54 protein-coding genes, 1 pseudogene and 1 riboswitch (1 of these 56 only partly in view) are annotated in these 51,540 nt (G+C 60.5%); of the genes and pseudogenes, 45 read left to right on the top strand and 10 right to left on the bottom strand.

The genetic code is table 11. The features are described 5' to 3' along the window. Positions 1–1,673 (bottom strand): methyl-accepting chemotaxis protein (locus ACJO3T_RS04605; RefSeq protein WP_406977926.1); only part of this gene is annotated, 1,673 nt, incomplete at its 3' end. A 260-nt stretch (positions 1,674–1,933) separates the two neighbouring features. Here ACJO3T_RS04605 and ACJO3T_RS04600 point away from each other — a divergent pair. The 10 genes from ACJO3T_RS04600 to msrA all read left to right on the top strand — a co-directional run bounded on the left by ACJO3T_RS04600 (position 1,934) and on the right by msrA (position 14,806). After that, positions 1,934–3,313 carry a DUF1329 domain-containing protein gene (locus ACJO3T_RS04600; protein ID WP_406977925.1) on the top strand — a complete coding sequence of 460 codons (1,380 nt, stop codon included), beginning with the start codon at positions 1,934–1,936 and terminating at the stop codon, positions 3,311–3,313. Positions 3,314–3,533: 220 nt separating this feature from the next. Further along, positions 3,534–4,916 carry a DUF1329 domain-containing protein gene (locus ACJO3T_RS04595; RefSeq protein ID WP_406977924.1) on the top strand — a complete coding sequence of 461 codons (1,383 nt, stop codon included), beginning with the start codon at positions 3,534–3,536 and terminating at the stop codon, positions 4,914–4,916. 251 nt (positions 4,917–5,167) lie between these two features. Continuing rightward, positions 5,168–6,871, top strand: a complete 1,704-nt coding sequence (locus ACJO3T_RS04590; RefSeq protein WP_406977923.1) for a carboxylesterase/lipase family protein — start codon at positions 5,168–5,170, stop codon at positions 6,869–6,871. A gap of 245 nt (positions 6,872–7,116) precedes the next feature. Then, entirely contained in the window at positions 7,117–8,757 is a 1,641-nt protein-coding gene (locus ACJO3T_RS04585; RefSeq protein WP_406977922.1) for a carboxylesterase/lipase family protein, read from the top strand. Positions 8,758–8,887: 130 nt separating this feature from the next. Next, positions 8,888–9,862 (top strand): NAD(P)H-dependent flavin oxidoreductase, encoded by a 975-nt coding sequence (locus ACJO3T_RS04580; protein WP_406977921.1) that lies wholly within the window; start codon positions 8,888–8,890, stop codon positions 9,860–9,862. A gap of 13 nt (positions 9,863–9,875) precedes the next feature. Further along, complete coding sequence (locus ACJO3T_RS04575; RefSeq protein WP_406965838.1) at positions 9,876–10,772, top strand: SMP-30/gluconolactonase/LRE family protein; 897 nt, start codon at positions 9,876–9,878, stop codon at positions 10,770–10,772. A gap of 196 nt (positions 10,773–10,968) precedes the next feature. Beyond that, a complete protein-coding gene (locus ACJO3T_RS04570; RefSeq protein WP_406977920.1) occupies positions 10,969–11,250 on the top strand; it encodes a hypothetical protein in 282 nt (93 codons plus the stop codon). Positions 11,251–11,261: 11 nt separating this feature from the next. Next, positions 11,262–11,963 (top strand): winged helix-turn-helix domain-containing protein, encoded by a 702-nt coding sequence (locus ACJO3T_RS04565; RefSeq protein WP_406977919.1) that lies wholly within the window; start codon positions 11,262–11,264, stop codon positions 11,961–11,963. Between the two features lie 3 nt (positions 11,964–11,966). Next, complete coding sequence (locus tag ACJO3T_RS04560; RefSeq protein ID WP_406977918.1) at positions 11,967–13,454, top strand: sensor histidine kinase; 1,488 nt, start codon at positions 11,967–11,969, stop codon at positions 13,452–13,454. 158 nt (positions 13,455–13,612) lie between these two features. Continuing rightward, the gene (msrA, locus tag ACJO3T_RS04555; protein ID WP_406965842.1) at positions 13,613–14,806 is read left to right on the top strand and encodes a peptide-methionine (S)-S-oxide reductase MsrA; all 1,194 of its coding nucleotides are present in this window, start codon (positions 13,613–13,615) and stop codon (positions 14,804–14,806) included. Between the two features lie 6 nt (positions 14,807–14,812). On the opposite strand, the gene ACJO3T_RS04550 is transcribed toward msrA, so the two are convergent. Together ACJO3T_RS04550 and ACJO3T_RS04545 are read right to left on the bottom strand one after the other, a co-directional pair. Then, positions 14,813–15,547 carry a 3'-5' exonuclease gene (locus ACJO3T_RS04550; RefSeq protein ID WP_406977917.1) on the bottom strand — a complete coding sequence of 245 codons (735 nt, stop codon included), beginning with the start codon at positions 15,545–15,547 and terminating at the stop codon, positions 14,813–14,815. A 43-nt stretch (positions 15,548–15,590) separates the two neighbouring features. Then, positions 15,591–17,462 carry a DUF294 nucleotidyltransferase-like domain-containing protein gene (locus ACJO3T_RS04545; RefSeq protein WP_406965845.1) on the bottom strand — a complete coding sequence of 624 codons (1,872 nt, stop codon included), beginning with the start codon at positions 17,460–17,462 and terminating at the stop codon, positions 15,591–15,593. Positions 17,463–17,565: 103 nt separating this feature from the next. On the opposite strand from ACJO3T_RS04545, the gene cobU reads away from it, so the two are divergent. Then, positions 17,566–18,105, top strand: coding sequence for a bifunctional adenosylcobinamide kinase/adenosylcobinamide-phosphate guanylyltransferase (gene cobU, locus ACJO3T_RS04540; RefSeq protein ID WP_406977916.1), 540 nt, complete (start codon positions 17,566–17,568; stop codon positions 18,103–18,105). Here the strand turns inward: cobU and ACJO3T_RS04535 are convergent. Both ACJO3T_RS04535 and cobT read right to left on the bottom strand, forming a co-directional pair. Continuing rightward, positions 18,098–18,715, bottom strand: a complete 618-nt coding sequence (locus tag ACJO3T_RS04535; RefSeq protein WP_406977915.1) for a histidine phosphatase family protein — start codon at positions 18,713–18,715, stop codon at positions 18,098–18,100. The genes cobU and ACJO3T_RS04535 overlap by 8 nt on opposite strands. After that, positions 18,712–19,761, bottom strand: a complete 1,050-nt coding sequence (cobT, locus tag ACJO3T_RS04530) for a nicotinate-nucleotide--dimethylbenzimidazole phosphoribosyltransferase (RefSeq protein ID WP_406977931.1) — start codon at positions 19,759–19,761, stop codon at positions 18,712–18,714. Before cobT ends, ACJO3T_RS04535 begins: the two co-directional genes overlap by 4 nt. Before the next feature lie 145 nt (positions 19,762–19,906). Here cobT and cbiB point away from each other — a divergent pair, with 145 nt between their 5' ends. The 11 genes from cbiB to bluB all read left to right on the top strand — a co-directional run bounded on the left by cbiB (position 19,907) and on the right by bluB (position 35,189). Then, positions 19,907–20,836, top strand: coding sequence for an adenosylcobinamide-phosphate synthase CbiB (gene cbiB / locus ACJO3T_RS04525; protein ID WP_406966177.1), 930 nt, complete (start codon positions 19,907–19,909; stop codon positions 20,834–20,836). Next, on the top strand, positions 20,833–21,870 hold the full coding sequence (gene cobD / locus ACJO3T_RS04520) for a threonine-phosphate decarboxylase CobD (protein WP_406977914.1): 1,038 nt from the start codon (positions 20,833–20,835) through the stop codon (positions 21,868–21,870). The genes cbiB and cobD overlap by 4 nt, the downstream gene beginning before the upstream one ends. Then, positions 21,871–22,105: riboswitch (cobalamin riboswitch) on the top strand. Between the two features lie 151 nt (positions 22,106–22,256). Continuing rightward, on the top strand, positions 22,257–24,116 hold the full coding sequence (locus tag ACJO3T_RS04515; RefSeq protein WP_406977913.1) for a TonB-dependent receptor domain-containing protein: 1,860 nt from the start codon (positions 22,257–22,259) through the stop codon (positions 24,114–24,116). Between the two features lie 27 nt (positions 24,117–24,143). Next, positions 24,144–28,349, top strand: coding sequence for a cobaltochelatase subunit CobN (locus ACJO3T_RS04510; RefSeq protein WP_406977912.1), 4,206 nt, complete (start codon positions 24,144–24,146; stop codon positions 28,347–28,349). Further along, positions 28,343–29,242 carry a cobalamin-binding protein gene (locus tag ACJO3T_RS04505; protein ID WP_406977911.1) on the top strand — a complete coding sequence of 300 codons (900 nt, stop codon included), beginning with the start codon at positions 28,343–28,345 and terminating at the stop codon, positions 29,240–29,242. Before ACJO3T_RS04510 ends, ACJO3T_RS04505 begins: the two co-directional genes overlap by 7 nt. Before the next feature lie 39 nt (positions 29,243–29,281). Further along, a complete protein-coding gene (locus tag ACJO3T_RS04500; RefSeq protein WP_406966179.1) occupies positions 29,282–30,223 on the top strand; it encodes a FecCD family ABC transporter permease in 942 nt (313 codons plus the stop codon). Next, positions 30,223–30,993 carry an ABC transporter ATP-binding protein gene (locus ACJO3T_RS04495; RefSeq protein ID WP_406965852.1) on the top strand — a complete coding sequence of 257 codons (771 nt, stop codon included), beginning with the start codon at positions 30,223–30,225 and terminating at the stop codon, positions 30,991–30,993. Before ACJO3T_RS04500 ends, ACJO3T_RS04495 begins: the two co-directional genes overlap by 1 nt. A gap of 102 nt (positions 30,994–31,095) precedes the next feature. Next, on the top strand, positions 31,096–32,391 hold the full coding sequence (locus ACJO3T_RS04490) for a cobyrinic acid a,c-diamide synthase CobB (protein WP_406977930.1): 1,296 nt from the start codon (positions 31,096–31,098) through the stop codon (positions 32,389–32,391). Then, a complete protein-coding gene (gene cobO / locus ACJO3T_RS04485) occupies positions 32,384–32,995 on the top strand; it encodes a cob(I)yrinic acid a,c-diamide adenosyltransferase (protein ID WP_406965854.1) in 612 nt (203 codons plus the stop codon). Before ACJO3T_RS04490 ends, cobO begins: the two co-directional genes overlap by 8 nt. Further along, positions 32,992–34,464, top strand: a complete 1,473-nt coding sequence (locus tag ACJO3T_RS04480) for a cobyric acid synthase (RefSeq protein ID WP_406977910.1) — start codon at positions 32,992–32,994, stop codon at positions 34,462–34,464. Before cobO ends, ACJO3T_RS04480 begins: the two co-directional genes overlap by 4 nt. Before the next feature lie 2 nt (positions 34,465–34,466). Next, positions 34,467–35,189 (top strand): 5,6-dimethylbenzimidazole synthase, encoded by a 723-nt coding sequence (gene bluB, locus ACJO3T_RS04475; protein ID WP_406977909.1) that lies wholly within the window; start codon positions 34,467–34,469, stop codon positions 35,187–35,189. Here the strand turns inward: bluB and ACJO3T_RS04470 are convergent. After that, a complete protein-coding gene (locus ACJO3T_RS04470; RefSeq protein WP_406977908.1) occupies positions 35,143–36,150 on the bottom strand; it encodes an integron integrase in 1,008 nt (335 codons plus the stop codon). The two genes, bluB and ACJO3T_RS04470, sit on opposite strands and share 47 nt — an antisense overlap. Positions 36,151–36,442: 292 nt before the next feature. Between ACJO3T_RS04470 and ACJO3T_RS04465 the strand changes: the two genes are divergently transcribed. From ACJO3T_RS04465 to ACJO3T_RS04395, 15 genes and pseudogenes are all read left to right on the top strand, one after another. After that, positions 36,443–36,904, top strand: coding sequence for a hypothetical protein (locus tag ACJO3T_RS04465; RefSeq protein ID WP_406977907.1), 462 nt, complete (start codon positions 36,443–36,445; stop codon positions 36,902–36,904). A gap of 118 nt (positions 36,905–37,022) precedes the next feature. Then, positions 37,023–37,505, top strand: coding sequence for a hypothetical protein (locus ACJO3T_RS04460; RefSeq protein ID WP_406977906.1), 483 nt, complete (start codon positions 37,023–37,025; stop codon positions 37,503–37,505). Between the two features lie 120 nt (positions 37,506–37,625). Beyond that, positions 37,626–37,922, top strand: a complete 297-nt coding sequence (locus ACJO3T_RS04455) for a hypothetical protein (RefSeq protein WP_406977905.1) — start codon at positions 37,626–37,628, stop codon at positions 37,920–37,922. Positions 37,923–38,020: 98 nt separating this feature from the next. After that, a complete protein-coding gene (locus ACJO3T_RS04450; RefSeq protein ID WP_406977904.1) occupies positions 38,021–38,305 on the top strand; it encodes a hypothetical protein in 285 nt (94 codons plus the stop codon). A gap of 451 nt (positions 38,306–38,756) precedes the next feature. Beyond that, positions 38,757–39,377: a hypothetical protein gene (locus tag ACJO3T_RS04445; RefSeq protein ID WP_406977903.1), complete on the top strand. Its 621-nt coding sequence runs from the start codon at positions 38,757–38,759 to the stop codon at positions 39,375–39,377. Between the two features lie 102 nt (positions 39,378–39,479). Then, a complete protein-coding gene (locus ACJO3T_RS04440; RefSeq protein ID WP_406977902.1) occupies positions 39,480–39,776 on the top strand; it encodes a hypothetical protein in 297 nt (98 codons plus the stop codon). A 126-nt stretch (positions 39,777–39,902) separates the two neighbouring features. Then, positions 39,903–40,205 (top strand): annotated as a pseudogene (locus ACJO3T_RS04435) (zinc-ribbon domain containing protein); the annotation flags it as partial. 21 nt (positions 40,206–40,226) lie between these two features. Then, on the top strand, positions 40,227–40,364 hold the full coding sequence (locus ACJO3T_RS04430) for a hypothetical protein (protein ID WP_236074974.1): 138 nt from the start codon (positions 40,227–40,229) through the stop codon (positions 40,362–40,364). A gap of 445 nt (positions 40,365–40,809) precedes the next feature. Continuing rightward, positions 40,810–41,277, top strand: a complete 468-nt coding sequence (locus tag ACJO3T_RS04425; RefSeq protein ID WP_406977901.1) for a hypothetical protein — start codon at positions 40,810–40,812, stop codon at positions 41,275–41,277. 155 nt (positions 41,278–41,432) lie between these two features. Next, positions 41,433–41,690 carry a type II toxin-antitoxin system Phd/YefM family antitoxin gene (locus ACJO3T_RS04420; RefSeq protein ID WP_022990189.1) on the top strand — a complete coding sequence of 86 codons (258 nt, stop codon included), beginning with the start codon at positions 41,433–41,435 and terminating at the stop codon, positions 41,688–41,690. Further along, positions 41,678–41,980, top strand: coding sequence for a type II toxin-antitoxin system RelE/ParE family toxin (locus ACJO3T_RS04415; RefSeq protein ID WP_406977900.1), 303 nt, complete (start codon positions 41,678–41,680; stop codon positions 41,978–41,980). The genes ACJO3T_RS04420 and ACJO3T_RS04415 overlap by 13 nt, the downstream gene beginning before the upstream one ends. Before the next feature lie 88 nt (positions 41,981–42,068). Beyond that, positions 42,069–42,428 (top strand): Rid family hydrolase, encoded by a 360-nt coding sequence (locus tag ACJO3T_RS04410; protein ID WP_406977899.1) that lies wholly within the window; start codon positions 42,069–42,071, stop codon positions 42,426–42,428. Between the two features lie 83 nt (positions 42,429–42,511). After that, positions 42,512–42,901 carry a hypothetical protein gene (locus ACJO3T_RS04405; protein ID WP_406977898.1) on the top strand — a complete coding sequence of 130 codons (390 nt, stop codon included), beginning with the start codon at positions 42,512–42,514 and terminating at the stop codon, positions 42,899–42,901. 375 nt (positions 42,902–43,276) lie between these two features. Continuing rightward, a complete protein-coding gene (locus ACJO3T_RS19660; RefSeq protein ID WP_504925143.1) occupies positions 43,277–43,753 on the top strand; it encodes a hypothetical protein in 477 nt (158 codons plus the stop codon). A gap of 88 nt (positions 43,754–43,841) precedes the next feature. Beyond that, positions 43,842–44,153 carry a DUF6980 family protein gene (locus ACJO3T_RS04395; RefSeq protein ID WP_406977897.1) on the top strand — a complete coding sequence of 104 codons (312 nt, stop codon included), beginning with the start codon at positions 43,842–43,844 and terminating at the stop codon, positions 44,151–44,153. 80 nt (positions 44,154–44,233) lie between these two features. Here ACJO3T_RS04395 and ACJO3T_RS04390 read toward each other — a convergent pair whose 3' ends face one another. Then, positions 44,234–44,506 carry a BrnA antitoxin family protein gene (locus ACJO3T_RS04390; protein ID WP_406977896.1) on the bottom strand — a complete coding sequence of 91 codons (273 nt, stop codon included), beginning with the start codon at positions 44,504–44,506 and terminating at the stop codon, positions 44,234–44,236. Then, the gene (locus tag ACJO3T_RS04385) at positions 44,481–44,792 is read right to left on the bottom strand and encodes a BrnT family toxin (RefSeq protein WP_406977895.1); all 312 of its coding nucleotides are present in this window, start codon (positions 44,790–44,792) and stop codon (positions 44,481–44,483) included. The genes ACJO3T_RS04390 and ACJO3T_RS04385 overlap by 26 nt, the downstream gene beginning before the upstream one ends. Positions 44,793–44,933: 141 nt before the next feature. Between ACJO3T_RS04385 and ACJO3T_RS04380 the strand changes: the two genes are divergently transcribed. Further along, entirely contained in the window at positions 44,934–45,515 is a 582-nt protein-coding gene (locus ACJO3T_RS04380) for a tetratricopeptide repeat protein (protein ID WP_406977894.1), read from the top strand. 62 nt (positions 45,516–45,577) lie between these two features. On the opposite strand, the gene ACJO3T_RS04375 is transcribed toward ACJO3T_RS04380, so the two are convergent. Beyond that, on the bottom strand, positions 45,578–46,786 hold the full coding sequence (locus tag ACJO3T_RS04375; protein WP_406965868.1) for an MFS transporter: 1,209 nt from the start codon (positions 46,784–46,786) through the stop codon (positions 45,578–45,580). A gap of 142 nt (positions 46,787–46,928) precedes the next feature. Here ACJO3T_RS04375 and ACJO3T_RS04370 point away from each other — a divergent pair, with 142 nt between their 5' ends. The 5 genes from ACJO3T_RS04370 (at position 46,929) to ACJO3T_RS04350 (ending at position 49,309) form a co-directional block, all read left to right on the top strand. Then, positions 46,929–47,513 carry a TetR/AcrR family transcriptional regulator gene (locus ACJO3T_RS04370; protein ID WP_406966186.1) on the top strand — a complete coding sequence of 195 codons (585 nt, stop codon included), beginning with the start codon at positions 46,929–46,931 and terminating at the stop codon, positions 47,511–47,513. Positions 47,514–47,528: 15 nt separating this feature from the next. Further along, entirely contained in the window at positions 47,529–47,642 is a 114-nt protein-coding gene (locus tag ACJO3T_RS04365; protein WP_406965869.1) for a type II toxin-antitoxin system RelE/ParE family toxin, read from the top strand. Between the two features lie 268 nt (positions 47,643–47,910). Further along, on the top strand, positions 47,911–48,324 hold the full coding sequence (gene rnk / locus ACJO3T_RS04360; protein WP_406966188.1) for a nucleoside diphosphate kinase regulator: 414 nt from the start codon (positions 47,911–47,913) through the stop codon (positions 48,322–48,324). Then, positions 48,266–48,583 (top strand): dihydrofolate reductase family protein, encoded by a 318-nt coding sequence (locus ACJO3T_RS04355; protein WP_406965871.1) that lies wholly within the window; start codon positions 48,266–48,268, stop codon positions 48,581–48,583. The genes rnk and ACJO3T_RS04355 overlap by 59 nt, the downstream gene beginning before the upstream one ends. Positions 48,584–48,625: 42 nt before the next feature. Next, positions 48,626–49,309: a DUF899 domain-containing protein gene (locus tag ACJO3T_RS04350; protein ID WP_406965872.1), complete on the top strand. Its 684-nt coding sequence runs from the start codon at positions 48,626–48,628 to the stop codon at positions 49,307–49,309. A 203-nt stretch (positions 49,310–49,512) separates the two neighbouring features. Here the strand turns inward: ACJO3T_RS04350 and ACJO3T_RS04345 are convergent, their stop codons facing one another. After that, positions 49,513–50,112 (bottom strand): FMN-dependent NADH-azoreductase, encoded by a 600-nt coding sequence (locus ACJO3T_RS04345; protein ID WP_406977893.1) that lies wholly within the window; start codon positions 50,110–50,112, stop codon positions 49,513–49,515. Between the two features lie 106 nt (positions 50,113–50,218). Between ACJO3T_RS04345 and ACJO3T_RS04340 the strand changes: the two genes are divergently transcribed. Together ACJO3T_RS04340 and ACJO3T_RS04335 are read left to right on the top strand one after the other, a co-directional pair. Then, positions 50,219–51,151: a LysR family transcriptional regulator gene (locus ACJO3T_RS04340; RefSeq protein WP_406977892.1), complete on the top strand. Its 933-nt coding sequence runs from the start codon at positions 50,219–50,221 to the stop codon at positions 51,149–51,151. A gap of 140 nt (positions 51,152–51,291) precedes the next feature. Next, positions 51,292–51,540: the 5' portion of a GNAT family N-acetyltransferase gene (locus ACJO3T_RS04335; RefSeq protein ID WP_406965877.1), read on the top strand. Its footprint extends 231 nt past the window's final position; the window shows 249 of its 480 coding nt (coding positions 1–249); the start codon lies at positions 51,292–51,294; its stop codon lies beyond the right edge, outside the window.

The raw sequence follows: 51,540 nt of genomic DNA, 5'->3' as shown, positions 1-51,540 counted from the left end.
ACCAGTTCACGCAGCCGCTCGCCCAGTCGTGCCAGTTCCTGGCTGGCCTCGTTGGTCTGGGTGACGCCGGTGTCGCTGTTCTGGGCCGCCTCCACGATGCGCACCACGTTCTTGTTGATCTCCTCGGCCACCTGGCTCTGCTCCTCGGAGGCCGTGGCGATCTGCGTCACCTGATCGTGGATGTGCTCCACCGACTGCTCGATGGTGCTCAGGGCCGAACTGGCGTGGTTGATACGCTCCACAGTCTCCTCCGACAGGCCCTGGGAGGAACGCATGCGCTCCACCGCGCTGCGGGACTCACGGATAAAGCCATCGATCATCTCGCGGATCTGGCCGGCGGACTCGCCACTGCGCTTGGCCAGCTGGCGCACCTCATCGGCGACCACGGCGAAGCCACGGCCATGCTCGCCGGCCCGGGCGGCCTCGATGGCGGCGTTCAGGGCCAGCAGGTTGGTCTGGTCGGTGACTTCGTGGATCACGTCCAGCACCTTCTGGATCTCGTCACTGCGGGAGGCCAGGGCGTCGATGGCCTCGGCGCTTTCCAGGATATTCCGGGACAGGCTGTTCACCGACTGCTGGGAGCCGGCCATGGTCTGGCCGCCATCCTTGGCCAGGCGGTCGGCATCCGCCCCGGCCTGCTGCACCTCGTTGGCGTTCTTCGAGATCTGGTGGATGGTGGCGGCCATCTGGTTGATGGCGGAGGCGATCTGGTCGGTCTCTGAACCCTGGACCTGCACCGAGGCGCGGGTCTCTTCCGCCACCCGGCTCAGTTCCTCCGCGGCCGAGGCCACCTGGTGGGTGGTGTCGCCCACTTCGCGAATGGTGCTGTGAATCTTGCCTACAAACGCATTGAACTGGTGTCCCAGCTCGGCCAGTTCATCGTTGCCATCGTCCGGCAGGCGGCGGGTGAGGTCGCCTTCGCCTTCGGCAATATCCTGCATGGTGCGAGTGACATTGCGCAGGGGCACGGTAACGGTCCGCCCCATGAAAATGCCGAAGCCTACGGCAATGACCACAATCACCAAGGTGATACCCAGGATGGTCAGCAGGGCACTGCGAATCTGCGCATTGATTTCTTCCCGCGCGGCCGCCACGGCATGGTCGATATCAGTAATGTAGACACCGGCGCCGATCACCCAGTTCCAGCGGTCCAGGGTGATGGAATAGGACAGCTTGGGCTCGGGAACTTCTTCCGCCGTTGCAGGGTTGTCGAACTCGTAACGGAAGAAGCCGCCGCCATTCCGGCCCACTTCAAACAACTTGGCCAGCAGTGCCTTTCTTGCCGGTGTCGATTCCTTGGATGGGCCCTCCATGCTGGGGTCCGGAGCGTAAATCAGCATATAGGAGTCGTCACGATAAGCATAAAGGTAGTTGTTATCGCCAAACACAATGGAGCGGAGCTTGTCCCGGACTCGTTCCTTCGCCTCCGCTTCCGGATAGGCTTGCTCGTCGTACTCCTCGCGGATCAGCGCACGTGCACCTTCAACGAGATTCTTCAGGCCGGTCTTGTGAGCTTCCAGCAGGTTGCTGCGCAGGCGTTCGACCTCGGCCTCACCGTCGGCACTGAGCTGCTGAGCGGTGACCCATGCCACGGCGCCGGCGGTTACCAGCACAGGAACCAATACGGCTATTAATAGACGTGAACGGATACGCAGTCGTTCCACCAGTTTCATGTTAAAACTCCAAGGTTAAAAGGACATCGGGCCGGGAAAACTGTGTATTTATTATCCGGGTTTGTGGCGGGAGTGCCGTTCCAAAATGTAACCTGACATACCGCCTGTGCAGGCATAACGGCTTCTGTGGTCATTTCTTGAGAGCCTGGTGTCGGACGGGGAGCCGCATTCCACAACACTGCATTCACCATGTCCTTTAGCCGGCAGGGGCGGCGCCCGCGTTCCTGCTGTTATCCATACTGGTCCAGGGATGTAAAACCATGTACAAGAAACTGATCCCCGCCCTCTGTCTTTCGTTGTTGATGGCAAACTTGATACCAACGGCTAGTGCTGCCGTTTCCCAGGCCCAGGCCAATCGTCTGGGCAATAGCCTGACCCCCTTTGGCGCCATTCGAGCCGGTAATTCCGACGGCACCATTCCCCGCTGGACCGGAGGTGATATCACCATTCCGGAAGGCTATGAGGGAACCGGTGACCACCACATCGACCCGTATCCCGACGATGAGCCGCGCTATGTGGTGACCGCCGACAACCTGTCGGAGTACCGTGACGTGGTGCCGGACGGTGCGGCGGCGATGCTGCAGGCCTATCCGGAAACCTTCAGGCTACGGGTGTTTCCCACCCGCCGGAATCACACCGCACCGGACCACATCGCAGAGAACACCCGCAGAAATGCCACCAGCGCCAGCCTGGTTGACGGGGGCAATGGCGTGCAGGACGCGTTCGGTGGACACCCGTTCCCGATCCTCCACGGCTCCAGTGAGGAAAAGGCCATGCAGGCGGTGTGGAATCACATCACCCGCTGGCGCGGCCGGTATACCGAGCGGGAATTCGCCGAAGTGGTGGTGGTCCAGGGCCAGTTCCGCCCCATCACCATGCGACAGGAGGTCTTCTTCAACTGGAACAAGGAAGGTGGCAGCGCGGAAACCCTCGACAACATCATCAACTACTACCTGTCCACGGTGCTGGCGCCCGAGCAATATGCCGGTGGCGGTATTCTGGTGCACGAGACCCTGGACCAGGTCAAAGAGCCCCGTACGGCCTGGGGCTTCAGTGCCGGTGAGGTTCGCCGCGCCCCCAGCCTGGCCTACGATGCGCCGATTGCCTCATCCGGCAACCTGCGGACCGTGGACGACACCGATGTTTTCAATGGCGCCCTGGACCGCTACAACTGGGAGTACCAGGGGGTGCACGAAAAGCTGATCCCCTACAACAACTACGAACTGTCCAGTGACCGGTACAGCTACGACGAGGTACTTGGTGACCATCACCTGAACCCGGACCTGACCCGATGGGAACTGCACCGGGTACATGTGGTGGAGGCCACCCTGCGGGAGGATGCCCGCCACCTCTACCACAAACGGGTGTTCTACATTGACGAGGATAGCTGGAACATCGCCCTGGCGGACCAGTACGATGATGAGGGCAATCTTTGGCGGGTGACCATGGCCATGCTGAAGAACTTCTACGATATGCCGGGCGTGTGGATTGATATTGCCGCCTATCACGACCTCAAGGTCCGCCGGTATCACGTGCAGGGCCTGGTCAACGAAACCGAGGGTTCGCGGGTGTTCAGGGACGAGTTTCCGGGTAAGCGGTACTTTTCTCCCTTCACCCTGCGCCGAAGGCTGTCCGAGTAAACCCCTTTGTTAACTGGTGTTAAATGAGCGTGATAGGTTGCTCGCCACTGTGTAACGGCGTGTAACCGCCATGTTTTGAGGTGGCATGGCCATGAAAAATAGTAAAGAATGAGACCAAATCCCATAACGTCCATGAGACCTGCGCGACAGGAGTCTGTGAGTGGCGGACTCCTGTTATGTTCTCAAAACAATAAGATGGTCTGCCCAGATGTACGAGACTATGCGAAAAAACCTGATCCCCGCACTGTGCGTATCATTGCTGGCCATGGTCAGCGTGACGTCCACCCAGGCCGCTGTTACCCAGAATCAGGCGTATCGCCTGGGCAACAGCCTGACGCCATTCGGTGCTGTCCGTGCCGGTAACTCGGCAGGCACCATTCCCCGCTGGACCGGTGGTGATACCACCATTCCGGACGGTTACGAGGGAACCGGTGACCACCATATCAACCCCTATCCCGACGATGAGCCCCGCTACGTGGTCACCATCGACAACATCGAAGAGTACCGGGACGTGCTGCCGGACGGTGTGGCGGCGCTGATCAACCGTTACCCGGAAACCTTCAAGGTTCGGGTCTTCCCGACCCGACGGACCCATACCGCGCCCGAGCACATCATTGAGAATACCCGTAGCAACGCCACCTCCGCTTCCCTGGTGGATGGCGGTAATGGTATCCAGGATGCCTTTGGCGGCCATCCGTTCCCGATCCTGCATGGCTCCAACGAAGAGCAGGCCATGCAGGCCATGTGGAACCACCTGACCCGGTGGCGTGGCCGGTACATGGAGCGGGAGTATTCCGAAGTGGTTGTGGTCGGGGGCCAGTTCCGCCCGGTAACCATGCGCCAGGAAGTCTTCTTCAACTGGAACAGGGAAGGCGGCAGCGCGGAAACCCTCGACAACATCATCAACTATTACCTGTCCACGGTGATTGCGCCCGAGCAGTACGCCGGCGGCGGTATCCTGGTGCATGAAACCCTTGACCAGGTAAAGGAACCCCGCAAGGCCTGGGGCTTCAGCGCCGGTGACGTGCGCCGTGCTCCCAGCCTGGCCTACGACGCCCCGATTGCGTCCTCCGGTGGCCTGCGTACGGTAGATGATACCGACGTGTTCAACGGCGCCCTCGACCGGTACAACTGGGAGTACAAGGGGCTTGAGGAAATGGTCATCCCCTATAACAACTTCCAGATCACCAGTGACGAGTACACCTACGACGAAGTGCTTGGTGACCAGCACCTGAACCCGGAACTGATGCGCTGGGAGTTGCACCGGGTGCATGTGGTGGAAGCCACACTGCGGGAGGATGCCCGCCACCTGTACCATAAGCGGGTGTTCTATATCGACGAGGATAGCTGGAACGTGGCCGTGGTTGACCAGTACGACGACAGCGGCAACCTCTGGCGTGTCACCACCGCCATGCTCAAGAATTTCTACGACATGCCGGGCGTGTGGACGGACCTGGAGGCCTACCATGACCTTCACAAGGGCATTTACCATGTGATTGGCCTGACCAACGAATCCGACAAGACCCGTACCTTCTCGGATGACTTCCCCGGCAAGCGTTACTTCTCCCCGTTCACCCTGCGGCGGCGTCTCTCCGACCAGTGAGGCGATTTGCAGAACATGTCACAAGGAAGTGACACGACTGACCATCTCCCGCAACACTTGCTCCGCGGGGCTCCAGACAGCCCCCATTGCCTCCCTTTAATCTGTGTACAGGTTTTCGACCCTTCGATTCCCGAAGGGAACGGTCCTCCCTCGAAAACATCCCTGTCCGGTCATTCCCGGCCAGGCCACAAGAACAACAGATTGAGGCTGACTGAACAATGAAACGGTATAACAAGAACAGGTTCTGGCAGATGTCCCTGAGTACTGCGCTGGCGGCGACACTGTTGGCGGGGTGCGGTGGCGGTGGGGGCTCCGGGTCCGATGACGATCCGATCGGGTCGGTGGATACCGAGGTCACGGTCAGCCAGGGCGCCGTGAACGGTACCCTGGAGTCCGGCATGATTGCCTTCCGGGGTATTCCCTATGCCAAACCGCCGGTGGGCAACCTGCGTTTCGCACCGCCCGAGCCCGCGAATGCCTGGGACGGAGTGCTCGAGGCGGATGCGTTTGGTAACAGTTGTCCCCAGTCCGGCAGTGCCTTCAACGGCTTCCAAGACAGCCTGGACGAGGACTGCCTCTTCCTGAATGTCTACACCCCTGAAAGGGGGAGCGATCTGCCGGTGATGGTGTGGATCCATGGTGGTGCCTTTATCACCGGTTCCGGTGGCAGCTCCTATGAACCCTCACGGCTGGTGGCGGAGGATGTAGTGGTGGTTACCATGAACTACCGCCTGGGTATCCTCGGTTTCCTGCCGGTGGACGGCCTGCCCGAGGGCAGTGGTCAGTATGGTCTGATGGACCAGCAACTGGCGTTGCAATGGGTACAGGACAATATCGAAGCCTTTGGTGGCAACCCGGACAATGTAACCATCTTTGGCGAATCCGCCGGCGGCCACAGCGTGCTGTCACAGCTTGTCTCCGCTGGAGCCGGCACGGGCTCCGAGGGCCTGTTCCACAAGGCCATCGTGCAGAGCGGGGCTTACCAGCCGACGCAGATTCCCCAGGCCTTTGGTGAAGCCAATATCGGCGACCCGGTTATCGCTGCCCTGGGCTGTGATGACTCGCCCGATGTGGCAGCCTGCCTGCGGGACGGGAGCATCGACGCATCGGCTATCCTCGATGCCCAGGGTGATCTCTGGTTCAACCCGACATACGGAGAGGGCATGTTGCCGTACTCTATCCAGGACGCACTGGATAACGATGCCTTCCCGCAGACGATCCCGGTCATGACCGGCAATAACCTGAACGAGGGTCGTCTGTTCCTGGCGTTGGATGAGGTGTCTGCATTGGTGGCGGGCTCCATGGACACGGTGACGGAAGCGGAGTACGGGACCGAAGTGGCCACGCTGCTGGCTTCAGACCCCCGGGGGCTGGATGCTGCCAGAATCGCGGAGGATTATCTGGATACCACGCCGGCAAGCAGCGGTGGCGAACTGATCACCCCCGCCTTCGACGATTCGGCAGGCGATGAGAAGTACACTCTGGCCCTGGCCTCCATCCAGACCTCCTGGCGTTTCGCCTGCAACCAGTTCGACCAGATCGAAAGCCTGTCGGATCAGGGCGTGAGCGCCTTCGGTTACTGGTTTACAGATCAGGATGCGCCGAGTCTGTTCGGTCCCGAGCTTACCGCCGGCCTGAGCTTCGACCTGGGCGCCGCCCACGCTCTTGAAATCCAGTACGTGCTGAACTCCGAAGACACCATGCGTGCCCGGGATGCTACCGATGCCCAGATCGCCCTATCCGAACAGATGATCCAGTACTGGGTCCAGTTCGCCCGCAATGGCGATCCGAGCGCCAGCGATGGCACGGCCACCTGGCCGACCTTCGGCACCAGTGGCGAACTGATGGCGCTGGAACCGTCCACCCTGGGTAACGATGCCCTGGTGAATGCCAGTGCCGCCCAGGACGCCCACAACTGTGACTACTGGGACAATCCTCCCATCGTAGCGCCCTGATCGTGCGGCCCAGCCCGGGGAATGACGCAAGGTCGCTTTCCCCGGGCCGGCTTGTGTGCCCACGGATAATCCACTGAACAAAACTTCAGTCTCACCTGACGCCTCACATTGGAACTTCCTGCTCCAGACAGCTACCGGCTACGGGATTACCCTCTCTGTGCATACCTAATAAAGCGAATGCTCGCTTTATTAGGGCAATGACGAATGAACGGATCCTTCCGAAACAATAACAATGAGGCATTAACATGATATCCATACGAAACAGGGCCTGGCCGCTGGCGTTCGGGGCTTTTCTTGGCTTGGCACTGCTCACGGGCTGTGGCGGCTCTTCCTCGGGCTCTGACAACGACACCGACAATGAGCGTCCGGCCAACGTTCGCGAAACCCAGCAGGGCCAGGTGGAAGGCGTCAGGGAGAGCTATGGCCTGGCTTTCCGCGGCATCCCCTACGCACAGCCTCCGGTTGGCGATCTGCGCTATGCGGATCCGGTGCCCGCCGAGCCCTGGGACGACACACTGGTGGCGGACGAGTTCGGTGGGAGCTGTATCCAGCCTGCCAGTACCTTCGGTGCATCCGAGTCCACCGAGGACTGTCTCTACCTGAACGTTTATACCCCGGAAGAGGCCGAGGGCAGACCGGTGATGGTCTGGATCCACGGCGGCTCCTTCGAGACCGGGTCCGGCGGTGACAGCTATACACCATCCGGGCTGCTCAAGCATGATGTGGTGGTGGTCACCGTGAACTATCGCATGGGCGTGCTGGGGTTCCTGTCCCACCCGGACCTGGATGGCCCGTCCGGCAGCTACGGCATCATGGACCAGCAACTGGCCCTGCAATGGGTGCAGGACAACATCGCCAACTTTGGGGGTGACCCGGGCAACGTCACCATTTTCGGCGAGTCCGCTGGTGGTGCCAGTGTGCTGACCCATATTGCCTCCCCCGCTTCTGGGGATCTTTTCCACAGGGCCATTATCCAGAGTGGTGCCTATATTGGTCAGATAGACCAGCCCACCCAGGCGACGATGCAGGCTGCCGGAGACACTTTCTACGATGGGTTGGGGTGCGGTGACATCGACTGCATCCGCGACCTGGACGCCCAGACTATCCTCGAGGCCCAGCAGGCGGCGGGGCTGAGCTATGTGCCAAGCCTGCGCTCGGACATCCTGCCGAAGGATGTAAAGACCTCCCTGGCCGATGGGGATTACAACAAGGTTCCGGTGATCGCAGGCAGCAACCTGGATGAAGGCCGGCTGTTCGTGGGTATTGCCGAACTCACCCGGATCGGCGCGCTGATCGAGGGTGGAGCCACCCCGGAGGATGCCGCAGCCCAGGCCATGCTCAAGGAGGAGGACTACCGGGACGAAGTGGTCGCCCTGGTGGGTGAGGACGACGCCGATGCGGTGGTGGCCGAGTACGACACGGCGGACTACGACAATGTCAGCATCGCTGTCAGCGCCATCAATACCGACATCCGCTTTGCCTGCCCGTCCGTGCCCCAGTTGCAGCAGTTGGCTGCCGGCGGTGAGATGGTGTATGCCTACGAATTCACGGACCGGGATGCGCCTTCCATTATTCCTGCCGGGAACACCTTCGACCTGGGGGCCGCCCACGCCTTCGAGATCCAGTATGTGTTTGGAAACCGCGCCAGCCGGGAGGCCAGGGGCATGACCGATGAAGCCTCACTGGATCTGGCAGACGCCATGACCGCCTACTGGGCGTCCTTCGCCACCAACGGTGATCCCAACACCAGCGACGGTACCGGGGTGATGTGGGAGAACGTCCAGGCCAACAGCAACATGCTGGAACTGGACCCGGCGCAGATCGGCAACCTGGCGGTGAATGACTTCTCAACCCGCCACAAATGCGGATTCTGGAATGACCTGTAAGCCGGCGGTCCAGATCAGGGGGCGCCTTCGGGCGCCCCTTTTTTGTAAATCACCGTTTCCTGATGAATAATGGAACGCCATTTCGTTAAACAGAAAACCCACCCACGACTTTTCGTAACAGGGGCGTTCCATGAAGACAAGAATCACTGAACTCTTTGGCATCGAGCATCCGATCATCCAGGGCGGCATGCACTGGGTCGGCTACGCGGAGCTGGCGGCCGCCGTCTCCAATGCCGGCGGCCTGGGCATCCTCACTGCGCTGACCCAGCCCACCCCGGAAGATCTGGCGAAGGAAATCGCCCGTTGCAAGGAAATGACCGACAAGCCCTTCGGCGTCAACCTGACGTTCCTGCCGTCCTTCAAGGAACCCCCCTATCCGGAATACATCCAGGCCATTATCGACGGCGGCGTGAAGATCGTTGAAACCGCCGGTCGCAGCCCGGAGAAGTATATGCCTCTGCTTAAAGAGCACGGCATCAAGGTCATCCACAAGTGCACCTCCGTGCGCCATGCCCTCAAAGCCCAGAAGATCGGCTGTGACGCGGTGAGTGTCGACGGTTTCGAGTGCGGCGGTCATCCGGGCGAGGACGACATCCCCAACTTCATCCTGCTGCCCCGGGCGGCCGAGGAACTGGAGATTCCGTTCGTCGCCTCCGGTGGTATGGCCGATGCCCGCAGCCTGGTGGCGGCAATGGCCCTGGGGGCCGACGGCATGAACATGGGCACCCGTTTCCTGGCCACCCGGGAGGCCCCGGTCCACGATCGCGTCAAGGAAACCATCGTCGAGTCCGATGAGCTGCAGACCCGCCTGGTGATGCGCCCGCTGCGTAACACCGAGCGTGTGATGAAGAACGCCGCCGTCGATGAGATCCTTCGCATCGAAAACGAGAAGGGTGCCGACACCCAGATCGACGATATCCGCCACCTGGTCACCGGCGCCAAGGGCAAGATGGTGCTGCACGAAGGCAAGATGGACGAAGCCGCCTGGAGCTGCGGTATGGTAGCCGGCCTGATCCATGATGTGCCATCCTGTGAGGAACTGATCAACCGCATCATGAGCGAGGCGGACGAGATTATCCGTGGTCGCCTGATGGGCAGCCTCTAAGGGAGATGGAACCATGGCAGACGTAAACCTGCTCACTGACGGTGGCCGCTTTTTCGAGGGCCCCCGCTGGCGGGATGACCGCTGGTGGGTATCGGATTTCTACCGTCATGCCATCTACACGGTGACCATGGACGGCCTGGTGGAGAAAGTGGCGGATGTGCCCCAGCAGCCATCCGGCCTGGGCTGGCTGCCGGACGACTCGCTGCTCTATGTCTCCATGGTGGACCGGAAGGTCATGCGCCGGACGCCGGATGGGGCGGTATCGGAATACGCCGACCTGTCCGGCTATGCCACCGGTCATGTCAATGACCTGGTGGTGGCCAACGATGGCAATGTCTGGGTCGGTAACTTCGGTTTTGACCTGATGGCCGGCGCCGACCTGGAACCGGCCAAACTGGTGCGGATTGCCCCCGACGGCAAGCTCAGCGTCGCGGCGGAGGATCTCTACTTCCCCAACGGCATGGTGATCACGCCTGACCAGAAGACCCTGGTGGTGGGTGAGACTTTCGGCAACCGCATGACGGCCTTCACCATTGCCGACGATGGCGAGTTGTATGACCGTCGTGACTGGGCGGAATTCGGCTCGCGGCCTTCACCCGGCCCCCGTGCCGATATGCTCAAGCAGCTCAGTATCGGCCCGGACGGTTGCGGTATGGACGCCGAGGGCCAGATCTGGATCGCCGACGCCTTCAACCAGCGCTGCATCCGTGTGGCGGAAGGCGGGGAGATCACCGACGAGATCAAGGCCCCGGACGGCCTGGGCGTCTTTGCCTGCATGCTGGGGGACACCGATGGCCGAACACTGCTGATGTGCTGCGCCCCGGACTCCTCCGCCAAGCGTCGCAAGCAGGCTGAGGAAGCCGCCCTCTACACCGCCCGGGTGTCGGTGCCCCACGCCGGCAATCCCTGAACGGTAATGCCGGAACATCACGCCAGCTTCCACCCCCGGGGCTGGCGTGATGCTTTCCTCTGGCGTGATACATTTGTGATAAAACACGGACACACTGTTTAATCGACTGTGAGGAAGCCGTGACGGGGTCTCTCCATACTCGGTTGTCGAAACGGGCAAACGCCTGATTCACCACCCTGACCTCAAGGAGAGCACCATGAAAACCCTCGCACTGACCTTCACCCTGCTGCTGGCCACCCTGTCCACCCATGCCCTGGCGGGCGACATGGAAAAAGACGCCATGGGTGACGACATGATGGACGACAAGGCCATGCATGACGAAACCATGAACGACGACGGCATGATGGGCAACGACCATGGCGACGACATGATGAAAAAGGACGACGCCATGTCTGATGACAGCATGATGGACGACGACCATGGCAAGACTTCCATGGACGACGATGCCATGATGGAAGACTCCATGGACGACCAATAACGGAGCGACACTTGAGCCGTACGGTACTGATCATCGAGGATAGTCCCGGCATTGCCGAGCTGGTGCGGATGCATATCCAGGACCTGGGCATGCATCCGGTGCTGGCGGACCGGGGCGACACCGGCCTGGAGCGTTTCCGGGAGGGTGGGGTGGACCTGGTTATCCTCGACCTGATGCTGCCCGGCCTGGACGGGCTGACGGTGTGCCGTGAAATCAGGGCCGGTACCGACTATGTGCCGGTGCTGATGCTCACCGCCAAGAGCACCGAGCTGGACCGGGTGCTGGGCCTGGAAATGGGTGCCGATGACTACCTCACCAAGCCCTTCAGCGTGGCCGAGCTGGCCGCCCGGGTGAAGGCACTGTTTCGCCGCGTGGACGCGATGTCGAAACGGGACGCCTCCGCCGGACCGGACGAGGAAATCGTGCGTGGCGGCCTCCGGATCGACCCGGCCCGGCGACGGGTGGACGTCCATGGCGAGGCCATCGACCTGACCGCCCGGGAATTCGACCTGCTCTGGCATTTCGCCGCCAACCCGGGCCGGGTGTTCAGCCGCAGCCAGTTGCTGGATGCCGTCTGGGGCTATAACCACGACGGCTATGAACATACCGTCAATACCCACATCAACCGCCTGCGCGGCAAGATTGAGCGCGACCCCGCCCACCCCGAGTTCGTGGAAACCGTCTGGGGCGTCGGTTACCGGCTGCGGGATTGAATGATGCGCAATAGTCTGTTTGCCCGGCTCTCCCTTGGCCTCTTCCTGCTGCTGCTGGCGGTGGGGGTGTTGTTCACCCTGTTGGGTCTGGCCTCCCTGAAACAGTACAACGCCTCCCTGGACCAGGAGCTGAACCGGGACCTGGCCAAACGGCTGGTGGCGGACCGTAACCTGGTGGCCGACGGTGAGCTGGACCAGCAGGCGCTGAAAGCCCTGTTCGAGCTCTACATGACCATCAATCCCAGCATCGAGATCTACCTGCTGGATACCGATGGCCGCATCCTGTCCTACTCCGCCGACCCCAGCAAGATCAAGCGTAACCGGGTGTCCCTGGACCCCATCCACCGGCTGCTCGGTGACATGGCGGAATACCCGGTACTGGGTGACGACCCCCGCAGCCACGACCGCCGCAAGGTATTCTCCGTCACCCCGGTGCCCTCCGAGGAACGGCGGGAAGGCTACCTGTACGTGGTGCTCCGGGGCGAGGAATACGACGCCGCCGAGGCCATGGCCCGCAGTGGCCATTATATGGAGATGGCCGCCTGGGCCATGGGGGTGAGCCTGGTGGTGGTACTGCTGGCGGGGCTGGCCATCTTCCGCCTGCTGACCCGGCGCCTGACCCGTCTGACCGGGCTGGTGGCGGAGTTCGAGCACAGCGATATGAGCCGGGAGCCGAGGAAAACCTGGCGCCAGCAGCGACCGGTGATCCGGGACGAGATCGACTACCTGGGGGCCACCTTCGACGACATGGCCAGCCGCATCACCTCCCAGATCCGGCAACTCCAGGACAAGGACGCCCAGCGACGGCGGCTGGTGGCCCAGGTATCCCACGACCTGCGTACGCCGCTGGCGTCCATGCAGGGCTACATCGAGAGCCTGCGCCTGCGTTCCGAACGTCTGACCCCGGAGGAGCGCGAAGCCTTCCTGGATATCGCCCTGCGGGAAAGCCGTCGCCTGGGCCGGCTGGTGGACGAACTGTTCGAACTGGCCTCCCTGGAAGCCTGTGAACGACAGCCGGAGGCGGAACCCTTCGCCCTGGCGGAGCTGGTCCATGATGTGGTCCAGAAACACCAGCAGGAAGCCGCACGCCGTGATGTCACCCTGACCGTCACCGGTGATCCGGCGATGCCCCTGGCCATTGGTGACGTGGCCATGACCGAGCGTGTGCTGGACAACCTGATCGGCAATGCCCTGGCCTACAGCCCGGAAGGGGGCACCGTGGAACTGGCCCTGGCCGGTGGCAACCTGCCGGCGGTGGCCGTGCGTGACACCGGCCCGGGTATTCCGGAGCGGGATCTGCCCCACGTCTTCGACCCCTTCTTCCGGGGCAACCAGGAAGCCGCCCGGGGCGAAGGACTCCATGCCGGACTGGGTCTGGCCATTGCCCGGCGCATCATGACCCTGCAAAAGGGGGATATCCGGGCCGGTAACCGTGCCGGTGGTGGTGCCGAATTCCGGATCGTGTTGCCGCGTAGACTCCCAGGTCAGTGACATGCCCGCCGCCGGTACGAGAGTCATCGTTCATCGTTATGAATTCGTAACAACTCCGGGAACAAGGCGTTAGGGCTGGCCCTCATACTAATACCTCGCCTGGTTAATTCATTAACCAGAGTGGATACCAGCAGGGTCATTGTTAAGGAGGCATTAAGATGAAACGCATTATACTAGCCACCCTGGTTGCGGTACCGCTGGCACTGGCGGCCGTGTCATCCGCGGTCCTGGCCCAGCGGGGCAACGACTCCGCCCATGCCCCGGATGACCCCGACCTGGCCGTGGCTACCTTTGCCGGTGGCTGCTTCTGGTGTGTGGAGGCGGGCTTTGAGAAGATTCCCGGTGTGGTGGAGGCGGTTTCCGGCTATGCCGGCGGCAGCGAACCCTCACCCACCTATGAGCAGGTGTCCTCCGGTCGCACCGGCCATACCGAAGCGGTCCAGGTCTACTACGATCCGGACGAGATGACCTATGAAGGGCTGCTGGAAGGCTTCTGGCGTTTTATGGACCCCACCGACGCCGACGGCCAGTTTGTGGACCGTGGTAAACAGTACCGCCCGGCCATCTTCTACCACGACGAGGAACAGCAACGGCTGGCGGAGGCCTCCAAACAGGCCCTGGCGGACTCCGGGCGTTATGACAAGCCGGTGGTGATCGAAATCACCGAACTGGACCGGTTCTACGAGGCCGAGGACTACCACCAGGACTATTACAAGAAGAATCCGATCCGCTACAAGGTGTACACCTTCAACAGCGGTCGCTTCCAGTTCATTGATGAGTACTGGACGGAAGAGGAGCAGGACCTGGATTTCTCCCGCTTCCAGCCGGGCGCGGACAGCGCCAGTAACAGTGCGGGTGGTTCGGCGGCAGCCAGCCGGATTGTTACCGGCCCCGGTTTTGACCCGGAAACCTTCACCCTGCCGGACGACGACACCCTGCGGGAAAAACTGACCGACCTGCAGTACGAGGTCACCCGGGAAGACGGCACCGAACGGGCCTTCGACAATACCTACTGGGACAACAAGGAGCCGGGCCTGTACGTGGATATCATCTCCGGCGAGCCGCTGTTCTCCTCGCGGGACAAGTACAAGTCGGGCACCGGTTGGCCCAGCTTCACGCGGCCTATCACACCGGATGCCGTGGTGGAGAAAGAGGACAACACCCTGTGGATGACCCGTACCGAAATCCGTAGCGTCCATGCCGACTCCCATGTGGGTCACGTGTTCAGTGACGGTCCGCCGCCCACTGGTCTGCGTTACTGCATGAACTCCGCCGCCATGGCGTTCATTCCCCTGGATGAGATGGAAGCAGCCGGCTATGGCGAGTATATCGACCGGGTACGGGAAGAGTAGGCCCGGTTACAGCCAGAGGTCCTTGACCGGTGTTTCCGGCGAGAAGTGATAGCGGATCTGCGCCTGAAGCAGCTCGGCGGTGGCAATGGCATCTATCAGGGCATTATGGCCGGGATAGTGGGGCAGGTGATAACGCAGCCGGCTGTCTGGCAGGCGGATGGACACCGGCTTCTTTCCCAGTATCTGCTGCCAGCGGGTGGGGTTGCGGTTCGGGTTCAGGTGGGCCTCGATGGCCATGGTATCGATAACCGGGAACTGGATTCCCTCCTGCAGACGCCATCGCATGGCCACGTCGAAGAAGGGGCGCTCGATGGCGCGGTAGTGCACCACCACGATCCGGCCCGCCAGGGCTGGCAGCAGCTCGGACAGTATCTCCCCGAAGTCCGGTGCGTGCTCAATGTCGGAATGGGTGATGCCGTGGATGGTCACGGATTCCCGGTGCAGCGGCAGTGGCGGTCGGACCACCCAGTGCCGGGCCCCCGACAGGTGGATCCGGTTCAGGGTGAAGGGCACCAGGCCAACACTGACAATAGAGTGCTCATCCGGGTCCAGGCCGGTGGTCTCAAAGTCCAGGGCCGCCATCGGCACATCCGACATGGGCGTGGCCGGCGCCACGCAGCCTGCCTCGTAATAGGTCTTCAGGTGCGGGTCACGGGTGTCCGCGGCCAGTGCCGCCATCCGGTCCGGCCAGTCCGTGCTGGCAAGGTCGTCCGTACTGTGTTCGCTTTCCTGCCTGTTCATGGTCCTCCTGTTATCGGGTGTCCGGCCGGGTACACGAAAGGGCCTAGCGGGGCATGTTGGCGTTGTAGCGGTAGCGGAGGAATTTCTGTGCCTGGCTGACAATCTGGAAGGCGTCCTTCAGGTGGCTGCGTTCGAACGGCGACAGGTCTTCCGGGCGCACGTTGTTGTCCGGTTCACGGCCGTCTTCCATGGCCAGGGCCTGGTGGCGGATACGCACAATGGCAATGAATTCCAGGGCATCCCGCAGGTTGCCGACACCGTCGTCCGGCAACAGTCGTGTCCTGGCGATGTCGCCAAGCCGGGTGAAGGAGTTTTGCCGGCGGGAGCCGCAGGCCAGGGCGTGAACCCGGATAAGGTCAGAGACCGGCGCCGTGCCCCGGCGCTTGAGGTTGAAGGTCTTGCGCTGCCTGCCGCCCTCTTCAAGCATGAACTGACGGAAAAAGCCCAGTGGTGGCGTGCGGTTAATGGCGTTACGGGCCATCATTGCCAGGAAGCGCTGACTGTTCTGGGCCTTGGTGGCAATCAGGTCCTGCAGTGCCTTGGCGTAGCTCATTTCACCGTGTACCCCGTCCAGGTCAAAGAAAATGTTGCTGTTCAGCAGGGCCTCCGCCTTGGGGTTCTCGATCCAGTCGGTGAAATAGTCCTTCCAGACCGACAGCGGCTGGCGCCACTGTTTGTTGGTTGCCATGATATCGCCGGTGCAATAGGCATAGCCGCATTGCGCCAGGCCATCGCTGACAAACTTGGCCAGGGCGAGGAAATACTCGTCATGCTGTTTGGGGTCGAAACTGTCATCCAGCACCATGGCGTTGTCCTGGTCGGTGACGATCAACTGTTCATCCCGGGCCATGGAGCCCAGCGCCAGAAAGCAGTAAGGCACCGGCGGTGGTCCCAGTTTTTCCTCCCCCAGTTCCAGCAGGCGTTGGGTGAAGCTGCGACCGATACCGGCCATGGCGCTACCAATCATGTGGGAGTTGGCGTCCTCGTGGACCATGCGGATGAAGCTGGCCTTCACATCCTTGCTGACGGCCTTCAGCCCCTCCACATCCTGCTGGCGATAGATGTTGCTGACCACGTACAGGCTGTTCTGGGACTCGTACTTCATGATGTCCGACAGGGCGATGACACCCCGGGGTTTGCCGTTCTCCATCACCGGCAGGTGGTGCACATTGTTGTGCAGCATCATCAGCATGGCCTCGAAAATATAGGCATCGGCACGAATGGTGATCAGCTCCCGGGACATGATGTCGGCGACGGGCGTTTCCGAGGGCAGGGCATCGGCCACGGCACGGGTACGCAGGTCCCGGTCGGTGATGATGCCCACCAGGTCTCCCTCATGCTCGCCGCTGCCTTCCACCAGTGGCAGCGCCGACACGCGCTCCCGGGTCATGATGTGGGCGGCTTCCTGCAGGCGGACGGTGGAGGCGGCCATGACCGGTTCCCGGTTGATCAGCCGGGATACCCGCGAGGTCATCAGCTCATTGCCCTGCTGTGACCGGTTCATGGCAGCCCGCAGGCGGCTCTGGTCCTCGACTTCCACATAGTCGGCAAACCCATCCTGGGTGTTGAACAGCTGCTGGAACACCGGCTTGGGGATCAGGTAAATCAGGGTGTCCTCGATCGCGGTGGCGGGAAACCGGACCTGCATGCCCATAAGCAGGCCGGTATGGGCAAAAATCTCGCCCTCCCCGAGCCGGTTGTAGAGTTCTCCCGAGCGCCGGTAAAGTTCAACCGCCCCGCTGCGGATGTAGTGCAGGTCGGTGTTCTGCTGGCCCAGTTCCAGAATCCGGGAGCCGGCGCGGAAGTAGGCAATTTCGATGCTGCCGGCGATGTCGTCCAGCACGGACTCGGGCAGCTCGTCGAAGGGGGCATGCTGCTGCATGTGATTCCGGATGTCGATCAGTTCCGCTTGCATTGTCGGGCCTGTAATCCTGTACTGACGAACGGGTTTTCATAAGACTGCCTGGCATGCCAAGGCTACTTTACGCAATATAGCAGGACACCATGGGGAGCTGCGAATGAGCAATTTGGCCAATAAGACACTGGTGCTTGGGGGTGTCAGATCCGGCAAGTCAGCGCTGGCGGAACGGCTGGCGGAACGGCTGGCGGGCCAGGCCGGGGTGCCGGTGGTCTATCTGGCAACCGCCACCGCGGGTGATGACGAGATGGCGGACCGCATTGCCCGGCACCAGCAGCAGCGGCCTGACGACTGGGGACTGGTGGAGGAGCCGGTGGACCTGGCGGCGGTGCTGCAGGCCCCGGGAGAACGGCAGCCCGCCCCCGGACTGCTCATTGACTGTATGAGCCTTTGGATGAACAACCTGCTGCAGGAGCCGCAACACCGGTTTGCCGGCCATCGCCGGGCCTTCCTGGATGCCCTGGCGGGCTACCCGGGCCCGGTGGTGATAGTCAGTAACGAAGTGGGGCTGGGTATCATCGGCATGGATTCGCTCACCCGGCGCTTTGCCGATGAGCTGGGGTGGCTCAACCAGGACCTGGCCAGCCGTTGCGACCGGGTGATCATGAGTGTCGCCGGGCTGGAGCTGCCCCTCAAGTGATAGGGTTATCGAGCGATCCGTGGCTGAGCAGACAGGCCAACCGGCCGTGGGGTGACTCGTCCAGCCGGATGCGGCTGCGGCTGGCATAGGGCACCGCCACTGTGCGGAAGGCGGCGTCCAGGGGTGTTTCCAGGATGTCCGCGAGTATCATGCGGATAACCCCGCCATGGCACACCATCAGTATTCTCTTTCCGGCCAATTGCCGGTTCCAGTGGTGCCAGGCTTCCATCACCCGTGCCCGGAACGCTGCCAGGGATTCACCGCCGGGGGGTGGATGGTCCACCGGATTGTCCCAGAAGCGTTGCAGGGCTTCGCCCCAGGTGGCCATGACCTGGGGCGTGGTGTGGCCTTCCCAGTCGCCGAACCCGATCTCCCGCAGGCGTGGCTCGGTGTGAAGGGGAACCCCGAGGCGCTCCGCCTGTTCCCGGGCGAACACTGCACACCGCAGCAGGGGGGAGGCGACAATCGCGTCCCAGTGCTCCCCGTCATTCAACGCCCCGCGCATCTGGCGCCACCCGGTCTCACTCAGGGGGTGGTCGGTCTGGCCACGGAACATGGGACCACCCTCCGGCTCGCCGTGGCGGATCAGGTCAATCAGGGTTGTGGTCATGAACGGTTACTCACACCGGCATCGTCGAAGGTGGCCATGGCGTTATGCAGGGCACAGGCAGAGCGTAACAGGGGCACGGCGACGGCGGCGCCACTGCCTTCCCCCAGGCGCATGCCCAGGTCCAGCAGGGGCGTGGCCTCCAGGGCATCGAGTACCCGTTGGTGGCCGGGTTCCGCGGAGCGATGGCCGAACAGCAGCCAGTCCCGCACCCGGGGTTGCTGGCGCACCGCCACCAGAGCGGCGGTGGACACGATAAAGCCGTCAACCAGTACCGGAATCCGTCGTTGCGCGGCGCCCAGGATGGCCCCGGTGAGAGCGGCGATCTCCAGGCCGCCCAGGGATCGGAGTACCGCCAGCGGATCGCGATCCTGGCCATGGCGGGCCAGGGCGCGGGTGACCACCTCGGCCTTGTGGCTCAGTCCCTGTGCGTCCAGGCCGGTGCCTGGCCCGACCAGGTGCTGTGGGGCCTCGTCCAGTAAGGCGCAGGCCAGGGCCGCGGCGGAGGTGGTGTTACCGATGCCCATGTCGCCGCCGATAAACAGGTGGGCCCCAGCGTCCGAAGCCCGCCCGGCAGCGTCATCTCCCGCAGCCAGGGCGGCCATTACCTGGGCATTCGTCATGGCGGGCTCCCGGGCCAGGTTGGCGGTGCCCGGGGCGATGGGCTGGTTGCGTACGCCATCCAACGGGCCTTGCAGCGGATTGACCGTGCCCAGGTTGACCACGTCCAGGCTGGCGCGCAGTTCCCTGGCCAGCACGCTGATGGCCGCGCCGCCACCGGCGAAGTTGGCCACCATCTGTGCCGTTACCGCCTGGGGAAAGGCGGAGATGCCTTCTTCACAGACACCGTGGTCGGCGGCAAATACGGTGATGGCAATGCCGTCCATCTCTGGCCGGTCGCTCCCCTGCAGGGCGCAGAGTGTCACCGCCAGGGACTCCAGCTGTCCCAGTGAGCCGGGAGGCTTGGTCAGCACCGCCTGCCGCTGCAGGCCCCGGTCGCGGGCCCCGGTGTCCGGTTGCGGGGGTGGCGTGGTCCAGGCAGGAGGCAGGGTCATGGTGGTCGTCCGTCATTGATCAGGGGTGAAAATGGTCGGATGTGCGCCGGTCAGTGTCAAGAAGGCCTCCGCCTGACGTAGACTGTGACTCTTTTATGGACTCTTTATATAGATACGGGGAATCAGGCGATTGAACGGGATGATCGAGCCGGCGCTGGTGTGTGCGGTGGCGCTGCTGTTGGACCAGGTGCTGGGCGAGCCCCGTCGCTGGCACCCGGTGGTGGGCTTTGGCACCCTGGCGTCCCGGCTGGAATGGCGCCTTAACAGGAACCCCGGCGCCGGTTTCTGGCGGGGGTTGCTGGCAGTGACGGTGCTGATCGTTCCCCTGACCCTGATTGCCTGGCTGATGGTCTGCCTGGCCCCGTCGTGGCTGGTGCCGGTGCTGGAGGCGGTCGGGTTGTGGCTCGCCCTGTCCCTGCGGGGGCTGCGGGAGCACGGGCTGGCCGTGGTGGCACCACTGGAGCGCCACGACCTGGACGGTGCGCGCCAGGCAGTGGGCGGTATTGTCAGCCGCAATGCCCGGCGGCTGGATGAACAGGGCGTAGCCACCGCCGCCACCGAATCCATGCTGGAGAACGGTGCCGACGCCGTCTTCGCCAGCCTGTTCTGGTTCCTGCTGGCCGGGCTGCCCGGGGTGGTGCTGCATCGCATGGTGAACACCCTGGATGCCATGTGGGGCTACCGCAATGAACGGTTCCTGACCTTTGGACGGGTGGCGGCCCGCCTGGACGATGTCATGAACTGGGTGCCGGCAAGGCTGACCGCGTTGACCTATGCCCTGCTGGGGGATACCCGCCAGGCCCTGCGGTGCTGGCGGACCCAGGCCGGTGCCTGGGAGAGCCCCAATGCCGGGCCGGTGATGGCGGCGGGCGCCGGCGCTCTCAATATTACCCTGGGTGGTCCGGCGCCCTACGGTGACCGGCTTCGCCCGCGCCCGATACTGGGGGCCGGCAGGGCGGCCACCGCCGGTTCGATTCGTGGGGCACTGGCGCTGGTCACCCGGGGCGCCTGGCTCTGGGTGGCGCTGCTGGGATTCGGTGCCATGATGTTCACGGGAGGTAACGGATGAGCGCGATATCCACCCATGGCGGGCGTCTGATCGAGGCGGCCCGTCGCTGGGGTATTCCACTGGACCACTGGCTGGACCTGTCCACCGGCATCAACCGGCAGGGCTGGAAGGTGCCGCCGTTGCCGGATCACCTGTGGCGTCAGCTTCCCGAGGACGACGACGGCCTGGATAGCGTGCTGCGTGGCTGGAGCCGGGCCCCCGGCAATGCCGGCTGTCTGCCGGTGCCTGGCAGTCAGGCGGCCATCCAGGCCCTGCCGTTGCTGCGCTCCCCCTGCCGGGTGGGCGTGCCCGCCCCCGGATTCGAGGAACACGCCCGCTGCTGGGCCCTGGCCGGACACCAGGTGGTGCCCGTGGGTCTGGCGCAGGTGGAAGCCGGTGATGACTGGCTGCGTGAGCTGGACGTGATGGTATGGATCAACCCCAATAACCCCACCGGCATGACAATCTCCCGGGAACGGTTGCTGGACTGGCATGCCGATCTGGTGGGCCGCGACGGCTGGCTGGTGGTGGATGAGGCCTTTGCCACCAGCTATCGGGGCATCAGCCTGGTGCCCATGTCCTCCGCGCCGGGGTTGGTGGTGCTGCAATCCCTGGGCAAGTTCTTCGGACTGGCCGGGGTGCGTGCGGGGGCGGTCTTCGCGGAACCGGCGATCACCGGCGCCCTGGCGGCCCGGCTGGGGCCCTGGTCGCTGAGTTCACCGGCCCGTTACATCATGGCCCGGGCCCTCAAGGATACCCTCTGGCAACAGCGGACGGCGGAGCGACTGCAGGCGGACAGTGAACGGCTCGACCGGTTACTGCAGGAGGCTGGCCTGCCCGCCACCCGGGGAACCATCCTGTTCCGCTACCTGGAACATCCGAAGGCGCAGATCATGGCGGATTTCCTGGCCGGTCGCGGTATCCTGGTTCGCTATTTCGACAACCCGCCGGCGCTGCGTATCGGCCTGCCCGGCGACGTTTTCGAGTGGGAGCGGCTGGAGCGAACCCTGCAACACCTGATGAATGTCGTTGACCAGCACAGGTCGGGTTGCTAGCCTGTTGCCCTGTTTTCAGGTATCCCGAAGCCTACTTCGGGTGAAACGGGAAGTCGGTGCGCCCTCAACAGGCAAGTCCGACGCTGCCCCCGCAACGGTAATTGAGTCCGGGAGTTCCATAACCTCCCACGGATAGCCACGACGCCACTGTGCCATCGGCATGGGAAGGCGGTTATCCGGGATGCTTCGGCATCCGCTCATAAGCCCGGAGACCGGCCTGTGAACACACCTGGTGCTGCGGAGGGCGGCAATGGTGGGTGAACCGGCGCATCATTCCTGGTCTCTTGCCCCTGCCCACCCTGCCTCTGGGCCATTCCTTCCCTGACTTTCGCAGCAATGTTGTTTTCACCGTGCGGGGACGCGCGGTTAGTCAGCGAGATCCGAACATGCCTTTTTCCGATCCGGCCAGCAAGCGTCGTCTGGCGTTTCCTGCCCTTGTACTGCTCCCACTGTCCGTTACCGCCGCCGAGACAGAGGCAGACGACCCCATCTATGCCGCCATTGATCCCATTGTGGTCACCGCGACCATGGGGCCGCGCACCGTGGGGGAAAGTCTGTCTTCCGTGACCGTGATCGACGAGGACCAGATCCGCAGGCAGCAGCCGGCGGAGTTCAAGGACCTGCTGCGCAGCCAGCCGGGCATCAACGTGATCAGTAACGGCTCATTCGGCAAGAACACCAGTGTCTACACCCGGGGTACCGGCAGCGAGTCCACCATCTTCCTGGTGGATGGCATCCGCCTGCGTTCCTCCACCAGCGGTAGCGCGCCCTGGCAGTACTTTCCCGTGGATCTGGTGGACCGGGTGGAAATCGTGCGTGGGCCCCGCAGCTCCCTTTACGGCGCCGACGCCGTGGGCGGCGTGATTCAGGCCTTTACCCATGAACCGGGTCGGGACAGTCAACGGGGCTGGGTTGAAGCCGGCGCCGGCAACTTTGATACCCAGATGGGCTCCGGCGGCATTTCTGCCCGTTCAGGCAACACGCGCTTCAGCCTCAGCGGTGTGCACAAGGAAACCGACGGTACCGAGATTGTGGAAGGCGGCGATGACAAGGGCTTCCGCAATACCGCCGGTATTGCCAAGGTCACCCATGAACTGGACAACGGTGGTGAGGCGGGCCTGCTGTTGATGCAGTCCGAGGGCAACAACGAATTCGAGGGTGGCGACACCGACTATATGATCCGCCTGGCCGGCTTCCGCCTGGCGACCCCGGTGAGCGACTACTGGGACACCGCGATCCAGGTTTCTGAGTCCCGGGATGAGCAGGACAACTTCCGTGACTCCGGTGACTCGGTGTTCAACACCACCGCACGCACCGCGCGCTGGGAAAATACCGTCTACTTCAGCAGCCACGAGCTGGCCCTGGGCGCCGAACTGCTGAACGAAGAAGTCAATAGCACCACCGACTACGACGAAGACAGCCGCACCAACGCCGCTGCCTTCGGCCAGCTCCGCCTGGGCTTCGGGCCCACGGACGTGCAACTGAGCCTGCGGACAGACGATAATGAGGCCTACGACCGGGAAACCACCGGCGGCATTGCCCTCGGCCATGCCCTGGATGACTACCACCGGGTTCGCGCCAGTTACCAGACCTCCTTTCGGGCACCCACCTTCAACGATTTGTACTACCCGCTGGAAACCTACGATTTCGGCGGTTCCTACGCCGGCAATCCGGACCTGGAGCCGGAGAAGGGCGGCGCTTTCGAACTCGGCATGTCCGGTCGATATGATATCTGGTTCTGGGATGCCGCCATCTACCAGTTGGATGTGGACAATCTGATCTCCCTGGAAACCGACAACGCCGGCAATACCCGCCCGGCCAATGTCGACGACGCCCGTATTCGCGGCGTGGAACTGACGGGGGGCTTTGACTACGAAGGCTGGCGCGCCCAGGCGGCCCTGACCCTGATGGATCCCCGTGACCGGGATAGCGACAACCGTCTGCGACGCCGCAGCGCCAAACAGTTCCGCCTGGACCTGGACCGTGACTTCGCCAACTGGAGTGTCGGCGGCACACTCAACGCCGAGGGATATCGATATGACGATGCCGAGAACGAGGATCGTCTGCCTGGCTTCGGTACCCTCGACCTGCGTGCCGGCTGGCAGTTCGCCGACAACTGGTCCACCCGCCTGAGCGTGGATAACGTGCTCGACAAGGAATACGCCACCGCCCTTCGCTTTGATGGCAAGGGTTACCTGGCCGCTGGCCGTACCGCCATGCTGACCGTCCGTTACGACATCCAGTAACACGGCAACCAGGGCAGGGGAATGGCTATGAAACCGATAATGACTGCCGCCGGGGACTACCTGAAGATCCTGGCACTGTTGCTGCTGACACTGCTGGCCCCGCCGGTGGTTGGGGCGACCCTGGTGGGTGTGGTCTCGGAACGGTCCGCCGCAGAGCTGGCCGCCGGGGCGGAACGGTTTGTGGAACGCTACCCGGAGCATCGCGTGGTGCTGCGAACCCCGGAGCAACTGGCGCGCCTGGAGGACCGGGAACTGGCCGGGCTGGTGTCCGGGGCGGATGCCCTGGTGATGGCGGCAGTGTTCGGTGAACAGGTGGGCCGCCTTGCGCGGGTGGTGTCGGAGCAGGCGACAGCGCGATCATTCCCCATACTGGCCATTAACGGTGACCGGACCCTGACCCGGCTGTCGCGGCTGGGCGGCGAATCCCCGCTGGCGGAGCTGGACGACCAGGCCCTCAACGAGCTGATGGCCGCCCCGGAACCGGGCGCCGATGTGGCCCGGCACAACGCTGCCCTCAGGGAGCAGTTCCCGCAGCAGGCCTCCTGGCTGGACGGGCGCATCCTCTACCAGGGCCGCACCCCGGAACATCTGGACGCCCTGCTGCGCTGGCTTCTGGTGCAGGCGGATTACGATCTGGACGTACCCGAGCTGCCGTCCCGGTCACTGATCCGCTACTACCGCGACGGTGAGGCCATGGACGACCCTGAAGGCCTTGGCCTGCAAGCCGGGCCGGTGGTGACCCTGCTCGACCTGGACAGTGGTGATCGCCCCGGCGACCGGGCGCTGCTGGATGAAACCTGCGCCGCGCTGGAAGCCCGTGATATCCAGTGCTTTGCCGTCCTCGCCCGCTGGGGTGGCGCCAGCCTGGAGGCGGTTCGTGCCCTGCCGGAAACCGTCGGCGATGCCAGCCTGTCCGCCATCGTCAGCCTGCAGGACTTTACCGTGGGCGGCGGCGAAGGCCGTCGCCAGGTCACCGAGGCACTGGAGGCGCTGGACGTGCCGGTGATCAAGGGCCTGCGCCTGGCGTCCCGCACCCGCAACCAGTGGCAACTGTCCATCGACGGGGTGCCGGCGGACAAGGTGCACTACAAGCTGGCCATGCCGGAACTGCAGGGCGTCAGCCAGCCGCTGGTGCTGGCGGTGGCGGAGCCGGAGGAAATCCACGAACTCACCGGGGTCGCCCTGACCCTGACACGCCCGGTCCCCGAGCGCATTGAGGCCCTGTCGGAGCGACTGTCCCGCTGGCAGGTGCTGCAAAGCCGGGCCAACGAGGACAAACGGGTCGCGATCATCTACTACAACCACCCGCCGGGGCGGCAGAACATCGGCGCCGACAACCTGGATGTGCCCGCCTCGGTGTTCGAAATGCTGCACTGGCTGAAAGATGAGGGTTACGACACCGGGCCCCTGCCGGAGAGTCCCGAAGCCCTGCTTGACCGCATGCAGGCCCGGGGCGTCAACCTGACGGACGATCCCCGGTCGCTGCGGGCCATGGCGGACCAGGTGCCCCAACTCTCTGCCGACGACTATCTCACCTACTTCCATACCCTACCCACCGTGGTGCAGGAGGAACTGGTCCACGGGCCGCTGGGCTATCTCCATGCGCGGCTGGAACAGGCCCACGAGCTGGGCGAACAGGATATCGCCCTGGACCTGCTGGACCGGGGCACCGGCGACCTGCGCCACCTGGTCGAGCACCTCCAGCACCCCAACCGCCCGAAGGCCCTGGCAGAGCTGGACGAGTACGAGGCCCTGTGGCGCCAACGGCTGACCGAAGGTGGCCAGCGGGACGCCGTGATGGCCCAGCGTGAGGCGCTGGCGGACACCGGTATTCCCGGCCTGCGGGGCTGGGGCGAGGCGCCGGGTCAGTCCATGGTGGTGGACGGCAACATGGTGTTCCCGGGGCTGCGCTTCGGCAATATCTACATTGGCCCGCAACCGCCCCGGGGCTGGGAAGTGTCCGAGGAACTGCTGCACGCCAACACGACCTTTCCGCCGACCCATCAATACGTGGGCTTCTACCACTGGCTGAAGGACGACTTCCGGGCCGACGCCCTGGTCTATCTGGGCCGCCATTCCACACGGGAATTTCTGCCCCGGCGCCGGGCCGGCCTGACCACCGATGATTACCCCGATCTGCTGGGTGGCAATCTGCCGCTGATCTATCCCTACATCGTCGACGGCGTCGGCGAGGGCATCCAGGCCAAGCGCCGGGCCCTGGGCGTGATGATCAGCCACCTGACGCCACCGCTGGCCGCCACCGAACTCTATGACGACCTGCTGGAACTGCGCCAACTGGTGGAAACCTGGGAGTCCGCCTCCGAGCCGGACAGCCCGACCCGGGAACGGGCGGTGACACTGCTGCGGGAGAAGGTTCGCGACCTGGAGATCGGCGACGACCTGGAGCGTGAAATCGCCGGCGAGATGGGGCTGTCCCGGGAGGAAGTGTCCGTGGATGAGCTGTCCCCGGACCTGCTGGTCCATGAGGCGGGCCACTATGTCACCGACATGCAGGAACACTTCATGCCCCTGGGCCTGCATGTGTTCGGCAAGGACTGGACCCCGGAGCAACTGGACACCATGCTCACGTCCATGGCCGGTGAGGACGGTGAACCAGACCCGGACTGGCGTGAATGGCTGGCGGAGTCCCCGGCCAACGAGCGCGCCAGTTTCCTGGCGGCGCTGGACGGGCGGTTCGTGGCGCCGGGGCAGGGCAACGACCCGCTGCGGACCCCGGAAGTGCTGCCCACCGGGCGCAACTTCCATGCCCTGTCCGACGACCTGATTCCCACCCGCGTGGCCTGGTCCCTGGCGGAGGAACTGACCCGCAAGGCGCTGGAGAAAGACAACGGCTCCGCTGAAGACAGCGACGCCCTGGTCCTGTGGGCCTCGGATACCGTACGGGATGAAGGCGTGATGATCGCTTTCGGCATGAAACTGCTGGGTATCCGGCCGGTGTGGAACAGCCGGGGCATCGTCAAGGGGCTTGAGCGGCTGCCCGTCGGCCCCGACGAGACCCTGGCGGCCCGCCACAATGTGGTGTTCACCACCTCCGGCCTGTTCCGGGATCTGTACGGCAGTCAACTGGAATGGCTGGACCAGGCCGTCTTGATGGCACTGGATGCCTCGGCCGAGACCATCCGCCAGGAGTATCCGGCGCTGACCACGGCCCTGGATCAGGCGCTGTCGGCGTTACCGCCGGAAGTACGCCGGCCCGGCACCGAGCCGCTGGTGTTGAATGGGGTTGCCCGCCGCTGGGTGGAAGACACCCGCGCAATGATCGCCGAAGGCGTGGCCGCGGAAGAGGCCGGCACCCAGGCTTCCTACCGGGTATTCGGTGCCGCCCCCGGTGCCTACGGCGCGGGGGTTAACCGGCTGGCCTCCCGCTCCGGCGCCTGGAGCGACCGGCAACAGCTGGGTGACGCCTATCGCCGCCGCATGGGCCATGTCTACGGGATGGACCGCAATGGTGAGGCCAGCCACCAGGCGTTCGACCGCCAGTTGCAGTCGGTCGGCCATACCTACCTGGGCCGCGCCAGCTATCTGTACGGCCTGCTGGACAATGACGACGGCTTTGACTTCCAGGGCGGTCTGTCCAACGCTGTTGAGCACCTGCGGGGCGAACCTCCCCGGAACCGGGTGCTGCAATACGCCGACCCGGCCAACCCCCAGGTCAGTTCCCTGCAACGGGCGCTGGATGTGGAACTGCGGTCCCGCAACCTGAACCCGCAATGGCTGGCACCGCTGATGGAACACGGCTATGCCGGGGCCCGCACCATGGGCAGCGATTTCCTGGACAACCTCTGGGGCTGGCAGGTCACCAGCCCCCAGGTGGTGCGTTCCGGCGTGTGGGGAGACGTTAACGACGTCTACTTTCAGGACAGCCTGGATCTGGGGCTGGATGAGTTCCTGTCTCAGGGGCACAATGCCCACGTGAAAACCCATATGCAGGCCATCACCCTGCTGGCCGCCAAGCGGGGCTTCTGGGATGCTGATCCGTTCGTGCTGGACCAGCTTGCCCGTGACTTTGCCAACGGGATTATTGACCATGGCCTGCCCGGCGACGGTCACACCCGCCCGGACCACCCGCTGATGGACTGGGTGGCCGACCGGCTGGAGCCGGCCCGGCGGGAGGCCTTCAACGCCGCCCGCAAGGGCGGACCACCGCCTGAGGACAGCGGGGACAACCATTCATCATGCCAGTCAGCCGGGAGTCTGTTCGCCGCATGCTAATCCGACGATTCATGGCCGCTGCCCTGATGTGGGGGTGCGTTACCGCCCAGGCGGATGAGGTGTGCGCCACCGACGCCACCGGCCAGCGCCTGTGCCTGGACCAGCCGGCCGAACGCATCGCCGCCCTGTCCCCCGGCGCCACGGAACTGGTGTGGGCGTCAGGGGCTGGCGACAAGGTGGTGGCGGTGGTGGCCTTCAGCGACTATCCGCCGGAGGCGAAGGAGGTGAAGTCGGTTGGCAGCCATACCCGCATGGACCTGGAGGTGCTGGTCTCGCTGAAGCCGGACCTGGTGATCGGCTGGGTTACCGGCAACCCGCCGGAGCAGTTGGAAACCATCCGGGAACTGGGTATACCGGTCTTCTCCATCGAGCCCCGGAGTTTTGACGACGTCTCCCACACCATCCGGCAACTGGCGGCCCTTGCCGGCACCGAAGCCCATGGCAACAAGGTTGCCCACCACTTCCGCCGGGGCATCGCCGAGCTGGAGGCCACCTATCGGGGCGCTGAACCCGTGCCGGTGTTCTACCAGGTGTGGGAGGAACCCCTGATGACCGTGAACGATGAGCACCTGATCGGCAAGGTCATCACCCTGTGCGGTGGCGTCAATGTCTTCGGCGAGCTGGACCGGCTGGTGCCGAGGATCAGTGACGAAGCGGTACTGGCGGCCGATCCAGAGGCGATTCTCGCTGGCGGCATGGGCGAGGAGAACCGCCACTGGCTGACCCACTGGGAGCAGTACAACGAACTGACCGCCACCCGCCGCGACAACCTGTTTTTCGTGCCCCCGTCGCTGATCCAGCGCCCGACGCCGCGCATGCTTGAAGGCAGTCGGCTGTTCTGCGAGAAACTGGACGAGGCCCGGGCCCGTCGCACCGAAGTGCTCGGGGAGTAAACGATGCCGCTCGCCCGTCCCCATCTGCTGCCGTTACTGATGCTGGCCTGTGCCGGGCTGTTGGCCATGGTGCTGTCCGTCGGCACGGGCAGTGTCAGCCTGTCGCCGGGTGAGGTGATGTCGGCGGTGATGGGTGATGGCGAGCCCCTGCACCATACCCTGGTGCTGGAACTGCGACTGCCCCGCACCCTGGCCGCCTTTGCCACCGGCGGTTTGCTGGCGGTGGCGGGGGCGCTTATGCAGGTGCTGTTGCGTAACCCGCTGGCCGATCCCTATGTGCTGGGCCTGTCCGGAGGAGCCTCGGTGGGCGCATTACTGGCCATGCTGGCGGGGCTCGCCAGTGTGATCATCACAGCGTCGGCCTTCGGCGGTGCGCTATTGGCCACCTTGCTGGTCTTCGGTCTGGCCCATGGCACCGGAAGCTGGACGCCGTCACGGCTACTGCTCACCGGCGTGGTGGTGGCCGCCGGCTGGGGAGCGGTGATCACCCTGATGCTGGCCATCGCCCCCGCCCAGCGGCTGCCGGGCATGCTCTACTGGCTGATGGGGGACGTCTCCTACGCCCGCAGCCCCTGGCCAGCGCTGGTCCTTTTACTGTTGACCTGCCTGCTGGTACTGCCGGTCGGGCGTAGCCTGAATGTGCTGGCCCGTGGCCCTTTGCAGGCGGCGGCCCTGGGGGTGAATGTACGCCCGCTGGAGTGGATGATCTATCTCAGCGCCAGCCTGCTGACGGCGACGGCGGTGACCACGGCAGGCAGCATCGGCTTCGTCGGGCTGGTGGTGCCCCATATGCTGCGTTTGCTGCTGGGCAACGATCAGCGCCTGATCCTGCCCGCCTGTGCCCTGGCCGGCGGTACCCTGCTGGTGCTGGCGGATACCCTGGCGCGGGTGGTGATCGCCCCGGAACAGTTGCCGGTGGGTGTCATCACGGCATTGTTGGGCGTGCCCACCTTCCTGTATCTGTTGTACCGGAGCCGCTGATGAATCCGCTGCAGACGCGACAACTGGTCATTGACATTCCCGACCGGGCATCGGGCCAGCCGCTGGACTTTGCCCTGGAAAGCGGACAGGTGTGGGGCGTACTCGGCCCCAATGGCGCGGGTAAGACCACGCTGCTTCATACCCTGGCCGGACTTCGTCCGCCACGTAGTGGTGAGGTATGGCTGGGTGAGCGTTCACTGACCCGGATTCGCCGCCGGGATGTCTCCCAGCAACTGGGGCTGGTGTTCCAGGAACGGCAGGATGGCTTCCCCGCCACGGTGCTGGAAACCGCGTTGATTGGCCGCCATCCGTGGCTGTCCCCCTGGCAGATGGAGGGAGGCGAGGACCTGGCCCTGGCGCAGCAGGCCCTGGAAGCGCTCGACGTGGCTCACCTGTCAGACCGGCTGGTGAATACCCTGTCCGGTGGCGAGCGCCAGCGGGTGTCCATTGCTACCATGCTGACCCAGAACCCGGATATCTGGCTGCTGGACGAGCCCACCAACCATCTGGACCTGCACCACCAGGTGGCGGTGCTGCGGCTGCTGGAAGAGCAGGCAAAATCCGGCAAGGCAGTCTTCATGTGCCTGCATGACCTGAACCTGGCGGCCCGCTGGTGTGATCACCTGTTGTTGCTGTTCCCCAATGGCGATGCCTGTTGGGGGGCGGCGGATCTGATGCTGGTGCCGCCGGTGCTGGAGCGTCTGTACAACCAGAAACTGATAACGGTGGAGGCGGATGGGGCGCCGGTGTTTGTGCCGACGCGGTCATAGCCCATTTGTATGATCACGGTGAGTGGGGACCCTCTTGCCGTAGACTCCCAAGCTGAACAAAAAGGGAAGATACACTTGCTAAAGACAACCACCCCTGCCGCAATGATCACCGCCCCAGGCTCCGGCCAGGGCAAATCCATGGTCACCGCCGCCCTGGCGCGCCTGCACCGCAATGCCGGTCGCAAGGTGCGCGTGTTCAAGCACGGCCCGGACTACCTGGACCCCATGGTGCTGGAAGTGGCCTCCGGGCAACCGGTCTATCAGCTCCATCCCTGGATGACCGGTGAGGACGAGTGCCGCTGGCGTCTTGCGGAGGCTGCGCAGGAGGCGGACCTGATCCTGGTGGAAGGCTCCATGGGGCTGTTCGATGGCGACCCGTCCAGTGCCGATCTCGCCAAGCTGATGGGCATTCCCGCACTGCCCGTGATCGACGCCCGGGGCATGGCCCAGACCTTCGGGGCCGTGGCGCTGGGGCTGGCGAGCTTCGACCCGGAGTTGCCGGTGCATCAGGTGATCGCCAATCGTATTGGCAGCCCCCGTCATGGGGATATGCTGCGCGAGAGCCTGCCGAAGGGCATCGAACTGCTGGGCGCGATTCCCCGTAACGACGCCATGAACATTCCCGACCGTCACCTGGGGCTGGTGCAGGCGGCCGAGGTAGCGGACCTTGATGCCCGTCTGGATGCCGCTGCCGACGTCCTGCAAGAAGCGGGGCTGGATCAGTTGCCGCGACCAGTCCAGCTCAGTGCGGAGCCACCGCATCCCCCGAAACGCCTCCTTGAGGGAACCTGCATCGCCATTGCCCGGGATGCCGCCTTTGCTTTTATCTACCGCGCCAACCTGGACCTGTTGGAGGCCATGGGCGCTGACCTGGTGTTTTTCTCGCCGCTGGCGGACAGCCGCCTGCCCCAGGCGGATGCGCTCTGGCTGCCCGGGGGCTATCCTGAACTGCATGGGGCCACCCTGGCCGACAACACCGGCCTGTTGGCGGATATCCGGGCCCATCATGCCGCAGGTAAACCGATCCTGGCGGAGTGCGGCGGGCTGATGGCCTGCTGTGAACACCTGGTGGACCGGGACGGCAACCGCCATCCGATGCTGGGACTGATGCCCGTGCGGGCGGAGATGGCCGACCGTCTGCAGGCGCTGGGGTTGCAGGGCCTGGCCACCGTTGATGGTGAGTTGCGGGGCCATACCTATCACCATTCCCGGCTGACGACCGACTGGCAACCCCTGGCCCGCACCCGCAAGGTGGCCGGCACCGAGGCGGAACCGGTGTTCAGCCACCATGGCCTGGTGGCCAGTTATTTCCACGGGTATTTCCCGTCAGCCCCGGCCGTGGTGGCACGGATCTTCCGGGGCGAACCGATTCAACCGAAGGAGACCAACCATGGCTGAACGTGCCAAAGACCCGGAGCGCCATGCCCGCCGTATGGCGGCCAAGCAGAAGATCATGAACGAACGCATTGCCCGGGCCCAGAAGGAGCAGGGCGTGCTGCTGGTGCTGACCGGCGCCGGCAAGGGCAAGAGCAGCTCCGGGTTCGGCATGGTGGCCCGGGCCCTGGGCCATGGCATGAAGGTGGGGGTTGTGCAGTTTATAAAGGGGGCCTTCAGCACCGGCGAGGATGCCTTCTTCCGCAAGCTGCCCAATGTGGATTACCACGTGATGGGCGAGGGCTATACCTGGGACACCCAGAACCGGGAGCGGGACATCGCCGCCGCGTCTGCTGCCTGGGACATCGCCGCCCGCATGCTGAAGGACGACAGCTACGACCTGGTACTGCTGGACGAGCTGAACATCGCCCTGAAGTACGGTTACATCGACCTGGACCGGGTACTGGATGACCTCCAGGCCCGACCGGAGATGCAACATGCCATCGTCACCGGTCGCCATGCGCCACAGGAGTTGATCGAACTGGCGGATACGGTCACCGAGATGAAGGTGGTCAAGCACGCCTTCAAGGATCTTGGGGTCAAGGCACAGAAGGGCGTGGAACTTTGACCACCCTGATGATCCAGGGTACTACCTCGGATGCGGGTAAAACGACCGTCGTTGCGGCCCTGTGCCGGTCGCTTTCGCGGCAGGGGGTGTCGGTGGCACCGTTCAAGCCCCAGAACATGGCCCTGAACAGTGCGGTGACCGTGGATGGCGGTGAAATCGGGCGTTCAACGGCCTTGCAGGCCCTGGCCTGCGGGCTGGAACCCCACAGTGATATGAACCCGGTGTTGCTGAAACCCCAGAGTGACCGGGGGGCGCAGGTGATCCTGCGGGGGCAGGTCCACGGCAATATGGACGCGCTGGACTACCACGCCTACAAGGCGGAGGCGAAGCAGTCGGTGATGGCCGCCTGGCAGGCGCTCTCCAGTCGTTACGATGTCATTATTGCCGAAGGCGCCGGCAGCCCGGCTGAGATCAACCTGAGGGCCAATGATATCGCCAACATGGGATTCGCCGAAGCCGCGGACTGCCCGGTGCTGCTGGTGGGGGATATCGACCGGGGCGGGGTGTTCGCCCAACTGGTGGGTACACTGGAACTGATCTCCCCCAGTGAACGGGCACGCACCCGTGGCTTTATCATCAACCGGTTTCGCGGTGACAAGGCCCTGCTGGACCCCGGGCTGGACTGGCTGAACGAACGTACCGGCAAGCCGGTAGTGGGGGTGTTGCCCTATCTGCACGGACTGGTGGTGGATGCCGAAGACAGTGTCGGCACCAGCGGTGACAGCGAAGAAGGCGCCCTGAAAGTGGTGGTGCCGTTACTGCCGCGCATCAGCAACCACAACGACTTCGACCCCCTGCGACTGCACCCGAAAGTGGACCTGCAGTTCATCGCGCCGGATCAGGCGATACCGCCAGCGGACCTGATTATCCTGCCCGGCAGCAAGAGCACCCGGTCGGATCTGGCGTGGCTGAAGTCCCAGGGCTGGCCCACGGTTATCCAGCGTCACCTGCGATACGGTGGCAAGGTATTCGGCATTTGCGGCGGCTTTCAGATGCTGGGAGACGCGGTTGAAGACCCGGATGGCCTGGAGGGTGATACCGGCACCACGGCGGGTCTCGGATTACTGGATATGACCACCCGGATGGTGGCCGGCAAACAGCTCCGGCAGGTGAGCGGCCAGTTCACCGAACAGGCCGTGGGCGTGGCCCAACCGGTGACGTTCACCGGCTACGAAATGCATAACGGCGTGACCCGTGGTGGCGCACTGGCGTCACCCACGGCCACCCTGGACGGTCGCCCCGACGGCGCCGTCAGCGGCGACAACCAGGTGATGGGCACCTACGTGCACGGCATCTTCGATGAACCGGCCGCCTGCGATGCCATCCTCCGCTGGGCCGGTCTGGCGACTGGCGGCCAGTCGGCGGACTACCAGCAACACCGCCTGCAACAACTCGACCGCCTGGCCGATCAGGTGGAAGAACACCTGGACACCGCCTGGCTGAAAACACTGCTGGGCCTGCAAGGATAACCATGACTAACCCCAATCGCCCCTTCTCCGATGAAGAACGCCAGGGCCTGTACCGGGCCATCCACGAGCGCCGGGACGTACGGTCCCAGTTCCTGCCGGACCCGATTCCCAACGACATCCTGGCAAGACTGCTCAACGCCGCCCACCATGCCCCGTCGGTGGGCTTCATGCAGCCCTGGGATTTTATCCTGATCGACAGCGTGCCGGTGCGGGAGCAGGTGGTGGCCATCTTTGAGCAGGAGAACGAGAAGGCCGCCAATAACTACACCGGTGACCGACAGCAGACCTACCGCAGCCTGAAACTGCAGGGCATCCTCGAAAGCCCCATCAACCTGTGCATCACCTGTGACCGAAGCCGGGGCGGCGAACACGTGCTGGGTCGTAACTCCATTGTGGAAACCGACCTGTTCAGCACCTGCCTGGCGGTACAGAACCTGTGGCTGGCCGCCCGGGCCGAAGGCATCGGCGTCGGCTGGGTCAGCATCCTGGAACCGCAGCAACTGGCGAAAACCCTGAACCTGCCGGAACACGTCTACCCCCTGGCTTACCTCTGCCTGGGTTACGTCAGCGAATTCCTGGACCAGCCGGAACTGCAGAAAAAGGGCTGGCGTTCACGGTTGCCCCTGGAGGAACTGGTGCATGGGAATGGGTGGGGGCAGGCCCCGGACAATCCCTCACTCAAGACGTTGCTGGAGGCCCGGCGACCAGATCCAGGGGACTACTGATTCCCCTTTGATGGGTGCCCACTACATGGGTGTAGATCTGGGTGGTGCTGATATCGTTGTGACCCAACAATTCCTGAATACTGCGAATGTCCGTGCCCCGCTTTAACAGATTGGTCGCGAAACTGTGACGGAAGGTATGGCAACTGGCCTTCTTGCGAATGCCCGCGGCTTTTATGGCGTCGTTGACGGACCGGCGGACCTGTTGTTCGCCAATATGGTGGCGTCGCCGAACGCCTGATCGGGGGTCAATAGATAGTCGCTGGGCAGGGAAAACATACTGCCAGGCCGGGCTGCGTGCTCCACCCGGATACTTTTCAGCCAGTGCATTCGGCATGTAAACCTCGCCGAAACCATCGGTCAGGTCTTGCTGGTGAAGTGTGAGAGCATATTCCACCTGCGTTCTGAGACTGTCACAAAGCGATGTTGGCAGAATGGTTCTGCGCCACTTATCGCCCTTGGTTTCCCGGATAAACAGGCACGGCTCCGAGAAATCCACATCCTGCACCCTGAGCCTGGCGGCCTCCATAACTCGTAGACCGGAGCCATACATCAGGCTGGCTACCAGCTTGTGAGTACCACGCATGTGCGAGAGCACCGCCATCGCCTCATCATGGCTGAAGACCGTCGGCAACCTGCGTCCACGTTGGGTATTGGTGAATTGCAGGTTGCCCAGTTCCTTTCCCAGAAACTGGTGATACATGAAGACCACAGCGTTCAGCGCTGTTTTCTGCGTGTTCACGGCCACGTTGCGATTATTGGCAAGATGACTCAGCCAGACGTTGACCTCATCCGACCCCATGGACTCCGGGTGGCGCTTATTATGAAACAGGATAAACTCCCGCACCCAGTTGCAGTAGGTCTTCTCGGTACGGTAAGCCAGGTGCCGGGCGCGAATAAACGCCCGAAAGCGATCCATAAAACGAGTAGGAACGGCTGGCAGAGGAACTGGAATGTCGTCCATGGCGATAGGCCCTTTGCGATACTGTATATATACAGTATCAGAGGGACGAAGAGTCTCGTCAACAGAAAAACGGTCATGACGACCATGAACTGGATGATATCTGAAATATCTCCTAATAATGTCTATTAATCATGGTGTTACGATTTTGTCTAAAATTGGGGATAGTAGTCGCAATGATCATTTTTCCAGAAAGGGTGAAACCGGAAACGGCAGGAAGTAATTGACCAGAAGCGGTTTTTTGCATAGTTTCGGAGAAACTGCAACTGAGATATGAGTCGCTGGAAAAATGGTCGTGGCGACTACGATACAAATGTTAGCGCCACAGGAGGAACCCCTGAAGCAAGCCGAAATTATTGTAGCGATCATTGGCTTTTTGCTTGCGTTCGGCGCATCTCAGGCCTCTGGGTTCCTCGTCAATCTGGACATGCCAGAGGCGCGCCGGTTCCCCTTTATCGCGCCTTGGGTCAACGTCCTGATCGCCGCTTTGAACGTTATGCCAGGCATCGTAATAGGCTGGTTTGCGATCAGAAACCCTTTCCTAATCGCGGCCTCGGTTGGCTTCTTAGTCGGCGCGCTAGACACAGCCTTGCTCTGGAGCGGCGTTGCCGAAATGCAACAAGATCAGGTCAACGGGACCAACGGAATGCCTGGCCCGGGCGGAATCGACTACCTCGCTTCAGGAGTCGCCCAATCAATATACTTAAGTGCGTTTGCCGCTGTCGGGGTGGTGTTTCGGCATCGCGTAAAGCGCTAACAATGTGGTCAACGGGACGCCAACTACGCTGCGCTCCGTTGGCGCCCATTACCACTGGCGTTAAGTTTGAATTATGTATCGAGCAATTTTCCTTTCATTATTAATATCTAGTGTGGTTATGGCTGAAAATGTTGAAGTGATAGATGTAGAGACCGGAGATGTTTCTACAGTACCTTCTGATCAAATTGGACCAGGAATGGTACGAGTAAGCTACGAAGGAAAGGAATATTGGGCCAATAGCGCCCAGCTTCAACAGGGCGAATATCAGCATGAGCCTTTCCAAGGGGAAATGAAGGCGCGCATAGAATCTATCATGTCCAACTTATCGGAAGTGTATCCTCTTAGTTATGAGGAATGGGAGGATGGATTCAGGAGAGATAAAAACCCTTTAAATGAAATAATAATATGGGAACACATAATATCTGTGTACCAACACTTTGCTAATAAAGCTTCAAGCTCGGCTAGAAAGAAGGAAATTTACTCGGTAGTAGTTACCTGTTCATATAGCGAACCTGGTCAAGTTCTAAACCAAGTTTCACTTAATGAGATCACAGAAGAGCAGGCAAAGGAGATTGTACGTGCTTACTACCAAAAAACTTAACAAACCGCTGCACACCGACACATACTGCTACGCTCGTTTTTGTGTGTCGCTGCGCGCCACTTTACACAAAAACGCTCTCCGCAGTATGTGCGGGTGAGCGGGACGTTATGCAGGTCGTGCATGAATAGAGTTTTAAGCATCTCGTTATTGGTTCAACTGCTCTTGGTCGCGGGGTTTTTAGGACTCGCATGGCAAGCGGATCAACTAATGGATAAGTCTGGCGTCGGGGACGTAGAAGCCTGGAATCGCTTTAATAACTTCGCAGGCATTGCCTTCTATGGTGTCGCATTTGTATGGCTGGCCACGATTATTCTGTCGCTCGCTGGCCGAGCATTTGGAACACCACAGGCACAGCTAGCCGTTGGGATGCCGCCACTGGCTCTGGTTCTGGGCTGGCTTCTGTCTTGGGTGATCTAGCAATGCATAACAATCGCAGGCACAGCGACGGCTTTTCCATTGCGGCTGCGCCTCCATTACAAAGCCGCGCATGCTGCGGGCGTTAACTGTATAAGCCTATGAGCATAGACATTCACAAACTCATCGATGGTCGGCCGAAGGATCGCCTGCTGTCTATCAGTGACTCAGAATACGCCGAGATATTCCCTGCAATCGAGTTGTACCGGGAAAAAACCGGATTATTCATTGATCAGTACAGTGACCTTAAATTGAACTCTGGGGTAAAGCCTCTCATCGAGTCTCTTGAGGCGAAAGACAACGGTCGCAGTATCTACGGGCTGCTGATTAGTGCCCTAAGGAAATCGGAGGCCGATGGCTATGGCATCATTTTCGTCGGCGACTAAACAGTTAACAAGGCCAGGCACGGCGACGTCTACTACATTGCGGCTTCGCCTCCATTCCGTAGCCGCGCATGCTGGCTGGCGTTAAAGGCCTGGCTGTCGTGTTCTTGGGTGTGGTGTTTGTGGCCGGTTTCGGTGTTTGGCCTCGGCAGGAACACACCCCATGCTCTGCCATTGGCGCTGGCTGGTAATTCAGTGCAAAGGTCGCGGGGCCATCCGGTTTAACCTCGGACAAAACCCGCCCATTCGGTGCTTTGTTTCCTGGCGCTATGGGTCAAGTTACTGCAAGGTATCGGGAGTAGGCATTCGGTATTGAGTGCCAATACAAAACAACGGGTAATCGGCCCTTAACCAGGCGGTCAACCGGACACCATATCCCTTGCGGGCTATGGTTCCCTGCGCTTCGCTCCGGTGCCGGTTACCGCTAGCGTTATGAGTACTATGGTGTACCAAAATGAATGAACAATACTTATGGCCCCTTGCTGGGGTTTTCCTCGGATGGTTACTAACGGTCGTAAGTGCAGCTTACCGGCATCGTGGTAATAAGGAGCAACTAATAGGTTCGCTTATTACAAAGCTAATCAGAGTTGAACATCAGATTCAGTTAGTTGTTAGTGCGTGTGAAGGCATGAAAGATTTTTCTGACAGCTGGGAAGCCTATGAATCGTCGCGACAAGATATATTGCAGCGGTATTTTATGTCCCCACAGTCGGTTTCTGCTGATCTGAAGTCAGCAATTGATAAGGTCGCTCCTTTTTACCCAGTTCTAGCAATTGAACTTGAAGAACTATATGAACTTTTGATTAAGAATAAGCAGAATACACTTCGCGAGAGTTCAAAAAATCAGGAAGCGTACATAAGAATGCTATCGATTTATGAGGTGACTCTCGATGTGAGCCAAGAGAAACTCCAGAAGTATATTCGTAAATTATCGCTAAAACATAATATTCTGACTTACCTGCAAGTGAGGCGTATATACAGAAGGAAAGAAAGAAGCAGAGCAACGACATCGAAATCAGCAGAAAAACTGATGTCAGAGATTGGCAAGGAACTTAAAGGCAGTCATAACAAATAGTTGCAGTACGTTCCGGCCCTTAAGGGCCTCCACCGGACAGCCTTGTCGCCGCTTCGCTCTGCCAAGGCTGCCGCTGAACAACGGCGTTAAGTTGAAGGAGAAATGGTGATTTTATCCACGGAAGAAAAAGCCATCGTCGCGCGGCTCCTGACGGAAAAGGGTGGCTTCAGGCCCGCTATCACTTCTTTTCTTCCATACCTGCTGCCTGTTTTGGTTCTTGCCCTATACGGTATTGTTCAGCAGGAATATTTCGCATGTGCGTTGGCCTTCTTTGCCTTGTTCACCATCGTGGTGTGGTACATACATCATACTGAGACCTACTCTGGTCAACTGCGCTCAGCGCTCCAAAAATACGAAAGTGAGGTTCAAGCATTGGGCGTCGACCGTGAACCAACTTAACAAAGCCATTAAGTCTGTTCCGGGCCGATGGCCCTCCACGGGACGCCCTTGTCAGGGCGCCCCTTATGGCCGGCGTTAGCCGCTGGGCAGTAAGCCACAGGAGGTGGTCCCATAAAAAACGTATACGTGAATCATCCGAGGTATGGAAATCAACCTATTCCTTCACGGTATTCGTTTACTGACTCTGAAATAGAAGCGGGGCACTGGCGGTATTCAAGTTTGAAGTATTTTGCTCAGACAGCTATCCCTGCAAATATTAGCAAGCAGAGGTTCGCGGTCTATTCTCGGTCGATATACGTCGATATCGAAGAGACATGCGAGGTTTGTGGTCGCAGGTTCCTGTTTTTTGCGCTTGAACAAAGGTGGTGGTTCGAAGAACTTCAATTTTGGGTTGACGCTCACTGTACCCGGTGTATTGATTGTCGACGTGCAGAAAGGGAGGTTCGGGTGATGCAAAAGAGGTATCAGGTGCTCGTTGAGCAAGATGAATTAACCGAGCACGAGTCAAAGGAATTGAAAGCGATTGCGCTTGAACTGTATCAACAGGGGTATATTCGGGATGTCGCCAAGATCGACCGTATCGGCTAACCATTGCAGGCACGGCGACGCCCATTACATTGCGCCTTCGGCTCCATTCCATGGGCGCGCATGCTGCAGGCGTTAAAGGCCTGGCTGTCGTGTTCTTGGGTATGGTGTTTGTGGCCGGCTCCGGTGTTTGGCCTCGGCAGAAACACACCCCTTGGTCTGCCATCGGCATCGGCTGGTAATTCGGTGCAAAGGTCGCGGGGCAATCCAGTATAGTCTCGGACAAAATCCGTCCATTCGGTGCTCTGGTTCCTGGCGCCATGGGTCGAGTTGTTGCAAGGTATCGGGAGTAGGCATTCGGTATAGAGTGCCAATACAAAACCACGGGTAAACGGCCCTTAACCAGGCGGTCAACCGGACACCATATCCCTTGCGGGCTATGGTTCCCTGCGCTTCGCTCCGGTGCCGGTTACCGCTAGCGTTATAAGGCCAAGGAAGTCCGATAGTTTTGTCTATTATCTCAGCTCTCAAAGTGTTCATGGTGACTTCCGTACTATCGCCGGGATTGTGTGCATTCTTTTTCACTCTTGCTCTGTCCATTGGTGATTTCTTGGACGGAAGCTCAGCAGGAATCGACCTGACGCAAGTATTTGAGCTTTTTGGAAAGGTTGTTCTGGTAGCGTACCTTTCCCTGTCTATTCCGCCACTTTTGTTTTTGCTCGTAATTTATGCGGGAACATACAGTTTTCTTTGTGCTTGGTTGCAAGGTTTAAAGTTGCCGATTAATCCCGCCTTTCGGTATGTGGTCAACGCAGCGGCGTCTGTGATCGTGGGCTATTCGATCTACAGTCTAGGTTTTTTCTGGTTGGGCGAAGAGCTTGGTAGTCCATCGTGGTGGCTTTTTTCCGTTACGGTACCGGTTTGTCTCTTGATGGGCTTAATTGCATCTGTTTTGGTAAGGCCTTATAACCAGTAGTTGCAGTTCGTTCCGGGCCTGGCGGCCCTCCACCGGACAGCCTTGTCGCCGCTTCGCTCTGCCAAGGCTGCCGCTGAACAACGGCGTTAGCTGTGATTGCCTCACCCGCATAGTGATACTATAGTATCACTATCAATTTGGATCAGGGTGAGCCCATGAAAGTTGAACTTGTTACAAACCTTAAACGCCAAGCCACAAAAATCTTGGCAGACCTGCATCTGTCCAAAGAGCCGGTACTGATCACGGAACATGGCCAGCCATCGGCTTATCTTGTTGATGTACAGGATTACGAGTTCATGCAGCGCCGACTTGAGCTGCTTGAGGGGCTCTCACGGGGAGAGCGTGCTGTACTTGAGGGAAGAACGTACAGCCAAAGTGAGGCCAGGGAGAAAATGAGTAAATGGCTGAAGTAATCTGGACGGAGCCTGCCCTTCAAGAACTGGATGCCATCGCTGAGTACATTGCTCTGGATAATCCTGTTGCCGCAAGTCATCTGGTCCAAGAAGTTTTCGATAGGACCGAGCGCTTGGAAGACTTTCCCCAATCCGGACGGATTCCTCCAGAACTCCCTAATTCGGTATACAGGGAGGTAGTGGTTCCACCGTGTCGCATTTTTTATCGTGAGGATAAGAAGCGGGTTCTTGTCCTCTATGTCATGCGAGAGGAGCGCCAGCTTCGTGCGTACATGCTTGGGAGCAGCTAACCAGGCGCGTCACTCGGATGCCCTCGTCTCCGCTTCGCTACGTCAAGGTCACCGGTGCGCTTAGCATTAACAGTCAATGGGTAGTAGCATGATCGATCGGATAGCCGGAATATATAAAGGCAGAAATAAGTCTTCAGCGTACAAAGACCTTGTGTTTTCCGTGGCTACTTCACCGGATACAAGCGTAGGCACCAAAGAGCAAACACGGAAAACTCTCGAAGTAATTTCTGAGAACTTGAAAGAGCTTGGCTCAAGTAAAGAAAACATACTTTCAGCTCAGGTATTCATCGCGAAAATGAATGAAAAGTCGCAAATGGATGAAGCATGGTGTTCATGGATTGGTCCAGATCAGGCTAACTGGCCGCAAAGAGCGTGCTTGGGCGTAGAATTGGAAGGTGATGTTCTGGTAGAGGTCACCGTGGTGGCGGTGAGATCCCCAACCTGTTAACAAGCCCAGGCAGGGCGACGGGTTTTCCGTTGCGCCTTCGGCTCCACTACAAACCCGCGCCTGCTGGTTGCGTTAGGTGGAATATGAAATTCCCTCGCCTCAAGGGGATAGAAGCGAGACAAGAAGGCAATGTGCCGGAGCTTCTCACGGTCAACTATGACCTGTGGACGCTACGCCTCACTCTTGCGTTCCGGTCCAATGAGATAGTCTATGTTGATTTTGAAGTGGTGGAAGGCTTTCGCGTACTCGATGAAGGTCAATTGCTGGAGTTCTGGTGCGACGATTCCAAGGATCACTGGGTATTCGAGGTCTTGGATAATGGTTGGCTAGCCACTGAAGCCGCTCGCGAAACAGCGCCGTTCATCGCGGAAAACGGTCAGCTAAAAGAGTATCTGGTGGCAGGGATCAATGACTGTGTCAGCATCCTGGATTACGAGTACCCCCGGGTCACCTTCAAGTCTGGGGGCACCTAATTGCTGTTAGGAAATCATATGAGAACGGGATCAGTCATGGCCGTCTTATTGGGAATTGGAACGACTCTGGCACTTTTCGTTGCGGCCTATCAGGCATACGAGTTCTCTATAAATGTCTATGCGGTGCACCCGTTCGAGCCACTGCCAAGCAGTACTCAAACAGTAGTTAGGTATCCAAACCTTCGATGGGATCCGCTTGTTTGGGCCTGCCTCGCTACAGCTGTTGCATTCTTCTTATTCCGGCTATGTCGGTCGGAGATCGCTAAAACTGGTCAACGGGGCGAGCATGGTGATTCCTAACCAGGTGGTCAACGGGACGCCAACTGCGCTGCGCTCCGTTGGCGCCCATTACCACTGGCGTTATGAGGCATGAGAGTGCAAACCTACGAACTTGAGAAAAGCATTTGGTCTGAAAAAGACTTCTCCATAATGGGATGGCACGATTCCAAAATATGGGGATTCTTGGCTGATACAGAGAAATTCGAGTTTATGGTAGATCTCGATTACATATTCCAGTGGGTCCATCCAATAGAAGGTGAGACGTATTTCAAGTTCTGGGTTGCACCCGTCACGATGGTTTTTGAAAATGCTTACGACGTCTTACTCGATATTGAATCCAGGCAAGGTGAACTAGAGGTCGCTGACCTGCACATGGAGAATGAAAGAAAAACGAAGAATGGCCGCTTCAACGAGTACGATTTCCGTTTTGAGTGCCAGGAAGGTGACTTCAAAATAAGTGCTACTGGCTTCAAAATGTATGTACGTAAGGCGCCGATTCTACAAAGCGGGCAAACTTTGGATTACAAGCTGCGTGGAGGCATAGGTTTTGGTCGAGAGTGTAGTTGCTCATAACAAGGCCAGGCACAGCGACGGCTTTTCCGTTGCGGCTTCGCCTCCACTACAAAGCCGCGCGTGCTGGCGGCGTTAAAGGTATCGAGCCATGAGACATTGTTGTTCCGCGATGACCAAGGCTCTGGAACATAACTGTGCAGAGCATGAGAATAGATTCGAATGCCCGGACGCGCTCTTCTCTTACAATGAAAAGTTTGATGAGTACGGCCTCATCATTCATGACGGCGGTACAGCAGTATCGTCCATAAGCTACTGTCCCTATTGTGGTCAAAAACTACCCGAGTCCAAGCGTGATCTCTGGTTCGACACACTTGAGAGCATGGGGTACGACGATCCTGGGGAGCAGGAGATCCCATCAGAATTTCAGTCTGGGACCTGGTACCGTGGCAAAAACCTTTAACAAGTACAGTCACGGCGACGGCTACTACATTGCGGCTTCGCCTCCATTTCGCAGCCGCGCGTGCTGTTGGCGTTAGCACCTCAAGCCCGACGACTGTCGTTCACGTCATCTGCAAGCCAAGCCTTGATCAGAGACTGATAGGGCATATCCCGCTTGTTAGCTTCAATTTTGATCCGATCAAGCAGAGTTTCAGGCAAGCGGAGTGAGATAGTTTTAGTTGAGGGCTTCAACTTCGGGAATGAGGCCGGTTTTGCCTGACTCCAGTCCAGGTAATCGGCGGAGTCGTGGGTCTCCCAGAACGCTCGCTCTTCTGCCTCGTTTTTGAATTCAGGCATCTTTTTTAGCTTGCTCATAAACAGCCCTCTCTTTGCGGTGCATGTCGCGAGCGGAAATCACTCGGATCAGCGTGCCGTGCTGCCTTAGCGTGAACGTGATGTGGAGCAGCCTCTCGTCATCAGTTTCACCAAGGGCATGAAAACGGGCCTCAGTCTGGCTGTGTTTGGAGTCCTCCAGCACCAGAAGCGGCTCATTAAAGAAAATTTCTTCCGCTTCGGACTGGCTGACGCCATGCTTCTCCGCGTTTTTGCGTGAGTTGCCTTCGTCCCAGTCAAAGCCAGTAACTTGTGCCCAATTGATCATGAAAGTATATTATCAGCATATACGCAGGCGTCAACAAGTGCTAACCAATGCCAGTCACGGCGACGGTTACTGCATTGCGGCTGTGCCTCCATTCCGCAACCGCGCGTGCTGAGCGGCGTTAGTAGCACCAAGAGTTGGGCAATGGAAATAGAAGGCGAATTAAGGCAAGCAGAACTGATTTTGGGTGCACTTGGGTGGTGCTCTGATGAGCATCATTACGACATGCTGTTAGTTATGGCCAGGGAAATCCTTAAGCCCTATTGGGCAAAATCCCACCCCAGGGCGCTTTGGCTCAAATCGGGTATGCCGAATCTTGGTGAAGATACTCCGCCTCTTGGCGACGCTGAGTTTGACCAGAAATATGACGAAATTATACGTCTAGCAGCGGAAGGCGGCTGCCCTGAAGCCCAATACAGGCACGGCTGTAAACTTTATGAATTGGGTGAACAAAGCAAAGCGGCTGAGTTCTACTTGAAGGCAGCCCAAGAAGATTTTGCGCCAGCCCAATGGTGCTATGGATTGGACGTCCTGAATGGTAATGGCGTCGATCAAAACGAAGAAATTGGTCTCAGCTATATCCGTATGGCAGCTGAGCAGCGCTATGAATACGCAGTAGAGTTTATGATCGATGCCTATCAAAACGGTAGGTATGGCGGCAGCAATGATGAATCGGAACTACAGAAATGGCAGCGCATTCTGCCTTTCTGCGAGTATCGCTACTAACAATTCACAGCACCGGACGCTGCACTTCCCCCGGTGTAGTGGGCACGCCAGCCCCACCACTATTACATGGAATAAGACATTGCGATCGAGTGTTTTCGCATACGGTGATACCCCCATAGTCCCATGAGCAACACTGTTCCCCCTGCGACCAGGGCAACACTAAAACCAGCACGCGCCCCATCCATATCCACGACCTGGCCTGAGACTGCCGCCCCCATCGCGACTCCGACATTCAACCCCGCAAGCAGCCAGGTCATACCCTCGGTCAGCTTGTTTTCCGGCACCATGCGCTCAACCAGTGACATTGCCACAATCATGGTAGGGGCAAAGAACAGACCCGCGACAAACACCGCCCCGGCCAAGCCAGCAATATTGCCCGCAAGCAACAGTGGCAGTGTCGTTGTTGCGGTTGCCAAGCCCCCGAGCAGCAGCAACTGGTGCTGCGGGGTTTTTAGTTTGAGCGCACCGAACAGCAGGCCAGCCAGGCAGGAGCCGATAGCATACGCCGACAACACGAAGCTGGCCGCTGCGGGGCTTCCCATCTGCTCGGCAAACGCAACGCTGACGATATCTACCGTCCCGACAATGACCCCCATCGCGATCATCAGCACCGTCAACAGTCGTACATCTGTCAACCGGATAACCGAGCCGGTGTTGTCCACCGCAGCGTCGTGCTGCTCTAACGGTGGCTCAGTACCACGTAACGCGACAAAGACCTGTACACCAACCGCCAGCAGCATCGCCGCCACCAGCGGGCCGGCCTGGGGAAACAGTGCCACAGATAGCCCCACCGACAGCGGTGGGCCCGCGATGAAAGTCACTTCATCGAGCACCGTTTCCAGAGAGTGGGCAGTCTGCAGGCGGGGCTTGCCCCGGTAGATGGCAGTCCAGCGGGCGCGCACCATCGCCGACATGCTCGGCATAAAGCCCGCCAGTGCCGCACCTGTAAATAGCGTCCAATCGGGCATCTGCCAATACGAGCAGGCAAGCAACAGCAAAATACCTGCCACACTGATCCCGGCAGCAGCCGGCAATACCCGGCTTTGGCCGTGCCGATCGACCAGGCGCGAGACTTGCGGCGACATCAGCGCATAGGTCAGTACGAAGGTAGCGGCCACGGCACCGGCCAGGCCGTAGCTGCCGCGTAGCTGTGACAGCATGGTAATGATGCCGATGCCAGTCATCGGCAGCGGGATACGCGCCACCAGGCCAGCCACAGAAAAGCCTTTGGTGCCATGGGCGTCGAACAGCTCGCGATATGGATTGGGCATACCAACTCTCCTTTTCTAAAGGGCTCAACTTGCTAAAGCAGAGTTGGGCGGGAATAATACATACAGCGCGTATGATTAGAGTATAATCATACGCGCTGTATGTAAATGGTCCGCCGACGTATTTATGAAGAAGGAGAAGGCGATGGTTCGACGTACCCGAGCCGAGATGGAAAAAACCCGTGCCAAGCTGCTGGCTACTGCGCGCCAGGTCTTCAGTGAGCAGGGCTACGCCGATACCTCGATGGACGACCTCACCGCACAGGCCGGCCTAACTCGCGGCGCGCTTTATCATCACTTCGGTGATAAGAAAGGATTGTTGATGGCGGTGGTCGCACAGATTGACGCTGAAATGGACGCACGGCTACAGGCCATTTCAGATGGTGCCGACGATGCTTGGGAAGGTTTCAGGAACCGCTGCCAGGCCTACCTGGAGATGGCACAGGAACCCGAGATCCAGCGCATAGTGCTGCGTGATGCCAGGGCGGTCTTAGGTAACCCTTCCCTTAACGAGCAACGGTATTGCGTAACCTCTATGCAAACATTGCTAGAGCAGCTCATGCAGCTTGGCATTGTGGAGCAATCCGATCCCGAAGCGTTGGCCCTAATGATCTACGGCAGCTTGGCTGAAGCAGCATTCTGGATTGCTGAGTGTGAACGCAGCAAAGAACGGCTGAGGCAGGCGTTAGGGGCCATGGAGCTACTGTTAAAAGGGATACGCGCCATATGATATGGACTGCTCCTATTGAAGGCTAAAGACAAAGGGTGGTGGTCGATTCGGGGTAACGGAAACTGGTGCATGACGTTCGAATTTCAGGACGGCAACGACTACATTCTTGATGATGAGGATTATCATTAATGACTATGCATAATCCGCCACATCCTGGTGAATTCATTCGGGATGTGTACCTGGAGCCTTTCGGTATCAGTTCCCGTCAGCTTGCTTCCAGTCCGGGGGCTCTCCTTCCACTTTGTCTCGGCTTCTCAAAGGGGATAGCGGTATTAGCCCGGAAATGTCTCTTCGGCTATCCAGGGTTCTCGGATGGGCCCGCGCTCCGGCACGCTGCAAAGCCAGGGCGTTGGGCAGAACCCAAATCAAACAACTCTATGTAGGGAAGATAGTGAATATGAATGCCAGACCAAATATTGTCATCTCATCGCGTGATGCAGAGAGGCTTGAGGCGTTATTGGACTCTGTGTCAGACGGCGCATTTCCTGGTAAAGCGGAATTGGAGAACGAACTCGCGCGGGCGGAAATAGTGGATCCGAAGGAGATCCCATCCACCGTTGTATCCATGAATTCAACGGTAAGGTTTCGGGTAGAGTCGTCACAGGAGGAGTTCAACCTGACGTTGGTGTATCCAAAGGATATGGACTCTAGCGGTAATACGATTTCAATTCTTGCTCCCGTGGGGAGCGCTTTACTAGGGCTTTCGCAGGGAGATCAAATCGAATGGCCAAAGCCTGGCGGAGGGCTCTTGAGTGTCCGTATCGAGGAGGTTGTGTACCAGCCAGAACGGGCAGGGGAGTACCATCGGTAATGACGGACCGGAGTCTGCCTTAACGCTGGATCGAGAATCCGCGGGCAGTCGTGATGTTCGTATTGCGGGTGGAGCCGGTGTGATCCAGCAGTACCTGAATCTCGGCTTCGTTGATGAGCTGGAAATTGCTTTGGCGCCCGTATTGTTTGGCAGTGGGCGTCGTCTCTTCGAGAACTTAACCGAGCCCCCGCCGCAGTTTCGCATTGATAAGGTTCTTGATGGTCCGGATGCCACGCATTTGCGCTATGTGCCTCAGTGAGGCGGGCCTAAATTTTATCTGCCTAGGACAGGAGACCCAGATATGCCGGCAAACAAGCAAGCCTTACCAGAGGTCGTCTCTCGTGAGGCGTGGGAAGTGGCACTCAGTCAGTTGCTCGTCAAGGAGAAGGAGCTAACCCGGGCGCGTGATGCATTGAGTGCCGAGCGCCGAAAGCTGCCCATGGTAAAAGTGGAAAAGCACTACGAGCTTCATGGCGACGAAGGTCCCATATCCTTCCTCGAGTTGTTCGGTGGGCGCCGCCAACTTATCGTCTATCACTTCATGTTTGCGCCTGACTGGAAGGCGGGTTGTGACGGATGTTCCTGGGTTGCCGATGCCATGACTCACCCGGCCCACCTGCATGCCCGGGATACCTCGTTGGTCATGGTGTCACGGGCTCCTTTGGAGAAACTCCAGCAGTACAGATCCCGTATGGGGTGGACGATTCCCTGGTACTCGTCATACGAAAGCGACTTTAACCATGATTTCGGTGTAACGACAGCCGATGGTGAAAGGCACGGAGCAAGCGTGTTTCTCCGGGACGGAAACGACATCTATCGCACCTACTTTACGGGTGCCCGTGGCATTGAGCACCTGGGCAGCCACTGGACGTACCTGGACCTGACACCGTACGGTCGCCAGGAAACGTGGGAGGATTCTCCGGAAGGTTGGCCACAGACGGAACCCTATGTGTGGAACCGCCGCCACGACGAGTATGACCTTTAGAGGTCTGTACGTGGGCTAGCAGCCCAATCGCGGCGGTGGCTCTCCGCTACGGTTCCCGCTGGCCGGATCGTTCATACTGCGCCGGTACTCGTGGATACGATGCCTTTGGGCCGCATCCCCGGGTACCGGGGCAGCATGTACGGGCTGCCTGATGACAGAGGCCAGGGGACACTCCCAAGCCGCCACTCCGGCAGACGTCTGATCTATGCACTCAGCAACTGGCCGATGCGCTCCCCCGCTGTAGCCAGGCTTTCCGCTTTGTGGCTCTCGTTCAACGCCAGGCCCTCGGCGTGGATGAACTCCACATCCGTGATGCCAATGAATCCGAGTATCTGGCGCAGGAAGCTGGTCTGGGAGTGATCCTCTCCGTAAACCCCGCCACGGCTGATGAAGACGTAGGCTTTCTTACCCTTCAGCAACCCCTCCGGTCCATTTTCCGTGTAGCGGAAGGTAATGCCGGCCCGGGCAATATGGTCGAAGTAGGACTGCAGCATGGTGGGCACGTTGAAGTTGTACATCGGCACGCCCAGCACGATGATATCGGCATTCTTCACTTCTTCAATCAGGGCGTCCGAGTAGTCGGCCACCTGCTGTTGTGCCTCGGTCCGTTCGTCCGGTGCGGTGGTGAAGGCCTGGAAACGGTCCAGGCTCAGGTGCGGTACCGGTTCTTCGGCGAGGTCGCGGCTGACGATGTTCCCTTCCGGGTGCTGCGCCAGCCACTCTTCGGCAAAGCGTGTGGCCAGGGCGGATGATTGTCCGTGGCTGTTGAACAGGCTGCTCTGGATCTTCAATAAGGTGCTCATGTGGTTATCCCCCGATAGGATGATGATGGATGGTCATCATTTAAGCATTGACTGTTTCGATGTAAAAGCGTAAATATTTGCCTTAAACCATCGAATAATTTGATATATGGATAACAAGCAGACCGCTATCCCCCATATCAGCCTGGAGCAATGGCGAAGCCTGGTCGCGGTGGTGGACGAGGGAGGCTATGCCCGGGCCGCTGAGGCGCTGCACAAGAGTCAGTCGTCCATTACCTACGCGGTACAGAGGCTGGAGCATGTGCTGGAGGTGAAAGTGTTTACCATCCAGGGGCGCAGGGCGGTGCTGACCCCGGTGGGGCAGATGCTGTACCAGCGGGCCTGCCAGTTGCTGGAGGATTCCCTGGCTATGGAGCGGGCCGCGGGCAGGGCCTCCGCCGGCTGGGAAAGTGAGATAGCGATTGCCGTGGAGGTGCTGTTCCCCACCTGGCTATTGCTTGAATGTCTGGATGCTTTCGGTGAGGTCAGTCCCCAGACCCGGATCAACCTGTACGAAACCGTGCTCGATGGTGGCACGGAGTTGCTGCAGCAGGGCAAGGTTGACCTGGCCATCCTGCCCAAGGCCCCACCCGGCTATCACGGTGAGGTGCTGCAACCGGGGGCAAGGATTATCCCGGTCGCGCATCCGGATCATCCGCTGCACCAGGTTGAGGGTGAACTGTCCCTGCGTGACCTGCGCAAGCACCGGCACATTGTTGTGCGCGACACGTCGGCCAGGCGCGATGACAGAACCCGTACGGTGGATGTGGCCCGGCGGTGGACGGTCACCAATATGGCGACGTTAATTGGTGCGGTATCCCGGGGGTACGGTTTCGCCTGGATGGCGGCGGACAAGATCCGCCACGAACTGGAGGCGGGGGTTCTGAAACCGCTGCCATTATCGGGTGGTGAGCGTCTTGCCGACCTGTATCTGGTCTTTGCCGACGCAGAGGCTGTTGGCCCGGGTGTCAGGCGTCTGGCGGAGATCCTGCGGGATAAGGTGAAACCGGTTTGTCCTTCCAGACCGAGCCTGCCATCCTGAAGCGGTTGCTGGAAATCCGGCGATCCGTTCACCGCGGATATGTTGGAAGAGTTTGAGGGGAGCAGCGGTCGGGAACCGGCGGATGACGTCAGTGCCGGCCTGTTCATCTTCCCTGTACCTTATCCCGATAGGCCTGACAAATGAGAGCCGAGACCCCGATGACCAACTACCAGACCGGATTTGTAACTGAAGCCGACAAACCCCAATGGCGGACCCTGTTCAATGGCTACGCGGACTTCTACGGCGTGCCCATGGACGACACCATCGCAGACACCGTCTGGAACTGGCTGCTGGACCCGAACCATGTGCTGGAAGGCATCGTTGTGCGGGATGAGAGCGAAGTGGTGGTGGGCCTGGCCCATATGCGGGCCTGTCCACGGCCACTGGGT

The sequence above is a fragment of the Marinobacter shunpengi genome (assembly GCF_045449715.1).
Taxonomy (GTDB): domain Bacteria; phylum Pseudomonadota; class Gammaproteobacteria; order Pseudomonadales; family Oleiphilaceae; genus Marinobacter.
The sequence above is the reverse complement of the archived record's forward strand: the minus strand, read 5'-3'. Positions and strand labels throughout refer to the sequence as shown.

Excerpts from the sequence above, each read along its gene's own strand:
- ACJO3T_RS04600 (WP_406977925.1), top strand. The coding sequence starts at position 1,934 with ATGTACAAGAAACTGATCCCCGCCCTCTGTCTTTCGTTGTTGATGGCA.
- ACJO3T_RS04595 (WP_406977924.1), top strand. The coding sequence starts at position 3,534 with ATGCGAAAAAACCTGATCCCCGCACTGTGCGTATCATTGCTGGCCATG.
- ACJO3T_RS04590 (WP_406977923.1), top strand. The coding sequence starts at position 5,168 with ATGTCCCTGAGTACTGCGCTGGCGGCGACACTGTTGGCGGGGTGCGGT.
- ACJO3T_RS04585 (WP_406977922.1), top strand. The coding sequence starts at position 7,117 with ATGATATCCATACGAAACAGGGCCTGGCCGCTGGCGTTCGGGGCTTTT.
- ACJO3T_RS04580 (WP_406977921.1), top strand. The coding sequence starts at position 8,888 with ATGAAGACAAGAATCACTGAACTCTTTGGCATCGAGCATCCGATCATC.
- ACJO3T_RS04575 (WP_406965838.1), top strand. The coding sequence starts at position 9,876 with ATGGCAGACGTAAACCTGCTCACTGACGGTGGCCGCTTTTTCGAGGGC.
- ACJO3T_RS04570 (WP_406977920.1), top strand. The coding sequence starts at position 10,969 with ATGAAAACCCTCGCACTGACCTTCACCCTGCTGCTGGCCACCCTGTCC.
- ACJO3T_RS04560 (WP_406977918.1), top strand. The coding sequence starts at position 11,967 with ATGCGCAATAGTCTGTTTGCCCGGCTCTCCCTTGGCCTCTTCCTGCTG.
- msrA (WP_406965842.1), top strand. The coding sequence starts at position 13,613 with ATGAAACGCATTATACTAGCCACCCTGGTTGCGGTACCGCTGGCACTG.
- ACJO3T_RS04550 (WP_406977917.1), bottom strand. The coding sequence starts at position 15,547 with ATGAACAGGCAGGAAAGCGAACACAGTACGGACGACCTTGCCAGCACG.
- ACJO3T_RS04545 (WP_406965845.1), bottom strand. The coding sequence starts at position 17,462 with ATGCAAGCGGAACTGATCGACATCCGGAATCACATGCAGCAGCATGCC.
- cobU (WP_406977916.1), top strand. The coding sequence starts at position 17,566 with ATGAGCAATTTGGCCAATAAGACACTGGTGCTTGGGGGTGTCAGATCC.
- ACJO3T_RS04535 (WP_406977915.1), bottom strand. The coding sequence starts at position 18,715 with ATGACCACAACCCTGATTGACCTGATCCGCCACGGCGAGCCGGAGGGT.
- cbiB (WP_406966177.1), top strand. The coding sequence starts at position 19,907 with ATGATCGAGCCGGCGCTGGTGTGTGCGGTGGCGCTGCTGTTGGACCAG.
- cobD (WP_406977914.1), top strand. The coding sequence starts at position 20,833 with ATGAGCGCGATATCCACCCATGGCGGGCGTCTGATCGAGGCGGCCCGT.
- ACJO3T_RS04515 (WP_406977913.1), top strand. The coding sequence starts at position 22,257 with ATGCCTTTTTCCGATCCGGCCAGCAAGCGTCGTCTGGCGTTTCCTGCC.
- ACJO3T_RS04510 (WP_406977912.1), top strand. The coding sequence starts at position 24,144 with ATGAAACCGATAATGACTGCCGCCGGGGACTACCTGAAGATCCTGGCA.
- ACJO3T_RS04505 (WP_406977911.1), top strand. The coding sequence starts at position 28,343 with ATGCTAATCCGACGATTCATGGCCGCTGCCCTGATGTGGGGGTGCGTT.
- ACJO3T_RS04500 (WP_406966179.1), top strand. The coding sequence starts at position 29,282 with ATGCTGGCCTGTGCCGGGCTGTTGGCCATGGTGCTGTCCGTCGGCACG.
- ACJO3T_RS04495 (WP_406965852.1), top strand. The coding sequence starts at position 30,223 with ATGAATCCGCTGCAGACGCGACAACTGGTCATTGACATTCCCGACCGG.
- ACJO3T_RS04490 (WP_406977930.1), top strand. The coding sequence starts at position 31,096 with ATGATCACCGCCCCAGGCTCCGGCCAGGGCAAATCCATGGTCACCGCC.
- cobO (WP_406965854.1), top strand. The coding sequence starts at position 32,384 with ATGGCTGAACGTGCCAAAGACCCGGAGCGCCATGCCCGCCGTATGGCG.
- bluB (WP_406977909.1), top strand. The coding sequence starts at position 34,467 with ATGACTAACCCCAATCGCCCCTTCTCCGATGAAGAACGCCAGGGCCTG.
- ACJO3T_RS04470 (WP_406977908.1), bottom strand. The coding sequence starts at position 36,150 with ATGGACGACATTCCAGTTCCTCTGCCAGCCGTTCCTACTCGTTTTATG.
- ACJO3T_RS04460 (WP_406977906.1), top strand. The coding sequence starts at position 37,023 with ATGGCTGAAAATGTTGAAGTGATAGATGTAGAGACCGGAGATGTTTCT.
- ACJO3T_RS04455 (WP_406977905.1), top strand. The coding sequence starts at position 37,626 with ATGAATAGAGTTTTAAGCATCTCGTTATTGGTTCAACTGCTCTTGGTC.
- ACJO3T_RS04450 (WP_406977904.1), top strand. The coding sequence starts at position 38,021 with ATGAGCATAGACATTCACAAACTCATCGATGGTCGGCCGAAGGATCGC.
- ACJO3T_RS04445 (WP_406977903.1), top strand. The coding sequence starts at position 38,757 with ATGAATGAACAATACTTATGGCCCCTTGCTGGGGTTTTCCTCGGATGG.
- ACJO3T_RS04440 (WP_406977902.1), top strand. The coding sequence starts at position 39,480 with ATGGTGATTTTATCCACGGAAGAAAAAGCCATCGTCGCGCGGCTCCTG.
- ACJO3T_RS04430 (WP_236074974.1), top strand. The coding sequence starts at position 40,227 with ATGCAAAAGAGGTATCAGGTGCTCGTTGAGCAAGATGAATTAACCGAG.
- ACJO3T_RS04420 (WP_022990189.1), top strand. The coding sequence starts at position 41,433 with ATGAAAGTTGAACTTGTTACAAACCTTAAACGCCAAGCCACAAAAATC.
- ACJO3T_RS04415 (WP_406977900.1), top strand. The coding sequence starts at position 41,678 with ATGGCTGAAGTAATCTGGACGGAGCCTGCCCTTCAAGAACTGGATGCC.
- ACJO3T_RS04410 (WP_406977899.1), top strand. The coding sequence starts at position 42,069 with ATGATCGATCGGATAGCCGGAATATATAAAGGCAGAAATAAGTCTTCA.
- ACJO3T_RS04405 (WP_406977898.1), top strand. The coding sequence starts at position 42,512 with ATGAAATTCCCTCGCCTCAAGGGGATAGAAGCGAGACAAGAAGGCAAT.
- ACJO3T_RS04395 (WP_406977897.1), top strand. The coding sequence starts at position 43,842 with ATGAGACATTGTTGTTCCGCGATGACCAAGGCTCTGGAACATAACTGT.
- ACJO3T_RS04390 (WP_406977896.1), bottom strand. The coding sequence starts at position 44,506 with ATGAGCAAGCTAAAAAAGATGCCTGAATTCAAAAACGAGGCAGAAGAG.
- ACJO3T_RS04385 (WP_406977895.1), bottom strand. The coding sequence starts at position 44,792 with ATGATCAATTGGGCACAAGTTACTGGCTTTGACTGGGACGAAGGCAAC.
- ACJO3T_RS04380 (WP_406977894.1), top strand. The coding sequence starts at position 44,934 with ATGGAAATAGAAGGCGAATTAAGGCAAGCAGAACTGATTTTGGGTGCA.
- ACJO3T_RS04375 (WP_406965868.1), bottom strand. The coding sequence starts at position 46,786 with ATGCCCAATCCATATCGCGAGCTGTTCGACGCCCATGGCACCAAAGGC.
- ACJO3T_RS04370 (WP_406966186.1), top strand. The coding sequence starts at position 46,929 with ATGGTTCGACGTACCCGAGCCGAGATGGAAAAAACCCGTGCCAAGCTG.
- rnk (WP_406966188.1), top strand. The coding sequence starts at position 47,911 with ATGAATGCCAGACCAAATATTGTCATCTCATCGCGTGATGCAGAGAGG.
- ACJO3T_RS04350 (WP_406965872.1), top strand. The coding sequence starts at position 48,626 with ATGCCGGCAAACAAGCAAGCCTTACCAGAGGTCGTCTCTCGTGAGGCG.
- ACJO3T_RS04345 (WP_406977893.1), bottom strand. The coding sequence starts at position 50,112 with ATGAGCACCTTATTGAAGATCCAGAGCAGCCTGTTCAACAGCCACGGA.
- ACJO3T_RS04340 (WP_406977892.1), top strand. The coding sequence starts at position 50,219 with ATGGATAACAAGCAGACCGCTATCCCCCATATCAGCCTGGAGCAATGG.